At 58.4% G+C, this 56,689-nt stretch carries 56 protein-coding genes and 1 other RNA gene (1 of these 57 only partly in view); 45 read left to right on the top strand and 12 right to left on the bottom strand.

Annotated elements, in window-relative coordinates; all coding sequences use genetic code 11:
• The first annotated feature begins 315 nt into the window (after positions 1-315).
• The 5 genes from smpB to IE111_RS11865 all read left to right on the top strand — a co-directional run bounded on the left by smpB (position 316) and on the right by IE111_RS11865 (position 3,789).
• Positions 316-801 carry an SsrA-binding protein SmpB gene (gene smpB / locus IE111_RS11885; protein ID WP_189608862.1) on the top strand — a complete coding sequence of 162 codons (486 nt, stop codon included), beginning with the start codon at positions 316-318 and terminating at the stop codon, positions 799-801.
• Between the two features lie 132 nt (positions 802-933).
• Positions 934-1,321: a transfer-messenger RNA gene (gene ssrA, locus IE111_RS11880) on the top strand.
• Between the two features lie 164 nt (positions 1,322-1,485).
• Positions 1,486-2,871, top strand: coding sequence for a replication endonuclease (locus IE111_RS11875; protein ID WP_189608856.1), 1,386 nt, complete (start codon positions 1,486-1,488; stop codon positions 2,869-2,871).
• 23 nt (positions 2,872-2,894) lie between these two features.
• Positions 2,895-3,140: a hypothetical protein gene (locus IE111_RS11870; RefSeq protein ID WP_189608854.1), complete on the top strand. Its 246-nt coding sequence runs from the start codon at positions 2,895-2,897 to the stop codon at positions 3,138-3,140.
• 310 nt (positions 3,141-3,450) lie between these two features.
• The gene (locus tag IE111_RS11865) at positions 3,451-3,789 is read left to right on the top strand and encodes a hypothetical protein (RefSeq protein ID WP_189608852.1); all 339 of its coding nucleotides are present in this window, start codon (positions 3,451-3,453) and stop codon (positions 3,787-3,789) included.
• A 25-nt stretch (positions 3,790-3,814) separates the two neighbouring features.
• Here IE111_RS11865 and IE111_RS11860 read toward each other — a convergent pair whose 3' ends face one another.
• Entirely contained in the window at positions 3,815-4,810 is a 996-nt protein-coding gene (locus IE111_RS11860; RefSeq protein WP_189608850.1) for a hypothetical protein, read from the bottom strand.
• 120 nt (positions 4,811-4,930) lie between these two features.
• Here IE111_RS11860 and xisR point away from each other — a divergent pair, with 120 nt between their 5' ends.
• The 6 genes from xisR (at position 4,931) to IE111_RS11835 (ending at position 10,648) form a co-directional block, all read left to right on the top strand.
• The gene (gene xisR / locus IE111_RS24870; protein ID WP_505973609.1) at positions 4,931-5,116 is read left to right on the top strand and encodes an excisionase family protein; all 186 of its coding nucleotides are present in this window, start codon (positions 4,931-4,933) and stop codon (positions 5,114-5,116) included.
• Complete coding sequence (locus tag IE111_RS11855) at positions 5,089-6,174, top strand: tyrosine-type recombinase/integrase (protein WP_189608849.1); 1,086 nt, start codon at positions 5,089-5,091, stop codon at positions 6,172-6,174. The genes xisR and IE111_RS11855 overlap by 28 nt, the downstream gene beginning before the upstream one ends.
• A 119-nt stretch (positions 6,175-6,293) precedes the next feature.
• The gene (locus IE111_RS11850) at positions 6,294-6,728 is read left to right on the top strand and encodes a Panacea domain-containing protein (RefSeq protein ID WP_189608847.1); all 435 of its coding nucleotides are present in this window, start codon (positions 6,294-6,296) and stop codon (positions 6,726-6,728) included.
• A 1-nt stretch (position 6,729) separates the two neighbouring features.
• Positions 6,730-7,152 (top strand): hypothetical protein, encoded by a 423-nt coding sequence (locus tag IE111_RS11845; RefSeq protein ID WP_229805335.1) that lies wholly within the window; start codon positions 6,730-6,732, stop codon positions 7,150-7,152.
• A gap of 502 nt (positions 7,153-7,654) precedes the next feature.
• Positions 7,655-8,779, top strand: coding sequence for a M14 family metallopeptidase (locus tag IE111_RS11840; RefSeq protein WP_189608846.1), 1,125 nt, complete (start codon positions 7,655-7,657; stop codon positions 8,777-8,779).
• A 189-nt stretch (positions 8,780-8,968) separates the two neighbouring features.
• A complete protein-coding gene (locus IE111_RS11835) occupies positions 8,969-10,648 on the top strand; it encodes an NAD-dependent malic enzyme (protein WP_189608844.1) in 1,680 nt (559 codons plus the stop codon).
• Positions 10,649-10,755: 107 nt separating this feature from the next.
• Here the strand turns inward: IE111_RS11835 and IE111_RS11830 are convergent, their stop codons facing one another.
• Positions 10,756-11,637, bottom strand: coding sequence for a HEPN domain-containing protein (locus IE111_RS11830; protein WP_189608841.1), 882 nt, complete (start codon positions 11,635-11,637; stop codon positions 10,756-10,758).
• 328 nt (positions 11,638-11,965) lie between these two features.
• On the opposite strand from IE111_RS11830, the gene IE111_RS11825 reads away from it, so the two are divergent.
• Complete coding sequence (locus IE111_RS11825) at positions 11,966-12,931, top strand: Fic family protein (protein ID WP_229805334.1); 966 nt, start codon at positions 11,966-11,968, stop codon at positions 12,929-12,931.
• Positions 12,932-13,026: 95 nt separating this feature from the next.
• Positions 13,027-13,398 carry a hypothetical protein gene (locus IE111_RS11820; protein ID WP_189608837.1) on the top strand — a complete coding sequence of 124 codons (372 nt, stop codon included), beginning with the start codon at positions 13,027-13,029 and terminating at the stop codon, positions 13,396-13,398.
• A gap of 45 nt (positions 13,399-13,443) precedes the next feature.
• On the opposite strand, the gene IE111_RS11815 is transcribed toward IE111_RS11820, so the two are convergent.
• Positions 13,444-14,322 (bottom strand): HEPN domain-containing protein, encoded by an 879-nt coding sequence (locus IE111_RS11815; RefSeq protein ID WP_189608835.1) that lies wholly within the window; start codon positions 14,320-14,322, stop codon positions 13,444-13,446.
• A gap of 136 nt (positions 14,323-14,458) precedes the next feature.
• Between IE111_RS11815 and IE111_RS11810 the strand changes: the two genes are divergently transcribed.
• The 4 genes from IE111_RS11810 (at position 14,459) to IE111_RS11795 (ending at position 17,250) form a co-directional block, all read left to right on the top strand.
• Entirely contained in the window at positions 14,459-15,427 is a 969-nt protein-coding gene (locus IE111_RS11810) for an NAD(P)-dependent alcohol dehydrogenase (RefSeq protein ID WP_189608832.1), read from the top strand.
• Positions 15,428-15,539: 112 nt separating this feature from the next.
• Complete coding sequence (locus IE111_RS11805; protein WP_189608830.1) at positions 15,540-15,950, top strand: nucleotidyltransferase substrate binding protein; 411 nt, start codon at positions 15,540-15,542, stop codon at positions 15,948-15,950.
• The gene (locus IE111_RS11800; protein ID WP_189608828.1) at positions 15,947-16,264 is read left to right on the top strand and encodes a nucleotidyltransferase family protein; all 318 of its coding nucleotides are present in this window, start codon (positions 15,947-15,949) and stop codon (positions 16,262-16,264) included. The genes IE111_RS11805 and IE111_RS11800 overlap by 4 nt, the downstream gene beginning before the upstream one ends.
• A gap of 14 nt (positions 16,265-16,278) precedes the next feature.
• A complete protein-coding gene (locus IE111_RS11795) occupies positions 16,279-17,250 on the top strand; it encodes a calcium/sodium antiporter (RefSeq protein WP_189608826.1) in 972 nt (323 codons plus the stop codon).
• 193 nt (positions 17,251-17,443) lie between these two features.
• On the opposite strand, the gene IE111_RS11790 is transcribed toward IE111_RS11795, so the two are convergent.
• A complete protein-coding gene (locus tag IE111_RS11790; protein ID WP_189608824.1) occupies positions 17,444-18,118 on the bottom strand; it encodes a pirin family protein in 675 nt (224 codons plus the stop codon).
• A gap of 101 nt (positions 18,119-18,219) precedes the next feature.
• On the bottom strand, positions 18,220-18,891 hold the full coding sequence (locus IE111_RS11785; protein WP_189608822.1) for a haloacid dehalogenase type II: 672 nt from the start codon (positions 18,889-18,891) through the stop codon (positions 18,220-18,222).
• A gap of 179 nt (positions 18,892-19,070) precedes the next feature.
• Here IE111_RS11785 and IE111_RS11780 point away from each other — a divergent pair, with 179 nt between their 5' ends.
• The 5 genes from IE111_RS11780 (at position 19,071) to IE111_RS11760 (ending at position 25,633) form a co-directional block, all read left to right on the top strand.
• Positions 19,071-19,961, top strand: a complete 891-nt coding sequence (locus IE111_RS11780) for an NAD-dependent protein deacetylase (protein WP_189608820.1) — start codon at positions 19,071-19,073, stop codon at positions 19,959-19,961.
• A gap of 51 nt (positions 19,962-20,012) precedes the next feature.
• Positions 20,013-21,164 carry an exonuclease SbcCD subunit D gene (locus IE111_RS11775; protein WP_189608818.1) on the top strand — a complete coding sequence of 384 codons (1,152 nt, stop codon included), beginning with the start codon at positions 20,013-20,015 and terminating at the stop codon, positions 21,162-21,164.
• Entirely contained in the window at positions 21,161-24,247 is a 3,087-nt protein-coding gene (locus tag IE111_RS11770; protein WP_189608816.1) for an AAA family ATPase, read from the top strand. The genes IE111_RS11775 and IE111_RS11770 overlap by 4 nt, the downstream gene beginning before the upstream one ends.
• A 452-nt stretch (positions 24,248-24,699) precedes the next feature.
• On the top strand, positions 24,700-25,152 hold the full coding sequence (locus IE111_RS11765; RefSeq protein WP_189608813.1) for a bacteriohemerythrin: 453 nt from the start codon (positions 24,700-24,702) through the stop codon (positions 25,150-25,152).
• Between the two features lie 22 nt (positions 25,153-25,174).
• A complete protein-coding gene (locus IE111_RS11760) occupies positions 25,175-25,633 on the top strand; it encodes a bacteriohemerythrin (protein ID WP_189608812.1) in 459 nt (152 codons plus the stop codon).
• Here IE111_RS11760 and IE111_RS11755 read toward each other — a convergent pair.
• Positions 25,624-26,547 carry a DMT family transporter gene (locus tag IE111_RS11755; RefSeq protein WP_229805333.1) on the bottom strand — a complete coding sequence of 308 codons (924 nt, stop codon included), beginning with the start codon at positions 26,545-26,547 and terminating at the stop codon, positions 25,624-25,626. The two genes, IE111_RS11760 and IE111_RS11755, sit on opposite strands and share 10 nt — an antisense overlap.
• Positions 26,548-26,982: 435 nt before the next feature.
• Between IE111_RS11755 and IE111_RS11750 the strand changes: the two genes are divergently transcribed.
• The 3 genes from IE111_RS11750 (at position 26,983) to IE111_RS11740 (ending at position 30,330) form a co-directional block, all read left to right on the top strand.
• A complete protein-coding gene (locus tag IE111_RS11750) occupies positions 26,983-28,326 on the top strand; it encodes a KamA family radical SAM protein (protein ID WP_189608809.1) in 1,344 nt (447 codons plus the stop codon).
• A gap of 178 nt (positions 28,327-28,504) precedes the next feature.
• Positions 28,505-29,299 (top strand): transporter substrate-binding domain-containing protein, encoded by a 795-nt coding sequence (locus IE111_RS11745; protein ID WP_189608807.1) that lies wholly within the window; start codon positions 28,505-28,507, stop codon positions 29,297-29,299.
• A 152-nt stretch (positions 29,300-29,451) separates the two neighbouring features.
• Positions 29,452-30,330: an SMP-30/gluconolactonase/LRE family protein gene (locus tag IE111_RS11740; RefSeq protein ID WP_189608805.1), complete on the top strand. Its 879-nt coding sequence runs from the start codon at positions 29,452-29,454 to the stop codon at positions 30,328-30,330.
• Positions 30,331-30,334: 4 nt separating this feature from the next.
• On the opposite strand, the gene IE111_RS11735 is transcribed toward IE111_RS11740, so the two are convergent.
• On the bottom strand, positions 30,335-31,456 hold the full coding sequence (locus tag IE111_RS11735) for a PQQ-dependent sugar dehydrogenase (protein WP_189608803.1): 1,122 nt from the start codon (positions 31,454-31,456) through the stop codon (positions 30,335-30,337).
• Positions 31,457-31,567: 111 nt separating this feature from the next.
• Between IE111_RS11735 and IE111_RS11730 the strand changes: the two genes are divergently transcribed.
• From IE111_RS11730 to IE111_RS11720, 3 genes are read left to right on the top strand one after another with little or no spacing between them, the layout of a single operon-like run.
• Positions 31,568-32,935 carry a hypothetical protein gene (locus IE111_RS11730; RefSeq protein WP_189608801.1) on the top strand — a complete coding sequence of 456 codons (1,368 nt, stop codon included), beginning with the start codon at positions 31,568-31,570 and terminating at the stop codon, positions 32,933-32,935.
• Between the two features lie 41 nt (positions 32,936-32,976).
• Positions 32,977-33,414: a type II toxin-antitoxin system RatA family toxin gene (locus tag IE111_RS11725; protein ID WP_189608799.1), complete on the top strand. Its 438-nt coding sequence runs from the start codon at positions 32,977-32,979 to the stop codon at positions 33,412-33,414.
• A gap of 9 nt (positions 33,415-33,423) precedes the next feature.
• The gene (locus IE111_RS11720) at positions 33,424-33,726 is read left to right on the top strand and encodes an RnfH family protein (RefSeq protein ID WP_229805332.1); all 303 of its coding nucleotides are present in this window, start codon (positions 33,424-33,426) and stop codon (positions 33,724-33,726) included.
• Between the two features lie 39 nt (positions 33,727-33,765).
• Here IE111_RS11720 and IE111_RS11715 read toward each other — a convergent pair whose 3' ends face one another.
• Entirely contained in the window at positions 33,766-34,029 is a 264-nt protein-coding gene (locus tag IE111_RS11715) for an outer membrane protein assembly factor BamE (RefSeq protein ID WP_229805342.1), read from the bottom strand.
• Between the two features lie 172 nt (positions 34,030-34,201).
• Between IE111_RS11715 and fur the strand changes: the two genes are divergently transcribed.
• Together fur and IE111_RS11705 are read left to right on the top strand one after the other, a co-directional pair.
• Positions 34,202-34,612 (top strand): ferric iron uptake transcriptional regulator, encoded by a 411-nt coding sequence (gene fur, locus IE111_RS11710; protein WP_189608795.1) that lies wholly within the window; start codon positions 34,202-34,204, stop codon positions 34,610-34,612.
• 107 nt (positions 34,613-34,719) lie between these two features.
• Positions 34,720-35,196, top strand: a complete 477-nt coding sequence (locus tag IE111_RS11705; RefSeq protein ID WP_189608794.1) for a TlpA family protein disulfide reductase — start codon at positions 34,720-34,722, stop codon at positions 35,194-35,196.
• Between the two features lie 91 nt (positions 35,197-35,287).
• On the opposite strand, the gene recN is transcribed toward IE111_RS11705, so the two are convergent.
• The gene (gene recN, locus IE111_RS11700; RefSeq protein ID WP_189608792.1) at positions 35,288-36,964 is read right to left on the bottom strand and encodes a DNA repair protein RecN; all 1,677 of its coding nucleotides are present in this window, start codon (positions 36,962-36,964) and stop codon (positions 35,288-35,290) included.
• Between the two features lie 264 nt (positions 36,965-37,228).
• On the opposite strand from recN, the gene grpE reads away from it, so the two are divergent.
• The 5 genes from grpE to IE111_RS11675 all read left to right on the top strand — a co-directional run bounded on the left by grpE (position 37,229) and on the right by IE111_RS11675 (position 44,041).
• Positions 37,229-37,819, top strand: coding sequence for a nucleotide exchange factor GrpE (gene grpE, locus IE111_RS11695; protein WP_189608790.1), 591 nt, complete (start codon positions 37,229-37,231; stop codon positions 37,817-37,819).
• 110 nt (positions 37,820-37,929) lie between these two features.
• Complete coding sequence (dnaK, locus tag IE111_RS11690; RefSeq protein ID WP_189608788.1) at positions 37,930-39,849, top strand: molecular chaperone DnaK; 1,920 nt, start codon at positions 37,930-37,932, stop codon at positions 39,847-39,849.
• A 106-nt stretch (positions 39,850-39,955) separates the two neighbouring features.
• Positions 39,956-41,080 (top strand): molecular chaperone DnaJ, encoded by a 1,125-nt coding sequence (dnaJ, locus tag IE111_RS11685; protein WP_189608786.1) that lies wholly within the window; start codon positions 39,956-39,958, stop codon positions 41,078-41,080.
• 130 nt (positions 41,081-41,210) lie between these two features.
• Positions 41,211-42,017 carry a 4-hydroxy-tetrahydrodipicolinate reductase gene (gene dapB / locus IE111_RS11680; RefSeq protein WP_229805341.1) on the top strand — a complete coding sequence of 269 codons (807 nt, stop codon included), beginning with the start codon at positions 41,211-41,213 and terminating at the stop codon, positions 42,015-42,017.
• A gap of 812 nt (positions 42,018-42,829) precedes the next feature.
• Positions 42,830-44,041 carry a hypothetical protein gene (locus IE111_RS11675; protein ID WP_189608784.1) on the top strand — a complete coding sequence of 404 codons (1,212 nt, stop codon included), beginning with the start codon at positions 42,830-42,832 and terminating at the stop codon, positions 44,039-44,041.
• A gap of 139 nt (positions 44,042-44,180) precedes the next feature.
• Here IE111_RS11675 and IE111_RS11670 read toward each other — a convergent pair whose 3' ends face one another.
• A complete protein-coding gene (locus IE111_RS11670; RefSeq protein ID WP_189608782.1) occupies positions 44,181-45,092 on the bottom strand; it encodes a LysR substrate-binding domain-containing protein in 912 nt (303 codons plus the stop codon).
• 106 nt (positions 45,093-45,198) lie between these two features.
• Here IE111_RS11670 and IE111_RS11665 point away from each other — a divergent pair, with 106 nt between their 5' ends.
• Positions 45,199-46,029: a pirin family protein gene (locus IE111_RS11665; protein WP_189608779.1), complete on the top strand. Its 831-nt coding sequence runs from the start codon at positions 45,199-45,201 to the stop codon at positions 46,027-46,029.
• 32 nt (positions 46,030-46,061) lie between these two features.
• On the opposite strand, the gene IE111_RS11660 is transcribed toward IE111_RS11665, so the two are convergent.
• Both IE111_RS11660 and rpsT read right to left on the bottom strand, forming a co-directional pair.
• Positions 46,062-46,865, bottom strand: a complete 804-nt coding sequence (locus IE111_RS11660; protein ID WP_189608777.1) for a DUF4198 domain-containing protein — start codon at positions 46,863-46,865, stop codon at positions 46,062-46,064.
• Between the two features lie 143 nt (positions 46,866-47,008).
• Positions 47,009-47,275 carry a 30S ribosomal protein S20 gene (rpsT, locus tag IE111_RS11655; RefSeq protein ID WP_189608775.1) on the bottom strand — a complete coding sequence of 89 codons (267 nt, stop codon included), beginning with the start codon at positions 47,273-47,275 and terminating at the stop codon, positions 47,009-47,011.
• Positions 47,276-47,468: 193 nt separating this feature from the next.
• Here rpsT and murJ point away from each other — a divergent pair, with 193 nt between their 5' ends.
• The 9 genes from murJ to IE111_RS11610 all read left to right on the top strand — a co-directional run.
• A complete protein-coding gene (gene murJ / locus IE111_RS11650; protein WP_189608773.1) occupies positions 47,469-49,037 on the top strand; it encodes a murein biosynthesis integral membrane protein MurJ in 1,569 nt (522 codons plus the stop codon).
• Positions 49,038-49,187: 150 nt separating this feature from the next.
• Positions 49,188-50,087 carry a bifunctional riboflavin kinase/FAD synthetase gene (gene ribF, locus IE111_RS11645; protein ID WP_189608771.1) on the top strand — a complete coding sequence of 300 codons (900 nt, stop codon included), beginning with the start codon at positions 49,188-49,190 and terminating at the stop codon, positions 50,085-50,087.
• A 22-nt stretch (positions 50,088-50,109) separates the two neighbouring features.
• Positions 50,110-52,932, top strand: coding sequence for an isoleucine--tRNA ligase (ileS, locus tag IE111_RS11640; protein ID WP_189608769.1), 2,823 nt, complete (start codon positions 50,110-50,112; stop codon positions 52,930-52,932).
• A 23-nt stretch (positions 52,933-52,955) separates the two neighbouring features.
• On the top strand, positions 52,956-53,462 hold the full coding sequence (gene lspA / locus IE111_RS11635) for a signal peptidase II (RefSeq protein WP_189608767.1): 507 nt from the start codon (positions 52,956-52,958) through the stop codon (positions 53,460-53,462).
• A gap of 12 nt (positions 53,463-53,474) precedes the next feature.
• Entirely contained in the window at positions 53,475-53,936 is a 462-nt protein-coding gene (gene fkpB / locus IE111_RS11630) for an FKBP-type peptidyl-prolyl cis-trans isomerase (RefSeq protein WP_444544500.1), read from the top strand.
• Complete coding sequence (gene ispH / locus IE111_RS11625) at positions 53,926-54,873, top strand: 4-hydroxy-3-methylbut-2-enyl diphosphate reductase (protein ID WP_189608764.1); 948 nt, start codon at positions 53,926-53,928, stop codon at positions 54,871-54,873. The genes fkpB and ispH overlap by 11 nt, the downstream gene beginning before the upstream one ends.
• Positions 54,874-54,927: 54 nt before the next feature.
• Positions 54,928-55,605 carry a GspH/FimT family pseudopilin gene (locus IE111_RS11620; protein WP_189608762.1) on the top strand — a complete coding sequence of 226 codons (678 nt, stop codon included), beginning with the start codon at positions 54,928-54,930 and terminating at the stop codon, positions 55,603-55,605.
• Positions 55,599-56,144, top strand: coding sequence for a type IV pilus modification protein PilV (gene pilV, locus IE111_RS11615; protein WP_189608760.1), 546 nt, complete (start codon positions 55,599-55,601; stop codon positions 56,142-56,144). The genes IE111_RS11620 and pilV overlap by 7 nt, the downstream gene beginning before the upstream one ends.
• A protein-coding gene (locus IE111_RS11610) for a PilW family protein (RefSeq protein ID WP_189609088.1) crosses the window boundary here: on the top strand, positions 56,141-56,689 show its 5' portion. Its footprint extends 534 nt past the window's final position; only the first 549 of its 1,083 coding nucleotides appear in the window; it begins with the start codon at positions 56,141-56,143; the stop codon falls past the right edge of the window. The genes pilV and IE111_RS11610 overlap by 4 nt, the downstream gene beginning before the upstream one ends.

Here is a 56,689-nt window from a genome sequence, read left to right as displayed (position 1 = left end):
TAGTGGCCACCAGAATCTTCGAAGTTTCGGCCTTGACGAGAAAGACCAGTACTGGGGACCGGGGGTGCTCTGTAGGGGACATCTGAGGCATGGATGCCGAAGTTAAGCCTACATGGACGTATTCACGGCGGTCCCCGGAAGAGCGCGCCCGGGTCCCAGTACGGATTCCAGCCTCCAAATCCAGATTGTGCCGATATTTGACCAACCGGCCAGCTCGAATCGTGCAACTTAGCCTTGCACCACCCCAACCACCGGTCAATTCCCCTATAAACAGCACTGGCCCTGCCCTCAATCCCCCCTGTATAATCGCGCGCCATGAGTAAACCCAAGAAAAAACCCCAACCCGGGGACAGTACCATCGCCAAAAACAAAAAGGCGCGCCACGAATATCAGATCATCGATAAGTATGAGGCGGGCCTGGAGTTGATGGGCTGGGAAGTCAAAAGCCTGAGAGCCGGCAAGGCCCAGCTCGTCGACAGCTACGTCATCTTCAAGAACAATGAAGCCTGGCTGGTGGGCGCCCACTTCACCCCGTTGAACACCGCTTCAACCCACGTCGTGGCCGACCCGACCCGCTCGCGGAAACTGTTGATGCACCGCCGCGAGATCGACAAGCTGGCCCGACAGGCCGAAATGGAAGGCTATACAGCCGTGTGCTTTGCCTTGTACTGGAAAAAGAACAAGGTCAAGGCGGACATCTGCCTGGTAAAAGGCAAGAAGCTGCACGACAAACGCGCCACCATGAAGGAACGGGACTGGAACCGCCAGAAGCAGCGCGTGCTCAAGGCCTATAACCAATAGGCAGAACCTGTTATACTGCGCCATCAGATAGAGGGGGTTGATATTTAAACCAGCGCCCTTATTTGATGAATTGTATTGGGTAGACTGTACAAGGTACCGGCTTTAGAAACACCGAGAACCACCCCGTTTTACGGGGGCGACATGGCTTCGACGTGGGTTACAAAGCTCAAGGTGCATGCCGAGATGGCAGCCAATCTCGTAAAACCAAAGCTGCAAACCAATAGTTGCAAACGATGACAACTACGAGGGCTACGCTCTAGCGGCGTAAACCCCTCAAAACTGGACCCCTTAACCGGTCCGGCGGTCACTGGGCTGTGCCTGAACGGCTCTACTGACTGTCAAAAATTCAGGATCGCAGTGAAGGTTGTCTGGGCCGGAGCTGTTAAATCTTAAATTCCAGGCTCCCCGAGTCGCACCTGTCCTTCGGTAACGGCAAGGGTAAAACAAAGAAGTGACTAAGCATGTAGGACCGAGAGTGGAGAGCTCGCGGACGCGGGTTCGATTCCCGCCGCCTCCACCAATTCCGGGGCTGGTGAAAACCAGCCCCGACCCCTCCCCACCGCTCTACCATGCGGCTTTCAGACCCGAGGGCAATTTTGCCAAGTGGTCTCGAAACGTCTCCATGGGTCTCCAGAATGGCACAATTTAGGCACAAGCCTTGAGGACGTCTCGACCATCAAGCTGATGGCAGCGATCCTGGCCCGGTTTGTTCAGCGCCTTCTGATACAGAGCTCAAATCCAGATCAAGCCCTTCAAGTCGGGTCCCAGGTGGCCACCTTTTTAGAGCTTACCCCGCCAACAGCCACCCAGGGGCGCACAGTGAAAGGATGTGCCCAGCGGTTGGCTGAGCCCAATTGGTGGCGAACCCGATTGGACCGCTACTTCCGCCAAGCAGTCGATAATGCTTACCGGCACCGGGGCCAGGTCCGAGACGGACGTAGTGCCTACCTCTCCCAGCACATCCACAACGAATACCTCCGATCCCAGCAACTCAGCCAAGAACATCTGGAACGGACTTTCCTCGAAAGTGAGGATGGTGAACGGGTGTCACTGGCGGAAGTCTGGAGAAGTACGGTTGCCAATCCAGCCGTGCGGCGCGCTGAGATGATGACTCGAGTTCGGGGTATGGAGGAATACGCCCAGGCGCATGGGTACAGCGGCCTCTTCGTGACCCTCACCCTACCGTCTGAATACCATGCCTCCTATAAGAAAGGGCACAGGAATCCTCGATTCAATGGCAGTACGCCCAAGGATGGAAATGACCATCTCATGAAGCTCTGGGCTCAGATTCGCGCCAAGCTTCATCGAGATAACCTTCGCCCATTCGGCCTCCGAGTCGTCGAACCTCACCACGACGGATGCCCGCATTGGCACTTGATGCTGTTTACTCCCACGGGGACAGAGACCGCGATAAAGCATGTTTTCGAGCACTACACCCTGAAAGATTCAGCCAGGGCCGACCTACTCAAACATCGCCTGAAAATTGTGGATATAGACCCTGCCCGGGGCAGTGCGGCGGGCTATGTCGCCAAATACGTCTCAAAAAACATCGACGGCGCCCACCTCAATACAGACCAAACCGGTCAGCCTCTCAAGGACACACCAACACGGATTCGGGCATGGGCTAGCACCTGGCGTATTCGCCAATTCCAGTTTATGGGCACTCCACCAGTGGGCGTATGGCGTGAATTGCGACGGTTAATGGGAGCGAGTGGCGGTGGCGGTGCCCTGGGCACAGCTGTTGAGGCGGCCGACCGGGGCGACTGGTTCGGATTTATGGAGGCCATGCAAAAACCTCAAGTCGGCGGTGACGGACTGGGTGTGGAGTTGATGAAGGCCCATACAGAGACCGTCAATCGTTATACCGGCGAAATAGTGACCTCACAATTCAATCGGTACGGCGAGCCTCTGGACGGCAAAGTCATAGGCGTCTGCAGCGGCCTATTTCGAATGCCGACTCGGGTACGGCATTGGTTGGGTACCCAATTTGAGCCCCTGAAAGTGATAGGGCTTGTCGGCCGGCAGGCCGACAACCCTGTCAGTTTCAGGGGCAATCTTGGACTTGTGTAAATAACTGTACGGGGACAGCCAGAATGGCACAGATCACTGAAATACCCATGAACGGATTCACCATACAAGACGCGGTGACCTACCTGAATTACCCGGTTGCGGACAAGTCCAAACCCGCAAGCGAACGCTACCAGTTGATGGAGTTGGGGCTCATCGTGGGTGTACTGACCCTCAATGATGAAGTGGAACTTGTCATCAAAATCGGTGGAGGAGTAGAGCAGTATACGCGGCATGAGTTCTCAGCCAAGTTTGAGGTAGTCGATGATTGAGGCCGTTCAGGACTGGGAAGACTCATTTTCTCCCATGGAGCTCTACATCGCCTCGGGGTGTCGGTTTCCATTTTGGATTGCTTCCTGGGCTTATGCTGAGTACGAAGGTCCATCGAGGGCGTGTGTCACGGGTTGGCTACACCTGGAAGAAGACGCCGAAGGTAATAAAGTCCGCACCTCTAGTCCTCGATTCGAGGGCAGCACAGGCCGATTTTCATGCTATAGAGAAGGCGAACCTTCCAAGATTTTGTCTATCGACAGTGTTTCAACAAAAGGGTGGATATCACCCGTAGATCAAGGAGTAAATGATATGGCCAACAAGTTGAGAGGCGGCCAAACCGTGGAGCAGCTTATGAACAGGTACCACGAAAGACTGGTTTCCATGCAGTGCCTGACCAGCAACTGGATGTTGGAAGCACCTGTATTCGAAATCACGGGGGTTTCGTACAGGGCTCCGGAAAACTCTTCAGGTGTCCGTATGGCAGATCTCATCGAGCAAGAGAGCGCCGGAACGCTCGACATGGAGTCTCAGTTTAAAGTGTATGTGAAGGGGCGGGTCTATGATCGATCGGGCAACCTGGTTTTCGAGGAACAGTTATTGGACCCGCTTTCTGAACCTATTTGGCAGGCCTACGAAGTACGCGATTGAACCTACCCGCTCTTTAACAATCTGTTTAGCTCAGAGCATATCGTCCTGATAACGTCATGTGATCGAAGGTGAATACATGCTCTGGGCTGTACCGGCATTTACCGACAATCCGTCCTTTCATCCCCTGGGAGCGACGACCCGGTTCCACGTAGATTTTTCCGCCGCATATCGGACAAGTGCCTGTGTACGATTTGACTCTAATCGCTCTATTAGCCTTCTTAGATCCCTGGTCTGGGCTATAGGGCTCTATTACCAAATAGGATTGATTTGTGAGCTGTGGGGATAGCCAGAGTGGTGATTCATGGATTCCTATATCGCTCGCCTGAAGGAACGGCCAAATCAGTTTTATTGTGAGCAACAATACGGATATCCCGATGATGATGGTCCAAGTGGCTTGTTTAGGGTATCCCAACGTCACCGCTGCCAAAAACATAGCAATAAAAGATATCAGGATAATTACTGGAGCCAGTGCCATAGACCATGTAAATCGTCCGGTCATCGCAAATTCACTGAGATGCTTTGATAGTCCCCTCAGTTTAGGAGCTGAGAACAGTTCGTATTGTATTGTTAGTGGTGAATCTGCATGTAGGTTTGATACTGGGGCTGAAACCGGGCCGTTTTCCGGTGTCAATGGCTCAGTATCCAGGCAGAGGAATTTACGTTTTCCTTGAGTTTCAGATTTTATTCGCAGTCGCTGTCGTTTTTCCGATTTATTCAGTGTGCTATCTAGATGAGGCCGATATACCTCCAAGTGGTTTTCCAGCTTCTTCAAGTGGCGATTGAGAAAACGCCGGGCTTCTTCCGAATCATTGGTGCGTTTGATTCTGCTGACAATGTCAGTAGTGGTGAAGCTAATTTTATCCTCCGGTACACCTTGCTCTGCATGTTCTCTTGTCATGTCGATCAGAGCTCGGAGCACTTCCATTGGACGAGACTCGGGGTCCACTTCTTCAATTTGAGACAGTGTTAGGAAAGTGGTTTCCGCTACTGATAGCGCTTCACTTTTCGTTGATTGATCCATAGCCAAATTCCTTGAAACCCGCATGAATGCTGATGCTTTACCGGTACGGTACCGGTTCTGACCGGTCAAAACCGATCCAGACCGAGGGAGACTATAACCGAACCCACACCGGAGAAACACATGGGACGGTACGTCACTATCAAACGCTATTCAGAGCTCTCAGGATACTCAGAAGAAGCGATTCGCCAGAAGATTAAGAAAGGGATCTGGCGTCTATCCAAGCATGTCCATCGCGCACCCGATGGTCGTCTGTTAATCAATGTTGAGGAGGTCGAGAAGTGGATCGTAAGCTGCCCAGAGGTATAACGGTTAGAGGGAATAGTCTCCAGTTGAGTTTCACTTATCAAGGTGAACGGTTTCGGGAGTCCCTGCGTATGTCGCCTACCAAGCCAAACATTAACGCAGCCAAGCTGAAGTTGGGGGCCATACAGCATGATATTGCCATGGGTACTTTCGACTTCGGTCGTTACTTTCCCAACAGCAAGCATGCTCTCAGGTTGGGTAATAGTCAAAAGCAATTAATTACAATTGATCGATTGCTTAATGATTGGCTCAAGCGTGTAAAAGATCGTACAGCATATAGCACTCTTAGAGACTACAGTTCATCAGTAAGGTTTCACCTGATTCCAAAGTTTGGTTCTAGAAAAATTGGTGATTTGAAATCAACTGAAGTTGAGGAATGGCTAAACTCTTTGCCGATTACAGGAAAACGGAAAAGGAATATATTAATACCACTTCGCCAGGCATTTGAAGATGCAATATATGATGGACTAGTCGATTACAATCCTATGCAGCGAGTGAGAAACCCAAAGAATACCAGGTCAGAGCCTAATCCATTTTCCCAGCAAGAGGTTGAAAGAATCATAGCTGCATTAGAAGGTCCAGAAAAAAACCTCTTTCTATTTGCATTCGAGTCAGGACTTCGGACATCGGAACTGATCGCGCTTAAATGGGAGGATGTGGATTTTAAATCTGAGCTTATTCATGTGCGAAGAGCCTGTGTTAGGGGGCGGCTTAAAGATACAAAAACGACTTCCGGGTGGAGGTCAGTTACCTTATCAGACAAAGCTGTAAACTGTCTTAGGGATCAATGGAGTCGCCAAGAAAATCAGGACGGATATGTTTTTTATGATCCGAAATACTTACGACGCTGGTCAGATGATCAAGTTATAAGGAAGAGAGTTTGGATGAAAGCCATCAAACGGTCAGGTGTTGAATATAGAAACCCATACCAAACGAGGCATACCTATGCTTCAAGGTTGCTTTCAATGGGTGAAAATCCGCTTAAAGTAGCTTACCAAATGGGCCACAAAGACTGGGGTGTCATTAGGCTAGTATATGGTAGGTGGATAGGTAATAGGTAAAAGCAATGAGTTGGTGGCTGTTTATTTATACAGTATTGTATTATTTGAGGAGTTGAACTGGTAGAATTCGCCACCATTTTCTACAGTATTGAAAAGACCTCAAAAAAAAGGAGGTATATATGGCAGAAGTTACAAGAGTAGCAGAATACTTTTTATTCTTGGATTCAGAGGCAGAAGGTGATGGTATTTCCAATCTGAAACTTCAGAAACTCGCTTATTATGCTCAAGGCTTCTATTTAGCTCTATATAATAGACCTCTGTTTGAAAGTAAGGTCGAAGCATGGACGCATGGTCCAGTCGTTGTAGACCTATATCATCGGTATAAAGGGTATGGGTCCGAAGCCATACCTCCCGCTGACTCCGCAGATTTTTCAGATTTGACAGATGATGAGATTAGTCTGTTAGATGAAGTATTTGATGTTTTTGGTCAATACTCAGCTTGGAAGCTCAGAAACATGAGTCATGAGGACAGGCCATGGCTTGATCATGAGGTTCAGGCGGACGAAATCTCCCAACCAGAGATGGCCGAGTACTTTAAAACTAAGTTAAATTAGTATGTCAGCAAAAAAGAGAACAAGGATCCAAAACAAAGGAGCGAACAAAGGAGGGCGCTTCCATGCGGAAGAACCACCAGACTATAATTCTCGGCCTCCTGTTTTTTCATTAGAAAGGCTCCAGACTGGGGATTATTGTCTTTCCAAATTAGACAAAAACCATAAGGCTGCTTTTGCTGAAGCAATTTTTAAGAGGAAAAACCTCGCCTGGAGAGAAATTGCACGCTCCGGAAGGCATTCTTTAGGGACAGAAAAGATTCCGAAGCACCAAATTAAAGCAGCAATACCCCCATTCATAACAGAAGACCAAGATCATTTTCTTGTTTTTCGTTACCATGGGACATGCCCTATGGTTGGATTCCGGAAGCATGATGTGTTCTATGTGTTGTGGTTTGATCATGACTTCTCACTGTACGATCATTGATCACTTTGACACGATTTAGCCACTCTCCCTTGTAAGTGTTTGAAAGGTAAGAAAATATGCAAGGTTCGATTCCCGCCGCCTCCACCATATCCCAAAAAGGCCACCCAACCGGGTGGCTTTTTTTTTGGGATATGGTGGAGGCGGCGGGAATGGTTCGCTAAAGCGCCGGGTTCGACAAATCGGCAGGACAGCCGATTTGGACGCCCGGAGGGCGCCCCGCAGGGGTGAGGCCCATGGATGGGCCGAATCCTTCCCGCCGCCGTGCAACGCCTCCCCCAACCGGGCAGCTTTTTCTTGAAATATGGTGGAGGCGGCGGGAATGGTTCGCTAAAGCGCCCGGGTTCGACAAATCGGCAGGACAGCCGATTTGGACGCCCAAAGGGCGCCCCACAATTCACTCCGGTTACGGGGTCCAGTTCAGTCATTGCCTTTTTACCGGCGGCTGTGGTGAGGTAGCATCAAGAGCTGCTTTACAACCACGTTTCAATCAGGAGCCATTCGCATGCACATTAATCAGCGTTTCGATGGTGGTAACATTGTTTGTCTGGATGCCTCTGACCCGAGCGCTGTGCAATTGCAGATCCGCTCCGATGTCGGGGATGAGCACAAGCAGTGGTTCTATTTTCAGGTACTGGACGCACGGGATCAGGCATGCCGGTTCGACATCACCAATGCTGGCGAAGTGTCCTACCCCAATGCCTTCCATGACTATCAGGCGGTGGCCTCCTACGATCGTGAGTTCTGGTTTCGGGTGCCTACCCGTTACGATGGCCAGACGCTGACCATCGAGCACAGCCCCGAGACCGACAGTATCTACTATGCTTATTTTGCTCCCTACAGTTTTGAGCGGCATCAGCAACTGATCGCCGCGACGCTGGTCTCGCCACGGGTTCAGGCGGATACATTGTGTATCACCCCGGATGGTCATCCGCTGACCCGCCTGACCATTGGTGAACCCGCCTCAGGCAAGAAAGTGTGCTGGGTCATCGGTCGCCAGCACCCGGGTGAGACCATGGCGGAATGGTGGATGGAGGGTTTTCTGGAGCGACTGCTGGATGAACAGGACAGTCTGAGTCGCCAGCTACTGGAGCATTGCGTGTTTCATGTCGTGCCCAATATGAACCCGGACGGCAGTGTGCGCGGACATCTACGTTGCAACGCCCATGGTCGTAACCTGAACCGGGAGTGGCTGGAACCGAGTAAGGCGTTTTCACCGGAAGTCTATTTTGTGCGCGAAGCCATGGCTAAAACCGGTGTCGACCTCTGCCTGGATGTCCATGGCGATGAAGAACTGCCCTACAACTTCATTGCCGGGGCGGAGGGCATTCCCGCCTGGAACACACACATGGCCGAACAGCTCAACACCTTCAAGTCGGTGCTGCAAACCGTCTGCCCGGATTTCCAGACCGAAGCCGGCTATCCGGTAGCCGAGCCCGGCAAAGCCAACCTGACCCTGTGCACGGCCTATGTGGCCGAACATCACCAATGTCTGGCGATGACACTGGAAATGCCGTTCAAGGACACCACCACGACGCCCATGCCGACGACCGGCTGGTCACCGGACCGCTGCCAGCGCCTGGGGGCAGCGAATCTTGATGCCATGTGGCAGGTCCTGCCGTTGTTGTAATGGAGGGGAAACGATGCGTGGTCGACCCATGACGACACCGGACCCCATCGTACTGATACCCGGAGCTGGGTTGCGGCAGCCTCAGGGCTGAGTGACGAGACAACGGAAACAGTCTGCTGTATTGATGCTAACATTCGGCAATCAGCGCATTGTTAACCCACCTAATCACTTGGATTCTATAAACCCGCTATGAGCCATTCTGAAAAACGCCCGCTCTACATTCCTTACGCAGGGCCAACCCTGCTTGAGTTGCCGTTATTGAACAAAGGCAGCGCCTTTACGCAGGAAGAGCGGGTTTCGTTCAACCTGATCGGGTTGTTGCCACAGAACGTGGAGACCATAGAAGAGCAGGCCGAGCGTGCTTATCGTCAATACCAGCTGTGCCAGAGTGATCTGGACCGGCACATTACCCTGCGCGCGATCCAGGATGACAATGAAACGCTGTTTTTCCGCCTGCTGGAAGATCACCTCGAGGAAATGCTACCCATCATCTATACCCCAACGGTCGGTGAGGCCTGCCAGGAGTTTTCCAATATTTACCGCAACCACCGGGGGTTGTTCATCAGCTACCCGGACCGCGACTATATGGACGATATTCTGCGCAGTGCCACCAAAGACAATGTGAAAGTCATCGTCGTGACCGATGGCGAGCGCATTCTGGGTCTGGGCGATCAGGGCATTGGTGGGATGGGTATTCCCATTGGCAAGTTGTCGCTGTACACCGCCTGTGGTGGCATCAGCCCTGCCAACACCTTGCCGATTATGCTGGATGTGGGCACCAATAATCAGACCCTGTTGAACGACCCCATGTACATGGGCTGGCGCCATAATCGCATCAGCCAGAATGAATACGATGCCTTTATTGAGCAATTCATTCAGGCGGTGAAACGCCGCTGGCCGGATGCCTTGTTGCAGTTTGAAGATTTTGCCCAGACCAACGCCATGCCGCTGCTGGAGCGCTACCGCGATGAGTTGTGCTGCTTCAATGATGACATTCAGGGAACGGCGTCGGTCTGTGTGGCAACGCTGTTGGCGGCCTGTAAGGCCAAGGGCGAACCGGTCAGCGAGCAGCGTGTCGCTTTTGTGGGCGCCGGCTCGGCGGGCTGCGGTATTGCCGAGCAGATTATTGTGGCGATGCAGGATGAAGGCCTGTCGGAAGCCGAGGCCCGCAAGCGCGTTTTTATGGTAGACCGGTTTGGTTTGCTCACCAGCGATATGGTGGACCTTTATGATTTCCAGGCACGGCTGGCACAACCAGCACAGAGTACGGCGGGCTGGCCGGGCACGGACTTGCAGGACGTGGTTGAACAGGTGAAACCCACCATCTTGATCGGTGTGTCCGGTCAGCGGGGCTTGTTCACTGAAGACGTTATTAAGGCGCTGCACGCGGGGTGTGATCGGCCCCTTGTCATGCCATTGTCCAACCCGACCTCCAAAGTCGAGGCCACGCCCGCCGACGTGCTGACCTGGACCCATGGTCAGGCGCTGGTCGCGACAGGTTCGCCCTTTACCCCGGTCACCCTGAACGGCCAGACATACCCTATCGCCCAGTGTAACAACGCCTATATCTTCCCCGGTATCGGTCTCGGTGTGCTGGCTGTTGGCGCCGATCGGATTACCGACACCATGTTGATGGCCGCATCAAAGGCGCTGGCCAATCAAGCACCCATGGTACAAACCGGGGAGGGCGCGCTGCTGCCACCGCTGGCCGAGATACGCGAGACCAGCAAACTGATCGCCTTCGCCGTCGCGCGACAGGCACAAGCCGATGGCGTGGCCCTGATGAGCAGCGAGGAGCATGTTCGCGAGACCATCGAAGCGAACTTCTGGATACCCCGCTATCGGCGGTATCGCCGCCGGGCGGTCTGACTCGGGCGTCGACCCGTTAGATCCTGAATCAGTAATATGCCCTGCGGGACAGGCAGGGCCATCGTCTGGCCGAACCCCACAACGAATACCTTTGAGCCAGCGGCTGTTTATGATGTTTCGGGGTCGGTTGCTGCCGCATCAAATCCTTCGATTCGTTCCAAACAAAGCCGCTCGGCCAGGGACTGCAATAACTGCACTCTCTCGCTCAACCAATCCAGGTCTTCCCGGGTGATCCGATAGGCTGGGCTGTAGCGCGCGCTCACGTAGGCCTGCCGAAGCAATTCGAACCGGTCTTTCTCCTCCCGGGAACCCTGCGGAAACACTTTCAAAAACTCCGGCTCGAGGCTGGCGACCAGGTCGCTCAGTCTTTCCAGGTCGTGGGTCTTGGGTTTGTAGCGGGTGAACACCAGAAGGATGGCGTTGTATAAGCGTTCGGTCTTTTGGTGGAGGTCAAATGCGGCTTCCGTATATTCTTCTTCCGCCAAGCAAAATCTGAATTTCTTGTCGACGCTGTTGACCTTCTCCATCCAATACTCGAAATCCTGTTCCGCCAGCCGCTTCCGTTCCTTGGGGCTCAGTGCTCCTGGCTCGGCCAGCTCCAGTTTCCCCGAGTCGTGCAACATGACGCCTTCCTTGAGGATATCGGCAAAGAAAAACTGACCTTTGGTCAGATTCCGGTTCACGAAGTGGATGTCATGGGCGATCAGGGTCACCGGTGTGCGCAGGCTTCGGGACAGCTCTTTACGCAGCGAATCCTTTCGTTCGATTCTGAGGGCCTTGGCCTCGCTCTTCGCCACCGCCAACAGGTCGAAGTCGCTCTGGTATTGGTAATGAACGCCATCGTCGGCCATTTCTTCCTGCCAGTCGCCACGGGCGTAGCTTCCGAACAGGATCAGCATCTCGGGTTTGACGGATTCCAGGATGATATCCACAGCCCGGCGCAACTCGTGTCTCTTGGGCTCGGGCAGGTGGTCGAGGCTCGTTTTCATGGCGCGATGGTATCAGCTTTCGTGATCGGTGCCAGCTTCGTTAAGAGGCTATCGCCAAGTACGTCCCAATGCAGTTTAATCGATTCGATCAACATCCCATAAATAGAGGCATGAGCGAGTTACAAATATTGACAATCTCTGCGGCCAGTGCCACTTTTACGCTCGACTGTCCCAACTCTGGAGCCGGTGGGCACTCGTCTCTCCTACTCCGAATTGGACCCCCGCAAAGAGCCAAGCTCGAAAACGACCTCTACAACATAGTGCTACTCCACCTCACCCGTGAGGCAATATGAAAGCTCAGCCGCCCTATACCATGACTCCGAAGATTGTGAATCTGATCGCCACGATCAGCGAGACCGTCGGGCGTCTGACCGCATTTGAAGAACAGAACAAGGCATTGCGGCTACGGCGAATCAACCGCGTCCGTACCATTCATGGCTCACTGGCCATTGAAGGCAACACCTTGAGCGAAGCGCAGATCACCGCGATTCTGGACGGCAAGCCAGTCATTGCCCCGCCCCGTGAGGTCCAGGAAGTGAAGAACGCCCTGGCTGCCTATGATCGGTTCGACACTTGGAAGCCAGAGGCCGAAGAAGACTTGTTGGGGGCGCATCGGATTCTAATGTCCGGCCTGATTGACGAGGTGGGCATGTATCGGAACGGCGGCGTGGGAGTGATGTCGGGCCAGCAGGTGATCCATATGGCACCGCCGGCGGACCGGGTACCGCACCTGATGGCCGACCTGTTTGGCTGGCTGGCCGATACGGATGCGCACCCGCTTGTTGCCAGTTCCGTCTTTCACTACGAGTTCGAATTCATCCATCCCTTTGCCGACGGCAACGGCCGTATGGGGCGGTTGTGGCAGAGCCTGATTTTGGCCCGCTGGCATCCTCTGTTTGCAGGCATCCCCGTGGAAAGTCTGGTCTTCGAGCACCAGGCCGAGTACTACCAGTCCATCCAGGAAAGTACCCGCGAGACTGACTCCGCGCCCTTCATCGCCTTCATGCTGCGGATGATCCTCGATACTCTGACCAGCTCGACCCCGGAAGTGGCGCCGGAAGTTACCCCGGAAGTACGACTGATCTCAATTCTTTCCGGAGAGATGACCCGTCAACAGCTCAAAGAGGCGCTCGGGCTGAAAGATGATGAGCATTTCCGCAAAGCCTATCTGCTCCCGGCTCTGGATGCCGGACTGATTGAAATGACCATCCCTGACAAGCCGCGCAGCAGCAAACAGAAATACCGTCTGACAGACAAGGGCCGCCAGGTGATGGCCCGGCACGGTGGTGGGTAACTTACGACAAATTTGCCTGGAGCAAATTTGCACAGCCGAAAGGCTGGTCCCGGAGGAACGGCCTCCAGGGATGGAGGCCGCACAAACGTGAAGCAGTGAGTTTCCGCGCCTGGGCACCGGATTTCGATAGGTGGCCTGAGAGCTGGATGGGTGTTGAGGAAGATCTCGCCTACGGCAAGAAGCTGTTGCCCTGGTTTGCCGGTTTTCTGCAGGCGCTTTATGCCGAGGGTTTGTCCCGAAAGACCTTCGTCCAGTATCGCGACCACCTTTTGTCGCTTGGTGGCACTATCATCCGAGAGGTTTCACTGTACGGGGAGTATCAGGTCGACCCGCTGGAGAGTTTGCGCGAATCGGTGGCTGATGACGGTATTTTGCCCGATCATTACGACCAGATGACCCGGGCCGAATTGAAAGCGTTCGAGCGCATGTGCCGCAGGTTTGAAAAATATCTTGTGGAGTCGTATTGATGTGAGAGGCTCTTTTGCCCTGTCATGGCGTTCGGATAGCTGGTGTTAGAATTGATGACCGGTCGCCGCCGCTTCGAAACCCGCGATCCGTTCAAGGCAAAGACGCGTGGCCAGGGTCTCCAGCAACCGAACCCTCTCGCTCAACCAATCCAGGTCTTCCCGGGTGATCCGATAGGCGGGGCTGTAGCGCGCGCTCACGTAGGCCTGCCGAAGCAATTCGAACCGGTCTTTCTCCTCCTGGGAACCCTGCGGAAACACTTTTAAAAATTCAGGTTCAAGGCTGGCGACCAGGTCGCTCAGTCTTTCCAGGTCGTGGGTCTTGGGTTTGTAGCGGGTGAACACCAGAAGGATGGCGTTGTATAAGCGTTCGGTCTTTTGATGGAGGTTAAAGGCGGCTTCTGAATATTCCTCTTCTTCCAAACAGAATCCGAATACTTTATCGACGCTAGCGACCTTATCCATCCAATACTCGAAATCCTGCTCCGCCAGCCGCTTCCGTTCCTTGGGACTCAGCGCTCCTGGCTCGGCCAGCTCCAGTTTGCCCGAATTGTGCAGCATGACGCCTTCCTTGAGGATATCGGCAAAGAAGAACTGACCTTTGGTCAGATTCCGGTTCACGAAGTGGATGTCATGGGCGATCAGGGTCACCGGTGTGCGCAGGCTTCGGGACAGCTCTTTACGCAGTGAATCCTTTCGTTCGATTCTGAGGGCCTTGGCCTCGCTCTTCGCCACCGCCAACAGGTCGAAGTCGCTCTGGTATTGGTAGTGCACCCCATCGTCGGCCATTTCTTCCTGCCAGTCGCCACGGGCGTAGCTTCCGAACAGGATAAGCATCTCGGGTTTGACGGATTCCAGGATGATGTCCACAGCCCGGCGCAACTCGTGTCGTTTGGGCTCGGGCAGGTGGTCGAGGCTCGTTTTCATGGCCAAATGGTATCAGCTTTCCGTGGGGCTGACAGCGTTCAACCCGAAGTGACTTGTGGCTGATTGCTGTGTGGTCAATTCATGGTCATGCTACAAACCGAATACCTCCAAAATCCGATCGCACAAGGAAGCTCTCATGAAAGCCCTCGTCCTCCGCCAGTACGGCCTCTCCGGTGCCCAAGTCGAGGACGTGGAAACGCCCATCCCCGGTGAAAACCATATCCTTATCAAGGTTCGTGCGGCCTCGCTTAATGACTGGGATCTGGGCATCATCGAGGGCAAACCTCTTGCTCTTCGGCCGATGTATGGCCTGTTCAAGCCTAAAATCCGAACGCCCGGTTGTGACGTCGCCGGCACGGTCTTGTCCGTCGGTGCCAAGGTCAGCCGGTTCAAGGAGGGGGATGCGGTGTATGGCGATCTGCACGACTGCGGTTTTGGCAGCCTCGCCGAATACGCCTTGGCCCGGGAGCAGGATCTGATGCCCATGCCGGCTTCGCTCTCCTTCGAGCAGGCCGCCGCGCTGCCGCATGCCGCCACCCTGGCCTGGCAGGCTATCCACGACGACCTGGAGCGATATGCCGGCGGTTCACTGTTGATCAATGGGGCCGGTGGTGGTGTGGGTCCCATCGCACTGCAACTGGCCAAGCTGAAGAGGATGACGGTGACCGGGGTGGATCGGGCGTCCAAGTTGGCGGCGTTGCAAGAGCAAGGGTTCGACGCTGTCCTGGACGGGGAGGCAGAGGATTTTACCCGACAGGGGAAAGCGTATGACCTGATTCTGGATGTCCAGACCCGCAAGTCGCCAGGCGACTATCTCCGCGCTTTGAAACCGGGTGGTACCTATGTGACGGTGGGTGGGGCCTTGCCGAAGTTGCTGACTATCGGGCTACTGGGGCGTTTTTTTGGCCGGGCTCAATCCAAACAAATTCGGTTGTTGGCCTTGAAAGCCAATGTGGGGCTGGAAGCGCTTCACGCGGTGTTCGAGCTAGGGCAGGTCCGGCCGATTATTGACGGGCCATATCCGCTGGAGGCGGTTCAGGAAGCGCTCCAACGGTATCGTCAGTCACGCCAGGTCGGCCGGGTGGTGATTGTCATGGGACAGTAGGTCGCGTTTGTCTCGTCACCTTCAAGTCCGCCGTGGTTTCGCCCATAATGCTCGAAGCGTCGGGCCGTTCGCTATGGCGCCGATTCAATACGATCCGGAGTCCCCCCTCCTCATGAACGACCATTTGGATATCAGTCCGTTGGAGAAGGCGATTGAACGGCTCGATGAAGGCCTCAAGCGCTATCGACAGGATATAACCGACCTGCAAATCCGCGATGGGTTGGTCCAGCGTTTCGAATTCACCTATGAGCTGAGCCACAAATTGCTGAAACGGTATTTGAAATACGCCTCGGTAACTCCTGAACAGTACGACACCATGCCGTTTCAGGACCTGATCCGCTCGGCCAATGAACAGGGGGTGCTGCGGGGGGATTGGCCAGCCTGGCGCACGTATCGCGAAATGCAAGGGCGTACCAGCCACACCTATGATGAAGAGGTTGCCTTGCAGGTGGTCGCCGGCATTCCCGAGTTTTTGGAGGAGGCGTGCCACCTTCGCGATCAATTGAGGGCGCGCCTCGCATGAACCCGGTTCAGCCACCCATTGACGTCACCCCGGAACAATGGCTCATCATTCAGCGCATTCTCCAGCGGCACCTCGCCGGATACGACGTATGGGCGTTCGGCTCGCGGGCCAGGGGCACGGCAAGACCCTTCTCCGATCTGGATTTGGCCGTCATCACCGAAAAGCCGTTGACGATGAACCGCCTGTCCGCGTTGACGAGTGACTTTTCCGAGTCCGACCTGCCCTGGAAAGTGGATGTTGTGGATTGGTCGACCCTTTCCGATTCCTTCAAACAGATCATCTCCCGGGATAAAGTCGTCTTACAGCACGGCTAAACTAAGGAATTCTAATGTGGATTGCTTTGCTCGCCGTTGTCGCGGGTCTGGCCCTGCTGGTCTGGAGCGCGGATCGATTCGTGGACGGGGCCTCGGCCACCGCGCGTCACTTCGGTATGCCGGCCCTGCTCATCGGCATGGTCATTGTCGGCTTCGGCACCTCGGCGCCGGAAATGGTCGTCTCCGCTTTGGCGGCCACCCAGGGCAATCCGGGGATCGCGCTCGGTAACGCCTACGGTTCCAACATCACCAATATCGCCTTGATTCTCGGGATAACGGCTTTGATCAGCCCCATTGCCGTTCATTCCACCGTACTGCGCAAGGAGTTGCCGATTCTGACCGGCGTGACGCTGCTGGCCATCTGGCAGTTGTGGGACGGTGAACTCACCCGGCTCGACACCTGGATCCTGCTGGGCGTGTTCGCGGTTTTGATGGGATGGACCGTTTTTCAGGGAATGCGCCGGCCGGACGATGCGCTGGGTCGGGAAGTGGAGCAGTCGCTGGAAGTCCACACTATGCCGCTGCGGCGCTCTGTGTTCTGGCTGGTCGTGGGATTGGTGCTGCTGATCGTCAGTTCGCGGGTGCTGGTCTGGGGTGCTGTGGACATCGCCACCCGGCTTGGCGTCAGTGATTTGATCATCGGGCTCACCATTGTGGCGGTGGGCACCTCCTTGCCGGAACTGGCGTCGTCCCTGATCGCCGCCCGCAAAGGGGAACACGATATTGCGCTCGGCAATGTACTGGGTTCGAACCTGTTCAATACACTGGCTGTCGTCGGCATCGCCGGCATGATTTCGCCGATGGCGGTCGGACCGGAATTGCTGGCTCGCGATCTGCCTGTGATGGCGGCGCTGACCGTGTCGCTGTTTGTGATCGGGTATGGGTTTCGGGGCGCCGGGCGGATCAATCGGCTCGAAGGCGGATTGTTGCTGGCGGCGTTTGCCGTTTATACCGGTGTATTGATCGTGTCTGTGTTTGGTGGTTAACGGGTAGGGCAGAAGAGCCCGAGGCGATATCTGCCGTTTGTCGACTGACATAGCCTGGGGATGTAGGGCAGAAGAGCGTAAGCGTTATCTGCCGTTAGCAGGACACTAAGCCACTGGATATGCCAAGGGCAACGTAGCCTACCCACGGCAGATAACGGCTTCGCCTCTTCTGCCCTACAAAACAGGACCACAACTAGGGCAAGTCGAACACCAGCACTTCGGCATGATGGTCCCCCTTGAACTCGACCGTGGCGTCGTCGAAGGCCGCGCCATCACCCGGGCCGATGATTTCGCCGTTGGCGGTGATCAGGCCGTCGACACCATGCACGTACACCTTCTTCCCCTCGGGTTTGAATATCCAGTCCTCACCACCACGATAGCGCCACAGCCGACCATCGGTGTGGGCCCTTAAGGCACCGTCCTCAGTCGGGTGCAGAATAGGCGTGCCCCCCGGTCGTTTTTCAAAGGCTTTCTGGTCGTAACGCGGCTCGACGCCTTTTTCATTCGGCAACAGCCAGATCTGCAGGAAATGCAGCGGCTCGGTGGCGGAGGCGTTGTATTCGCTGTGCAACACGCCGGTGCCGGCGCTCATGATCTGGAATTCACCCGCCTCGATGCGTTGTGTATGGCCCAGGCTGTCCCTGTGCTCAATGGTGCCGTCGAGCACATAGGACAGGATTTCCATGTCCCGGTGGCCGTGCGTCTCGAAGCCGGCGCCGGGGTTGACCCGGTCGTCGTTGATGACCCTCAGCACCGACAGGCCCATATGTTCGGGGTCGTAGTAGTGACCGAACGAGAAACTGTGGCGGCTGAGCAGCCAGCCGAAACTGGCGCGGCCACGGTCGGCGGCGGGGCGTTTGTAGATCATGTCGAATCTCCTCATCCGTTGAAGTGATCATTGGCGGGGCGCTTCCGTGCGCATAGCGAGGCTTTTTGTCAAAGCCGCTCAAATTTTCTGACGGGTTTCGACTAGAGGTCGAGCACTCCGGGCAACTCGGTCAGGGTCCGCAGAATGGCATCCGGCTCCTGGTCCCAGGGGTCGAACAAGACGTCGCCCCGGCGCACCCAGGCGGTACGCCAGCCGGCGGCCTTGGCGCCGAGAATGTCGAACGGGTTGCCCGAGATCAGCCAGGTCCGGTTGGGTTCGGCGTCGGTGGTCTCCAGGAAGTGCTGATACACCCGGGGCGAGGGTTTGAAGGTGCGAATCACCTCGACGCTGACGATGCCTTCCAGATGGCTCAGCAGGTCCGCGTTCGAGAGCAGGTCCGTCGCCACCGCAGCCTCGCCGTTGGTGAAGGCGAACGGCCTCACCGGCAGGTCCTCCAACTGCGCCAGCAGGGTTTTGGCGTCGTCGAAGGGCGGCAGGTGTCGGTAGGTGTCCATCAGAGTGTCTTCCATGTCCGGTTCGATCGAGCGGCCGGCTTCCGCCAGTGCGAAGCGCAGTGCCTGACGGGTGCAGGTGGCGAACGGTTGATAGTGTTCCATCAACGCCTTGCGGAAACTGTACTCCAGTTGCTTGTCGCGCCAGCGTCGGCTGAGACGTTCGCCCAGTTCCGCATCGTCGAGGGCGTCACCGAGCGCCGTCTGGATGCCGCCGGTGTCGATCAGGGTGCCATAAACATCGAAAGCCAGTGTCAGCATGGTCCGCCTCCCGTTGAATCAACGGTTCCCAGACTAGCGCATACCGACAAAGTTGCCATGCCACTTTGGGAGCCGTTGATGCATTGCCCTGGAGCGACTCTGAATTTATTCACAGACGCCCTTGGCCTTGGGCGACGGGTTCACTACAGTTATCGGACCGCCATCGACCCCCGAGACCCATGACGCTGAACGCCAAAGGCCCGCGCTCCATCCAGTTACCGCCCAGCGACGCGGTGCTGGCACCGTTGGCCGCCGAAGAGGCGGCCGAACAGCTGGCCGATTTTATTCGTCGCCACCCGCGCCTGATGATCCTGACCGGCGCCGGTGTCAGCACCGATTCCGGCATTCCCGACTACCGCGACGACCAGGGCGCCTGGAAACGCAAGCAGCCGGTGCAGCATCAGGAATTCATGGGAAGCCTGGCGACGCGCCAGCGCTACTGGGGACGCAGCCTGATCGGCTGGCCGGTGATGAGCCGCTCCCGCCCCAATCCGGCGCATCGTCATCTGGCGGAGCTGGAGCGGCGCGAACGCACCGAGTTGCTGGTCACCCAGAACGTCGACCGGTTGCACCAACGTGCCGGCAGCGAGCGGGTGGTGGACCTGCATGGCCGGGCCGACCGCATCATCTGCATGCGTTGCGACTACGAATGCGACCGTCAGGAAGTGCACGACCGCAGTTTCGACCTGAACCCGCATTTCCACCAGTATCGCGCTACCACGGCACCGGATGGCGATGCCGATCTGGAGGTCGATTTCAGCACCTTCCGGATTTACGATTGCCCGCAATGCGGCGGTGTCCTCAAACCGGATGTGGTCTTTTTCGGCGACAGTGTGCCCAAACCCCGGGTACAGCGGGCGCTGGACGCCCTCGAGGCCAGCGACGCCCTGCTAGTCATCGGCTCCTCGCTGATGGTGTTTTCCGGCTATCGGTTCTGCCGCTACGCCCAGCAGTGGAACACACCGATGGCGACGCTGAATCTGGGTCGCACCCGAGCGGACGATATCGTCTCGCTCAAGCTGAACGCCCGCATCGGCGAGACCCTGTCCGCAACGCTCGACCTATTGTAACCCACAACCTGATACACTGCGCGTTTTCCGTTCGAGAGGGAGTAAGATCGCGTGCGCATCCTGCATACGTCCGATTGGCACATTGGCCGCCAGTTTCACAACCAGTCCTTGCTGGCCGACCAGGCCGAGGTGCTGGAGCAACTGATCGAGCGGGTCGAGACCGACGGCGTGGATGTGGTGCTGATTTCCGGCGATGTCTACGACCGCTCGGTGCCACCCGCCGATGCGGTGGCGTTGCTCAACCGCACCCTGCGCCGACTTTGCCAGGACCTCGAAGTGCCCGTCATCCTGATCAGCGGCAACCACGACAGCGCCGAGCGTCTGGGCTTCGCCGCCGACCTGATGCAGGCGTCCGGCCTGCACATTCTCAGCCGGCTGGACACCGTGACCGAACCGGTGGTGATCGACAAGAACGGGCTGGAGGTGGCGTTTTACGGCATTCCCTACTGCACGCCGGAAGGCGTTCGGGCGGCGTTCGACGAGACCGTCAAGACGTTCGATGAGGCCCATACAGCCTTGGTGGAACGCATCACGGAGGCCTGGCAGCCGGGCCAGCGTCGGGTGTTGCTGTCGCACTGTTTCGTCAGCGGCGGCGATGTGTCCGAGTCCGAGCGACCGTTGTCGGTCGGCGGTGCCGATACCGTCGGCTGGCGGCCGATGAAGGATTTCGACTATGTCGCCCTCGGCCATCTGCACGCGCCCCAGCGCGCCGGCGCCGACCACATTCGCTACGCCGGGTCGCTTCTGAAATACAGTTTCTCCGAGGTTAACCATCACAAGGGCGTTACTCTGGTGGACCTGAACGGCGATGAACCACCGGCGATCCAGCACCGCGCGCTCGCGCCGAAGCGTGATATGCGCATCCTCGAAGGCGCCTTCGCCGACATCCTGGCCCAGGGCGAACAGGACGAACGACCGGACGATTATCTGCTGGTCCGCTTGACCGACAAGAAAGCCATTCTGGACACCCTGAGCCAGTTGCGGGCCGTCTACCCCAACGTCCTGCACCTGGAAAAACCGGGGCTCGATGTCGACCGGGACGCCCGGCTGCACAGCCGCGAACAACTCAAGCGCACCGAAAGCGAGCTCTTCGCCGACTTCTTCGAACAGGCCCAGGGCGAGGCCATGACCGACGAGCAACGCGAAGCGCTGCAATCCATTATCCAGGCTGTTCATCAAGACGAGGAGTCGAACCAGGCATGAAGCCGCTGCACTTGCATATTCAGGCATTCGGCCCCTTCGCCGAGGCCGTCGACATCGACTTCACCGCCTTCGGCGAAAACGCCCTCTTTCTGATCAACGGCCCGACCGGCGCCGGCAAGAGCACCCTGCTGGATGCGCTCTGTTTCGCCCTCTACGGTGAAACCACCGGTGGCAACCGCGAGCGCGAAGCGACCAGTATGCGCTGCGACCAGGCCAGCGACGACCTGGAAACCCGCATTCATCTGGACTTCCTGCTCGGCGACACCGTCTATCACCTCGAACGGACGCCGACTCAGACCGTGGCGAAAAAGCGCGGCGAAGGCACCACCACCCGCCAGACCGACGCCCACGTCTGGAAGGTGCCGGCCAAGGACTGGACCGGCGAGTTCAACGAGGAAGAGGCCGACTACCTGAGCCTCAAAGGCGTGCGCGAGGTCAACGACTGGGTGCTGGACCTGACCGGCCTCAGCGCCGAACAGTTCCGCCAGGTCATGGTGTTGCCCCAGGGCAAGTTCCGCGAACTGTTGCTGGCCTCGTCCAGTGAGCGCGAAGCCATTTTCAGCCAGCTGTTCCAGACTCACATCTACAGCGCCATCGAAACCCGGCTGAAAGACAAGGCCAACACCATCAAGCGTGACCGTGAGCGCATGGCCGACAAGCTCTCGGCCTATCTGCAGTCGGCCGAGGCCGAGTCACCGGCCGAACTGGAAGCCCAGATTCAGGCGCTGGCTCCACGGGTGTCCGAAGCCAAGGCCCTGCTGGACGCGGCGACCCGGGCCGCGACCGACGCCCAGCGTCGCCTCGATGCCGGCCAGGCGCTGAAGCAGCAGTTCGAACAATTGGCCCAGGCTCGCAACGACCTGGCGACACTGGAAGGGCAGGGCGACGCCATCCGGGCACTGGACACCGACATCCAGCGTGCCCGCCAGGCCCAGACACTGGTCCCGGCCTTCGAGGTGCAGGAACAACGTCGGGAACAAGTCCGACGCGAGCACAGCGCTCTGGAACGGGTCACGGCCGACTGCGAGCGCCTGACGCAGGAGGTTCGCGAAGCCGAAGCCCGACGCAAGGCCGCCGAGGCCGACTGGCGCCAACTGGACACCCTGAAAACCGAACGCACCACGCTCGAAGGCCACCGCGACCGCCTGGCGGAGCTGACCCAGGCCCGGCAACGGGAAACCGAGGCAAGCCAGGCCGCCGAACACGCCAGCCAGGCCTATGACGCCTTCAACCAACGCCGGGAGGCGCTCAAGCGGGAACGTCAGACTTTGGAGTCCCGCCAAGCCGAGCTGCAAGCCGACCTCAAACCCCAGGCCGAACGCCAACAACAACGCGCCAACCTGGAACGCTACGGCAAGCTCAAACGGGTCTGGCAGGATGCGGACACCGAAGCCAAACGCCTCGAACAGGCGCTCAAGATGTTGGACCAGCGGTTGGTCGACGCGAACACCCGGTTCGAACAACTAAAGAACCATGCCACCCGTCTGGAAATCCGCTGGCACCAGGGTCAGGCCGCCGAACTCGCCGCCACCCTGGTCGACGGCGAACCCTGCCCGGTCTGCGGCAGCGAAGCCCATCCCCGACCGGCCGCCGCCGATGGCGACGACCGGGTCACCCGCGAAGCCGTTGCCGAAGCCCGCCAGCAACAGGACGCCCAGTGGCGCGAGGTCACACAGCTGCAGACCGAGCGGGCCGAACAGACCCAGGCCATGCGCCACGCCCGCCAGCGGGCCGACGATCAACTGCCCGAACTCGGTGACTACATCGACTGGACCCTGGACGACTTGCGCGACGAATACCGCCGGCTCGACCAGGCGTGTAAGACCCTCGACCAAACCGCCCGCCAACTGGAGGACACCGGCAAGCGCCTGACCGACGTACGCGGTCAGCTCGACGACCTCGACCGCCAGGAAGCCGACCACCGCAAACGCCGCGACACCGCCCTGGCCGACCAGGCCAGCGCCAGCCAGGCCGTTCGCTCGCTGGAACAGGCCGTGCCCGAACAATGGCGCGTGCCCGACACACTGGAAACCCGGCTTCGGGAACTGAACCGGCGCATCGACACCATCCAGCAAACCTACGAACAAGCCCAGAGCCGCCACACAGAACTGAGCGAAGCCCTGGCCGGCAAACAGGCCAGTCGCACCGACCTCAGCAACCGCCTCGACCGGGCGAAACAGGAAAGCGAAGACGCCCAGTCCCACTGGGCCGACGCCCTGAACCGCAGCGACTTCGACAGCAAAGCCGCCTTCCGCCAGGCCAGACTCGACGAAGACGCCATCGGTGAGCGCCAGGCCCGCATCGACACCTACCACCAACAGCGTTCCGAACGGATCGGCGTCATCGACTCCCTGACCGGCAGCCTCAAAGACCAGACCGAACCCGACCTCGACCAACTGCAACAACACCTGAACGCCGCAACGCAGGAACAAAAAGTCGCAACGGACGCCTTCGAGCAACTGCGCTTCGAACACACCACCAAGGAAAAAGCCCTGAAAAACCTCGGCGACGCCCGCAAAGCCCTGGACGAGCTCGACCACCAATACGGCCTCTACGGCACCCTAGCCGACGTCGCCAGCGGTGCCAACGGCCAACGCATCAACCTGCAACGCTTCGTCCTCAGCGTCCTGCTCGACGACGTCCTCATCGAAGCCACCCAACGCCTCAGCCGCATGAGCAAAGGCCGCTACACCCTGCTGCGCAAACGCGACCGCACCAAAGGCAACCGCGCCTCCGGCCTCGACCTCGACGTCGAAGACGCCTACACCGGCAAAACCCGCCCGGTCAACACCCTCTCCGGCGGAGAAAGCTTCATGGCCGCCCTGTCACTCGCGCTGGGCCTGTCCGACGTCGTCCAGGCCTACGCCGGCGGCATCCGACTCGACACCCTCTTCATCGACGAAGGCTTCGGCTCCCTCGACCCCGACGCCCTCGACCTCGCCATCGAAACCCTAATGGACCTGCGCGCCAACGGCCGCACCGTCGGCATCATCTCCCACGTCACCGAACTGAAAGAACAAATGCCCCAACGCATCGATGTCGTGTCGGACCAGCAGGGCAGTAAGGTGAAAGTTGTGGCTTAATAACCGGGTGCCAAAACCCGCACCGGCTGCCGGGTAGACCCAATCAGGGTCGCCATAAACCCATCCCTGGGGGCTTGACGGCAGCATCCATGCTGCCGACACCGAAGCGTCGGACCGCCCTGATTGGGTCTACCCGGCATCCGGCGCTAGCCAATTGGGGCTCAAAGAAACCTATTGAGTAATCAGAGTCAGTTAGTGAATTTTGGCACGGAAGCAAGCTCGCGAGGTGGGGGTAGCCTCACCCGGGGATGTCTGAGGCATGGATGCCGAAGCCAAGCCCCCATGGACGGGTTCACGGCGGCCCCGGGGGAGGCTACCCCTGCCTCGGGAGCGAACCCAGGCACAATAGACAGGACCAACCAACCCACTCAACCATTGACCCAGATCTAAACTTCCAAAAACCACCCAAGGTAACCTCCGCCCAAGCACTTACCCCTTAGGAGTTACCCCCAATGACACTTCACTGGACCTCCGACCTGGAAATCGGCATCCCCGTCATCGACGCCCAGCACCAACGCATCGTCGAATACATCAACCGCGTCGACCACGCCCACCGCACCCACGAATCGGCCGAAGTCCTCAATGTCCTCGACGAACTCGTCGACTACACTCTGAGCCACTTCGCCTTCGAAGAAACCCTCATGGAAGAAGCCGGCTACCCCTTCGCCAAAGCCCACAAAAAAGTGCACCAACTGTTCGCCCGCCGCATCGACAACTTCCAGCAACAGGCCAAAGCCGGCGAAGATATCACCGAAGAGTTGATCCACGTCCTCAAAGCCTGGTTGGTCAATCACATCAAACGCGACGACAACGACTACTCTGATCTCGTGCGTGCCAACCTCGAAGGCGCCACCAAACGCGTCAAGGCTCGCAAGGAAGGCTGGCTCAGCCGTCTGTTCGGCTAAGCCCATATCAGAGGAGGCCACCATGAAAATCGTCTGGTCCAGTGAGTACGAGATCGGTATTCCGGTCATCGACAACCAGCACAAGCGCATCGTCGAATACATCAACACCGTGCACGAACTGCAGGGGCAGCGCGACGCCGAAGCTGAACTGAGGGCCGTGTTGCACAACCTCGTCGACTACACCCTGTCCCACTTCGCCTTCGAGGAATCCCTGATGGAAGAAGCCGGCTACAGCGACCTGGCCGACCATCAACTGGCGCACCAGGCCTTCGCCCGACAGATCGAGCAGCTGCGCAAACGCTTCATTCAGGGCAACGAAGTGGCGTCGGAACTGGCCGGAGTGCTGCAGAGCTGGTTGCTCAAGCACATCCTGACCGATGACCAGAGCTACTCCGATACTGTTAAAAGCCGACTGCTGGGTCGTCGCGGCAAGGCCGCCTCCGGCCAGGTACTGCAGGCCGTTCGCCGGTATCAGCGCTGACCGTCGATCGGTCGCCGGAACAACAGCCGCCAGCGGCTGATCAGCAAAGCCCCGAAAATGATGCAGCAGCCCAACAGCTGCAGCGGGCTCATGCGCTCGGCAAACCAGAGACTGCCGAGCAGGGCCGTCCACACTGGCTCCAGCGTCATGATCACCGCCGCGTGACTGACCTGGGCCATGCCCTGAGCCTTGACCTGGAAGAAAAACCGCAGACAGGTTCCGAGCAGGATACTGGCGGTCAGCCAACCCAGAATCGACCAGCCCGGCCAGACGGGAGCCGGTTCGAGGAAGGAGAACAGGGTCAGCGAGGCGAGACCGGTCACGCCCAACTGGATCGCCGTCAGCGGCAGGGCGGGAATCCGCGCCGCGAACCGGCTGTTCAAGTTGAAATGCACTGAAAAGGCCACCGCCGCCGCCAGAAAGAACCCGTCCGAGGCCGACAGCGAAAACCCGCCTTCCAGACGCAGTAAGGCCAGCCCGACCAGGGCGGTGCCCACCGCTACCCAGGTTGTCGGCGCGGTGCGCACGCCGAACAGGAGCCTTGCCATCAAGGGCGTCAGCACCACGCCCAGACTGGCGATGAAGGCCCCGATCCCCAGATTGGTGGCCAGGCTCAACCCCATGATCCAGAACGACATGGCCGTCGCCATCGCCAGTCCGGTCAGCAGGGCACGGTGCCAGTCGCCTATCGACAAGGCCTTTAACGAACGCCCGCCAACCAGCCCGAGGATCAGCCCGGCGCTGAAAAACCGCACCCCGATAAACAGCAACGGCGTCAGACCCACCAGCGCCTCCTTGGAAAACATCCAGCCGGCGGCGGCGAGCAGGGTAACCAGAACGAGCAGCAGGTCGGATTGCACGGTTCGGGAGACGGACATCGGGGGCGGCGGTTCCAGTGAGAGCGAAGCGCGCATGTTACCAGTATCAGCCACGCTCTGCCGATGCGGTTGCCGCAGGTGGTTTCTTTCGCGCACTACGGGTTTGGCAGGGACGTTCGGGAGACGCCGGAACCATCAGCCTGGCAAAAGGTAGCGAATGTGTGACCCGGGTCTCGACTTGAGGCCGAATTGTTCGTAAACGGCCCCTGACGACCGGCCATTTTCGGGTCGGCTGAACTTTAGACATCTAACCAATATTCCGGTAGTATGCCGCGTCCAGCTCACGAGCTGATCAAAAATTGCACATCGGCCGGGCAGACACCGCCCGCACCGGTGCATCCATCGTGATCGGTGAACCATCCTACCGATACCTGTTTTTTTCGGTCCGCAGCCCGCCCGGGTTCGCACTCTCTGAGACCACTCGGGGTTATCGCCTGCGCGGCCGACGTTGAATGGAGAAGGCTTGATCCGATGTCTGAACAAAAGATCGTACCGATTCATGCCGTCGACGACTGGTCCGACTACAGCTACCAGCGCTTCAAGGTATACACCGCCAAACAACTGGATCAGATCACCCAGTTAGAGGCGTTGTCCGAGGAAACCCGCTTCGAGATGAAGGTCGTCGCCAGTGTATTGCCGTTTCGGGTGAACGAATACGTGATCAACGAACTGATCCAGTGGGACAAGGTACCGAACGACCCCATCTATCAGCTCACCTTTCCACAACGCGGCATGCTGGCCCCGCAACACTACGACCGTGTCGCCGAAGCCATGCGGACGGGCATGGAAAAGAAAGAGCTGGACGCCCTGATCAAAGAGATCCGGAACGAGCTGAATCCGCACCCGGCCGGCCAGATGGAAAAGAACATCCCGACCGTGAACGGCGAGCCGATCAATGGCATTCAGCACAAGTACCGTGAAACCGCTCTGTTTTTCCCGAGCGCCGGTCAGGTGTGCCACAGCTATTGCACCTTCTGTTTCCGCTGGGCCCAGTTCGTCGGCGATAAAGACCTGAAAATCGCCACCAAGGAATCCGGCGACCTGGTCGGTTACCTGCGCGAGCATCCGGAAATCACCGACATCCTGATCACCGGGGGCGATCCGCTGGTGATGAAAACACGCAACCTGCGCGCTTACATCGAGCCTCTGCTGACCGAGGAATTCAGCCATGTGCGCACCATCCGCATCGGCTCGAAGGCGATGACCTTCTGGCCACAGCGGTTCGTGACCGACGCCGACGCCCAGGACCTGCTCGATTTGTTCGAGGAAGTCCAGGCCGCGGGCAAGCACCTGGCCCTGATGGCGCACTACAATCACTGGCAGGAGCTGGAACCGGAAATCGCGCGTGAAGCCATTCGTCGCGTGCGCGCCACCGGCGCCCAGATCCGCGCCCAGGGGCCTTTGCTGAAGCACATCAACGACAACGCCGACGACTGGGCACGCATGTGGCAGATCCAGGTCGAACTGGGCATCATTCCCTACTACATGTTCGTTGAACGCGACACCGGCGCCCGTCACTACTTCGAAATCCCGCTGGTCGAAGCCTGGGAGATCTACCGCGACGCCATGAAACAGGTGTCCGGCATCGCCCGTACGGCACGCGGTCCGTCCATGAGTTCGGACCCGGGCAAGGTCGAGATCCAGGGCGTCACCGAAGTGGCCGGCGAACAAGTCATGGCCCTGCGCATGATTCAGGGGCGCGACCCGGACTGGGTCCAGCGGCCTTTCTTCGCCAAGTACAACCCCGATGCCACCTGGCTGAACCACCTGGAACCGGCCTTCGGCGAAGAGCGTTTCTTTTTCGAAGAAAGCTGATCCCACTGCTGAAAGCGCCGGCGTTTTGCCGGCGCTGCCCCGATTTATTCCCCACCAACCGTCAATTTTGTGAAACGGTCCTCAGTTTGTCCAAAAGTGACACCTTGTCTTAACTTTGCATCCATGACCCGTTAGGGTAAAGATTCCGCTCCTAGTTCGTGCAAGGTTCACAATAATAATGAAACGACAAGCGCTGATTCTGATCGTACTGCTGCTGATCGCCGCCGGTGCCGCCGGAGGCTGGTACTATTATCAAACGTCCATGAAAACGCCGGACATGGCCCTGGATGTCGTTCGCCTGGGTGTCGACGTTCCTTATCCTCCGTATTCCTACCGGAATGAAAACGGGGAATTGACGGGGTTCGAAATCGATCTGGGTAACGCCGTCTGCCGCGAGCTGGGTATTGAATGCGAATGGGTGGTCACACCCTGGGACGACATCATTCCCGGTCTGCAGGACGGTCGCTACGACGCCATCATGTCCTCGATGTCGATCAACGCCGAGCGCGCCGAAAAAGTCGATTTCGGCGAAGCCTACTATTCCACGCCCTCGGTGTTGTTCACCCATGAAGATTCCGGCATCACGTCCGCCAGAGACAGTGATCTGGAAGGCCGAACCGTCGGTGTCGTCGGCGGTTACATCCAGGAAGACTACCTGCGGGAAGAATACGGCGACTCGATTCAGTTGCGTCCCTTCGAGTCCAATGCCGCTCTGAACGAAGCCATCCGCGGCGGCGAAGTCGATGTCGCCTTTATGGACTACCCCATCTGGGAACAGGAGTTCATGATCGAAGGCGAATACCCGATCATCGGCGATCCGCAACAGCTCGGCAAGGGCGTCGGCATGGCGTTCCGCAAGGACGATGACGATTTGCGCCGGCTGTTCAATCGCGGGCTCGACGCCGTCAAGAGCGACGGAACCTATACCCGCATCCGCAAGGACTATCTGTTCTTCAAGATCATCGTCGACTGACCCGCGCTCCGCAGGCCCCGGCGACTGTTCGCCGGGGCTTTCCCGCCTGCATCCGCTCCAATCATCTGGTTCTCAGAATCTCCGTGCGGTATAGTGTGTCGCAAGCTGTAACCGGTTACAGCAAGATATGAATCCGCTGGCAGGAGACAGACATGACAGGATGGGAGCTGGTGGTTCGAACCGCTTCGTACTTGGGCGAAACACCGCTGTGGGATCCGGCCCGGCAGGCGTTGTACTGGGTCAACATCATGGACGGGGAAGTCCACCGGTTCGGTTGTCTGGACGAATGGCACCAGCACTGGACCCTGGATGCCTACACGGCCGGCCTGGCGCTGACCGATCAGGCCGATGCAGTGCTGGTCGCGACGCATCTCGGCCTGGTCGTTCTGAATACCCGAACCGGACAGGTCACCCCCTGGAGCGGACCCTGCTGGCCACCGCACCCTGAGATACGCCCCAATGAAGCCCGGGTGGATGCTCGGGGCCGGCTCTGGCTGGGTACCACGCATCTGGATGAATCCCTGTCGGAAGGGGTGCTCTGTCGACTGGACGGGCGCAACGTCGAGACCCTGATGACCGGTCTCGGCATTCCCAACACCCTGGTCTGGAGCCCGGACGGGCGCTGGTTCTACAACGCCGACTCGGCGCGCCAGACACTGTGGCGCTACCCGTTCGATGAAACGTCCGGACGTATCGGTGCCGGCGAGCCCTTCTTCTCGGTGGAAGGACAGGACGGCACCATCGACGGTTCGGCCATGGATGAAACCGGATGCCTCTGGACCTGCCTGTGGGGGCAGGGCAGGATGGTGCGTCTGCGGCCCGATGGGCGGGTGGACCGGGAGATACCAACGCCGGTCACGAATCCGACGTCCTGTTGCTTCGGCGGTCCGGACATGAAAACCCTCTACCTGACCAGTGCGCGCAAGCATCTTAGCCCGGCGCAGCTGGAACGCGAGCCCCTGGCCGGTTCCATACTCCGGATGCGAACCGAGGTGGCCGGGCTGCCGATCCCGGCTTTCCGGGGCGCTTGAGCCTTCAGTCGGCCGGTTGCAGCCGCAGCAGACGACCGCTGTCCGTGGTCAGATAGAGTCGGCCCTCCGGGTCCACCGCCACATCGCGGATGCGTTCACCCAGCGACTCCAGCAACCGCTCCTCGCCGACCGCTTCGCCGGCTTCGTTGAGTACAACCCGGTTCAGGTGGGTCAACACCAGTGCGCCGGCGAGGAGGTTGCCGCGCCATTCGGGAAAAGCCTCGCCCCGGTAATGGACCAGACTGCCCGGTGCGATGGAGGGGATGTACACCTTGACCGGGTCGGCCATGCCCGGCTTGCTGGTGGCTTCGCCCACGTCCACGGGTCCGTAGTATTCCTTGCCGTGTGAAACCACCGGCCAGCCATAGTTGGCCCCTTTTTCAATCAGGTTGATTTCATCGCCGCCGCGCGGCCCATGTTCGATTTCCCACAGCCGATTCGTGGCCGGGTCGTAAGCCAGGCCTTGGGGATTGCGGTGACCATAACTCCAGATTTCGGGCAGGGCGTTTTCGCGATCGACAAACGGATTGTCCCCGGGGATGCTGCCGTCGAGATTCAGTCGCATCAGCGCGCCGGCATGGGTGGTCAGATCCTGACCGTTGGGCCGGTTACCCCGGTCGCCGACGCCGAAAAACACGTGTCCGGCCTGGTCGAAAGCGATGCGGCTGCCGAAGTGTCGGCCGGTGCCGGAAGCTGAGCGGGTGACCAGTAGGTCGGTCCAGTCCGTCAGCCGGGTGTCGGAGAGTTTTGCCCGCGCCAGTGTGGTCACGGCGCCATCCGGCGTAGCTTTACTGTAGGTGAAATAGAGCCAGCCGGTGTCGGGGTAATCGGGTCCGGTCGCGACATCGAGCAGGCCGCCCTGTCCACGCGCCGCGACGTCGGGCAAGCCCTGCACCGGTCGGCGTTCGCCGGTATCGAGGTTCAGGCGCACGGCGCCTCCGCTGCGCTGGGTGATCAACAACGCCCGTTCATTGACGAAGGCCATGCCCCAGGGGACATTGAGCCCGGTGGCGACCTCTTCGACCTCGAACGCCTGGCCGGCGCTGGTGTCCGACAGAATAACCCGGGCCTGCGCTGACGCAGCCAACGAGCCGATGCAGATCAGAACGAACAGTATTCGGACCATGGTGGGCCTCCTTGGGCTGGAACCTGAACTCTAACCTTGTTGTACGTTCGCCGCTTGTCAATGGCTCAGGTGCGTAAAGACAGCTGTGTGTATCCGGGTATACTGGGCGCCATGAATCGATTGTTGATCCTGCTTATTTTGTTCGGCAGCCAACTGGGGCTGTCCGATTTTCTGCTGTTGCCGGTCTACGCCGCCCGCCACGGCGAATTGAGCTTTCTGGCTTTGTATGCCTTGTTCAAGCTGGTGATCGTATTGCCCTTGTTGCATGCCGAACTGGTGGCCGGTCGTTACTACCGGGTGTCACCGTTCGAGCTGGTGCTTGATTCGAGTGTGCGCCGTTGGGGGTTCGGTCTGCTCGGGGCATTGTTGCTGGCCGTCCTTTTCGTGGTCGCCAACAACCTGCATAACGCCGCCTGGACTCTGGCGGTCGGCCAGGACGCCCTGACCGGTACCCTGGCCGGTTTCGACAGTCTGGACCGGGTGCTGTACTGGTATGATCTCGGTTCGGATCGGGTCCGACTGGGGCAGTTGATGCTGTTGCTGGTCGGGCTGCTGGCTCTGATCGCCTGGTTCGCCTGGTATGGCATGGCTCTGGTGTATGCGCTGATCCTGCCGCTGTGTCTGGCCCTGGTCGTGATCCAGCTTCCTCAATTAAGCGAGTTGTCCGCCCGCTGGGGATGGCAGCCGATCCGGGTCGACGCGGTCTTCCTCGCGTTACGGTACGCCCTGACCTCGTCCATCGCCGGTTTCATGGTCTGGTACCTGGTCGGCTGCCGGTTGCCGCAGAGCCTGCCGACCGGACGCTGGGTATTGTCCGTGCAACTGTTCGACCTGCTGCTGGGAATGGTGATCGTGGCGACGGTTGTGCCGGGCCTCGAAGCCGTCACACGCAGCGCGGACTCGGGCGTGGTCCTGCAGGCCTTGGTCGAGCGGGTCGCCGGCCGGGATCTGACCGCCGACCTGTCCCTGTTTCTCTGGCTGGCGGTGGCGATTGGCGCTCTGGGCAGTCTGCCGCTGCTGTTGCTGGTGACGCTGGCGGTCAGTGGACGTACGCATCGGGGCGGGCTGTTGCTGATTCTCGCACTGGGGCTGTTGTTGGGGCTGTTGGCTCTGGTCTCGGCCCAGGCCCAGGCATCGCTGACCTGGTACGGCATGCCGCTGACCGAAGTGCTGAACTGGTTCAGTTTCAGTGTCGTAGCCCCGGTCATGGCTACGTTGACCGCTCTGTGGGTGGGCTGGGGGCTGTCGCCCAATCAGGTTCTTAAGCAGGTCAACCCCAAGACCGGAAGTCGATATCTGGCCTGGCGGCTCTCGGTCAAATTTGTGATCCCGTTGGCGCTTGCGTTAACATTCGCTCGCGCAACCTTGGGACTCGGCGGCGTAACCGTGCCCTGGATTCTGGGAGCGATCCTCTCGGGCGTGCTGCTGTGGCGCGTTTGGCTCTGGCTCAAACGTCAGGCCTTGTATCCCCATTTCTAGCCCGATCCGGATCTGCCGGGCGGCAACACAGACAGGCATTCATGACAGAGATACATCGTTCGGCCCTGGTGCCGCATTCCGCCGAAACGCTCTTCGACCTGATCAACCACGTGCCGGCCTACCCGGATTTTCTCGAAGAAGTGGTGGCCGCCGACGTGCTGGAAGTCTCCGAGACGCACATGGTCGGCCGGATGGTAGTGCGCAAGGCCGGGATCGAGAAAACCCTGGTTACCCACAATCGCCTGGAGCGGCCGCACCGGATCGAACTCACCCTGAAGCACGGGCCGCTGAAGAGCCTGAACGGTATCTGGACGCTCAAACCCCTGGGCGACAACGGCTGCCGGGTGTCGCTCGATTTGAGTTTTGAAACCCAGGGCCAACTCACCGCCATGGCCTTCGGGCCCATATTCAAACAATTGGCCGACCGCATGGTCGATGCTTTCGTACGTCGCGCGGACGAACGCGCCCGATCAGCCTGAGGACATGTCATGGAAATGATGAAAGTGGAAGTGGCCTACGCCACACCGGAAAAACAGGTCATCGTCGAGGTGGACGTACCGGAAGGGACGACCCTGGTCGAGGCCGTACGCCAGAGCGGTATCGAACGGGAGTTCCCGGGGCTTGAGCCGGATAGCTTGCCGATGGGGATATTCGGAAGAAAAGTACCGAAACCGGACCAGGAGCAATTGCACCCCGGCGACCGGGTGGAGCTTTACCGGCCGTTGCTGATCGACCCCAAACAGGCCCGGCAGAACCGGGCCGCCAAAGCCAAGCAGGCGAAATCGACCTGACCCGGAAGCGTCGGCGTCGCGCGTCGTCCCGTGAAACGACTACGATTCGCGGGTGATGCGGCTGACCTTGCCGTTGTCGAATTCGACAATGATGTGGCGGTATTTCCCTTCGTTTTCATGAATCGGGTAAATCCACCGGTCACTGGGCGATTCGCCGGTCAGCATGGGCGTCCCCAGCAGGAATTGAACCTGTTCGGTGGACATGCCGGTCTGCAATTGACGCAATTGCTCTTCCTTGACGAAGTTGCCCTGTTTGAGTTCCGGTTCGTAGGGGGTGAACAGTGCACAGCCGGACAACAGCACGGCGGTCAAACCGGTGGCAATTACCTTTGTTCTTTTCTGGCGCAAATCGTTATCATCCTGTGTAAACGTAAACAACGAACCCACTGACGTCTGTAATTGACGGGATACCTGATGCCGACCCGCCTGCCGGGTCGCCGCGCAGTGTACCACAGAGACTGGAGGAGACGAGAAGGTGACCACCCAAAATCAGGAACTGAAAAAAGTCGGTTTGAAGGTAACCTTGCCGCGGCTGAAAATTCTGCAGATGTTCGAGAGCAACCCCGACGGTCACATGAGTGCGGAAGAAGTCTACAAGGCGCTTCAGGACAGTGGCGAGGACGTGGGGCTGGCCACGGTGTACCGGGTACTGACCCAATTCGAATCCGCCGGTTTGGTCTCGAAGCACAATTTCGACGGAACCCACGCGGTGTATGAGCTGGCGAGCGAAGAGCATCACGATCACATGGTCAATGTCGACAACGGCGAAGTGGTCGAATTCGTCGACGATGTGATCGAGAAACGGCAGCACGAAATCGCCGAACAGCACGGTTTCGAGTTGGTCGACCACAGCCTGGTGCTCTACGTACGGGCAAAAAAGGGCTGATTTGGTCGTTTTTGGGGTGGCCCGAGCGTGAACCCGTTCCGGTCTTGAGCGTCCGCCATGCAGTACACTGGCCGTCCAAGTGCCACTGAACATAAACGAGGAGCCGTATGAAACGTCTGTGTGCCTGGGTGTTGGCCGCTGTGGTCAGCGTGGGTGTATTCGCCGATGTCAACGAGGGCGATGCCCTGCCGTCCTTCCGCCTGCCGACGCTCGATGGTCGGGTACTCGACAGCCAGGCCCTGGAAGGCCGGGTGGTCTACATCGATTTCTGGGCGAGCTGGTGCACCACCTGCCGCAAGTCCTTTCCCGAACTGAACGAATTGCACGCCGAGCTGAAAAGTCGCGGCATCGTCTTTATCGGCATCAATACCGACGAAGACCCGGCCCTGGCCGAACGGTTCCTGAGCGGCACACCGGTGGATTTTCTCATTTTGTCCGACAAGTCCCAGGAAGTGGTCAGTCAGTTCAACCCGACCGGCTTCCCGACGGCATACGTGATCGACAAGCAGGGGCAGGTGCATACCGTGAAAGAAGGTTATGCCGGGAAAGAGGCCACCCGGGAATTGCTGCTGAGCCTGCTGTAACAGTTCAAATTATCGCGCACGGAGTGCGCTCCTACGCTTAAACCTAGTGTAGGAGCGCACTCCGTGCGCGATTCATAGCCCTACCAGGGGCTTAATGCTGCCGCTGATGCCGCATCAGCATCTCTTCCGCATGCGCCCGGGTCTGGGCCGTAATGTCGATCCCTCCCAACATCCGCGCGATCTCATCGACGCGGCGTTCCTCGGTAATCGGTCTAATATCGGTGCGGGTCTGGTTGTCCGCCTGCTGCTTGGCGACCACGCAGTGGTGATGGCCGAGAGCGGCCACCTGCGGCAGGTGGGTCACGCAAATCACCTGTCCGCGTTCACCGACTGCCCGCAGCATCAAGCCCACGATCTCCGCCGTCGCGCCGCTGATGCCGACATCGACTTCGTCGAACACCAGGGTCGGAATAGTGCTGTGCTCGGCGCAGATCACCTGAATGGCCAGGGATATGCGGGACAACTCCCCGCCGGAGGCGACTTTGGCCAGGGTGCGCAGCGGTTGGCCCTGGTTCATGCTGACCCGGAATTCGACCCGGTTCAGGCCCGTTGGTGACGGCGTCTCCAGGCGTTCGCACACCGCTTCGAACCGTGCACCCGGCATCGAAAGCTGGTTCAGCTTGTCCATAACTTCGACGCCGAACCGCTCGGCGGCGGCCAGTCGTTGGTCCGAGAGAGCTTCGGCTGCGGTCTGGTAGGCCTGTTCCAGTTCGGCGACCTCGGTTTCCAATTGATCCAGCCCGGAAACGTCGGCGGTCAGTTGCTCCAGTTCGACCGCCAGAGCCGCAGTGTGCTCGGGCAGGGCTTCGGAGCGTACCTGATGCTTGCGTGCCAGGCTGTGAATACGGTCCAGCCGGTCTTCGACATACCGCACCCGCTCTTCATCCACCTCGAAGCTGGTCAGGTACTGGTCGAGGTCATTGACCGCCTCCTGGGCTTGAATCAGGGCACTGTCGAGTAATTCCAGTGCATTGGACAGGGATTCGTTGTCGTCCTTCAGCCCTTGCAGCCGGTGCAGTGATTGCTTCAGCGGACCTAGGGCATCGCTCCCGCCTTCCTCGGATTCCAGCAATTGCCGGGCCGCGTAGGCTTCGGTCACCAGGGTTTCGGTCTGGTTGTAGCGGCGGAATTCCTGTTCCAGGGCCTCCACCTCGCCCTCCTGCAGGGCGAGGGCGCTCAATTCGTCGAACTGGTATTCCAGCAGTTGCTGACGAGCGCTGTTGTCATCGGCCTGCTCCTTGAGCTGCTTGTATTTGCGGGCCTTGCCCTGCCAGCGAATCCAGGCATCCTTGACCGTCTGTAACGCCTCGTCGTGACCGGCGTATTCATCCAGCAGCCGCAGGTGGGTGTCGGTACGCAGCAGGGATTGGTGGGCGTGCTGACTGTGCACGTCGATCAGGTCCTCGCCCAGTGCCTTTAACTCACCGAGCGGGACCGGCTGGCCGTTGATGTAGGCGCGCGAACGCCCCTCGGCGGAGACGGTGCGGCGCAGGATGCAGTCGTCTCCCTGGTCCAAGTCGCGCTCCTCCAGCCAGGCGCGGGCGTCGGGAATACGGGCGACATTGAAACTGGCGGTCACTTCGGCCCGCTTTTCGCCGTGGCGGACAATGCTGCTGTCGGCGCGTTCGCCCAGCGCCAGCGCCAGCCCATTGAGCAGGATGGACTTGCCGGCCCCGGTTTCCCCGGAAATCGACGTCATCCCCTGTTGCCATTCAATCTCGATGTTATCGGCAATGGCAATGTTACGAATCACCAGGTTGTGCAGCATGAGACGGCTCCTTCGACGCCCAAAATACTGTGTTTTTGTACAGTAAGTTTATCCATTTGGCAATAGCCGCAACCTCACGGGCCTGTTATGTCTTGAAAACGAAAACGGCGGCCCAATAAACAAGCGCCAGTTGCAGTCCTCCCGGATACGGTCGGCGATATCGCCCGGCCCCATCGACGAATCGGTCCTGCTCGATATGAGCCGGATCGGGCTTTGCGCGGAGGATGACACTTTCCACATGACAGTATCGATTGGGTTCGCACGATGGCAGACGAAGATAAAACCGTAGAGACACAGGAAGACGTTCAGGTGGACGAGACGGCCGAACAGGGTCGGGAAGACGGTATCGAACCGGAGCAGGATCTGGCCGCCGAGCTGGAAGCGGCACGGGAAGAGATCCAGTCCTACAAGGATCAATACCTGCGGTCCGAAGCCGAGATGTCCAATCTGCGTCGCCGGGTCGAGAAGGACGTAGAGAATGCCCACAAATTCGGGCAGGAGAAGCTGGTCAAGGAGATCCTGACCGTCGCCGACAACCTTGAGCGCACGCTGGCGGCCATTGAAACGGATTCCGACGACATCAAACCGCTGAAAGAAGGCGTGGAGATGACCCTGAAAGGTCTGCTCGACACCTTCGGCAAATTCAGCATCGAACCGATTGACCCGGAAGGGGAGCCGTTCGATCCGCAACTGCACCAGGCCATGACCATGGTCGAGAACCCGGAGGTGGAGCCGAACACGGTCATTTCCGTGATGCAAAAGGGCTACACCCTGCACGGCCGACTGGTTCGGCCGGCGATGGTCGTCGTCAGTAAGGGCGGCGGCAGTGGCAAAACCATCGATGAAACGGCCTGAGTCGGCGAAGGCTCGGCATAACCCGATTAAAAGTAGGGTCTTGAATTCAACGAAGCTGCTCTCATATATCGAAGCAAGCTGGTAAAACGAACTACGGAGCGTCAGTAAAAATGGGCAAAATCATAGGCATCGATTTGGGCACCACCAACTCGTGTGTGGCCATCATGGAAGGCGACAAGCCAAAGGTGATCGAAAACGTCGAGGGCGATCGTACCACCCCGTCCATTGTCGCCTTTACCGATGACGACGAAACACTGGTGGGGCAGCCGGCCAAGCGCCAGGCCGTCACCAACCCCGACAACACCCTCTACGCGGTCAAGCGTCTGATCGGCCGTCGGTTCGAGGACGATGTTGTACAGAAAGACATCAAGATGGTCCCGTACAAGATCGTCAAGGCCGACAACGGCGATGCCTGGGTGGAAGTGAAGGGCGAAAAGAAAGCACCGCCCCAGATTTCCGCCGAAGTGCTGAAGAAGATGAAGAAAACCGCCGAGGAATACCTGGGCGAGGCCGTCACCGAAGCGGTCATTACCGTTCCGGCCTACTTCAACGATTCTCAGCGCCAGGCCACCAAAGACGCCGGCCGCATCGCCGGCATGGAAGTCAAGCGGATCATCAACGAACCGACCGCGGCCGCTCTGGCCTATGGCATGGACAAGAAGCGTGGCGACAACGTCATCGCCGTCTATGACCTGGGTGGCGGTACCTTCGATATCTCCATCATCGAGATCGCCGAAGTCGACGGCGAGCACCAGTTCGAAGTGTTGGCGACCAACGGCGACACCTTCCTGGGTGGCGAAGACTTCGACCTGAAATTGATCAATTACCTGGCGGAAACCTTCAAGAAGGATTCCGGCATCGACCTGAAGGGCGACGCCCTGGCCATGCAGCGTCTGAAAGAGGCCGCCGAGAAAGCCAAGATCGAGCTGTCCTCCGCCCAGCAGACCGACGTCAACCTGCCGTACATCACGGCCGACGCGTCCGGACCGAAGCACCTGAACATCAAGGTGACCCGGGCCAAGCTGGAATCGCTGGTGGAAGAGCTGGTACAGCGGTCACTGGATCCGGTCCGCACCGCACTGAAGGACTCCGACAAGGAGATCTCCGAAGTCGACGACATCATTCTGGTCGGTGGTCAGACCCGCATGCCGCTGGTGCAGAAGCTGGTCTCCGAGTTCTTCGGCAAGGACCCGCGCAAAGACGTCAACCCGGATGAAGCCGTGGCCATCGGTGCCGCCATTCAGGGCGCCGTACTGTCCGGCGACGTCAAGGACGTCCTGCTGCTCGACGTCACACCGTTGACCCTGGGCATCGAAACCATGGGTGGTGTGATGACGCCGCTGATCGAGAAGAACACCACCATCCCGACGCGCAAGAGCCAGGTGTTCTCGACCGCCGACGACAACCAGTCCGCCGTGACCATTCACGTGGTGCAGGGCGAACGCAAGATGGCGAACCAGAACAAATCCCTGGGACGCTTCGACCTGGCCGATATTCCGCCGGCACCGCGCGGTGTACCGCAGATCGAAGTCAGCTTCGACATGGACGCCAACGGCATCCTGAACGTGTCCGCAAAAGACAAGGGCACCGGCAAGGAGCAGTCCATCGTGATCAAGGCGAGTTCCGGCCTGTCCGAGGAAGAGATCGACCAAATGGTCAAGGACGCTGAGGCGCACGCCGAGGAAGACAAGAAATTCGAGGAACTGGCCCAGACGCGCAACACCGCCGACAGTCTGGTCCACGCCACACGCAAGACCTTGAATGAAGCCGGCGACAAGGCGACCGACGACGAGAAGGCCGCCATCGAGAAGGCTATCGAGGAAGTCGAAGAAGCCATTAAGGGCGATGACATCGACGCCATCAACACCAAGGTCGAGGCACTGACGCAGGCGTCGTCCTCCCTGGCTCAGAAGATGTATGCCGAACAGGGTGGCGAAGCCGGCGAAGGACAGGCGGGCGCGGAGAGCGCCGAGTCGTCCTCCGACGATGCCGTCGATGCCGAGTTCGAAGAAGTGAAAGACAACAAGTAACAACGCAAGTTGTCACTGAGGCTTTCTGACGAACGCGGGCTCCGGCCCGCGTTCTTGTTCGTTGGAAAGTGCGAGAGCGACCTGAAAACCTAAGGCAACAGCAGTTATGTCCAAGCGAGACTATTACGAAGTCCTCGGTGTCGAACGCGGTGCGGACGAAAAAGACATCAAGAAGGCTTACCGTCGCATGGCGATGAAGTATCATCCGGATCGTAACCCGGGTGACGAAGAAGCCGAAGCCAAGTTCAAGGAATTGTCGGAAGCCTACGATGTATTGGCCGACCCGCAGAAGCGTTCCGCCTACGACCAGTTTGGTCATGCCGGTGTTGACGGCCAGGGCGGTTTCGGCGGCGGTGGCGCCGGTGCCGGTCATGGCAGTTTCAGCGACATCTTCGGCGATGTGTTCGGCGACATCTTCGGCGGTGGCGGCGGCCGTCGCTCCAGTGTTCAGCGCGGCGCCGACCTCAAATACAACCTGGAGCTGACGCTTGAGGAAGCCGTTCGCGGGACCGAAAAGACCATCAAGGTCCCGACCCTGGTCAACTGTGACACCTGCGAAGGCTCCGGTGCCAAGAAGGGCACCCAGCCTGTGACCTGCTCCACCTGTGGCGGTATCGGCCAGGTGCGGATGCAGCAAGGTTTCTTCGCGGTGCAGCAGACCTGCCCGGCCTGCTCCGGGACCGGCAAGATCATCAAGGACCCCTGTAACAGCTGTTACGGTCGGGGTGTCAAAGAAGAAACCAAGACCCTCAGCGTGAAGATTCCGCCCGGCGTCGACACCGGTGACCGCATTCGCCTGAGTGGCGAAGGGGAAGCCGGACGTAACGGTGGACCGGCGGGCGACCTCTATGTGGAAGCGCACGTCAAGAAGCATTCGATTTTCGAGCGCGAAGGGGCGAACCTCTATTGCGAAGTGCCGATCAGCTTCGCCGATGCGGCACTGGGTGGAGAGATGGAAGTCCCCACGCTGGACGGCCGCGTCAAGCTGAAGATTCCGGCTGAAACCCAAACCGGACGCTTGTTCCGGTTGCGCAGCAAGGGTGTTACCCCGGTCCGCGGTGGCGGTGTGGGCGACTTGTTGTGCCGTGTGGTCGTAGAAACACCGGTGAACCTCAATGCCCGTCAGAAAGAGCTGCTCTCGGAGCTGCAGGAAAGCATGGACGGCAAGAAGCACTCACCACGCAGCAAGGGCTGGTTCGACGGCGTGAAGAAGTTCTTCGAAGAGATGTAACCCTAAACTCCCTCTCCCCATGGGCGGTCCGACGCATCGAGAGGGCTGGGGTGAGGGGAAGGTACTCCTTATGCACACTGTAGGAGCTCACGCCGTGAGCGACAAAGCCAATACAAAAAGGTAACGCATGCTGAATATCGCCATCACCGGCGCCAGCGGTCGCATGGGCCGCGCGCTGATTCAGGCTGTTGAAGCCAATGAGCAGACTGCATTGACCGTGGCCACCGTCTCGCCGTCGTCGTCCCTGGCGGGCAGTGACGCGGGCGAAGTGGCCGGTATCGGCAAAACAGATGTGCCGCTGACGACTCATTTAAAAGAGGGTCTGGATAAAGCCGATGTTGTGATCGACTTCACAACTCCGGAAGCGACGCTGGCGCACCTGTCTCAATTGGCCGGCAGTAATACGGCCATTGTAATCGGCACTACCGGATTCACGGACGCTCAATTGGCTGAATTGAACGCCTATGCGGAACAATTGCCCATCGTTTTCGCCGCGAACTACAGTGTCGGCGTTAACTTGTCCCTGCAATTGCTGCGCACGGCCGCCCGGGTCATGGGCGAGGAAGCCGACATTGAGATCCTTGAAGCGCATCATCGTCACAAGGTCGACGCACCCAGCGGGACAGCCTTGCGCATGGGTGAGGCCGTCGCCGAGACGCTGGGGCGCGATCTGTCACAATGTGCCGTCTACGGCCGACAGGGGCAGGAAGGGCCGCGCGACAAGGACACAATCGGGTTCGCGACCGTCCGTGCCGGCGACATCGTCGGCGAGCACACCGTCCTGTTCGCCAGCGAAGGCGAGCGCCTCGAAATCACGCACAAGGCCAGCAGCCGGCAAACCTTTGCCCGCGGTGCGGTTCGGGCATCCTTGTGGCTGTCCGGGCGTGACAAAGGGCTCTATGACATGGAAGATGTCCTCGGGTTTCGCTCCGGCTGACCGTCGCCTGACCGTCAAAAGTACCGACAAAGTGGGCGGATTCCGCCCCAAAAGAATGAAAAAACCGTTCCGGGTGGCCGCCGTGGTCACCCAGCGGAATCAGAGTGACTGAGAATTGACACCCGGTTCGATTCAACCCCGCTATCGCGGGCCTTTCAGCCCACTCTGAAATCCCACCGCTCCCCGTTCGAAAAAAGCCAAAAACGTCAAAAAAACGCAAAAAAATGGGTTGACCACTCCCCAAGGCTCTGGTTTGATAGGGCACGGACGTTGATTGAGACGCTCTCGATCAATCCTGGGCAAGGGGAACGAAGACCTGGGCGGACTGATACACTGAACTGAATTTAACCTAAACAGACACAGTGTGATCCGTACCGCTGTCGCCAAACAAGAAACTCCCGGAGCCGATGTTGAATCGCCGATCCTGGTCTGAAATCCGAACTTCCTGATCTAGGCAGGGTGTTCAAAAAGGTATTGAGACTTGGGACCGAGAAAGTGCTTGCCGGCAACAGGTCAAATGCTCAACTGGCGAAAAAATGAACAAATGTACGAGCGAATCACGTAAGTACATGAGAAAATCGCCTTAAATTGTTGATGCAGATCGTTTTCCACCCAGTTACGTTTTGACTCTGCCATACAGTTGTAATATATGTATCGCAGGATATAACGATAACAACGATCATCGGTTGACGTTGTCTTCGTGGTTCGTTATTGGTTGCCTAATCGGTAACGTACCGGACACGACGCCGGCCATGATTTATCGAGAAGTCTGGTCACCAAACCAGTTGAAATAAAAAAAAGGGGAATCTTGAATGAAAGCGATCAAAATTGCTTCTGGCGTTGCGGTTACCGCACTGGCTGCTGCGATCTCTGCTCAGGCCAACGCTGCTGCTCACGGTGGTGACACCGAAACTACTTTTAGCTACACCGGTTCCATGGAAGCGATCTATGTGATCGACATGGAAAACAACCTGTTCAATGCCGATGCCGAAGAAGCTGGCACCGTCATGGACATGGACCTGGATGAAGGCGACGATTTCGACAGCGCCACCGCTGGCGAAGCCTGGGGCCTGGAAATGGGCGTTGATGTTGTACACGGTCCGTTCTCTGGTTCCCTGCAACTGCGTACCAACGACGGCACCGTTGAAGTTGACGCCGGCGATATTGTAATCACTGATGGCGCTATCTCCTTCGGTCAGACTGGTAGCTTGGTTGAAACCCACGAGTACGCCTATGACATGGGCGATTCCAACGACGATTTCAACGGCAACTCTGAAGGCAAAGACGTTGGTGCTGCGATTCGCTACACCATGGACGGCCTGGCTGTTCAAGTTGAAGGTGAAAACAGCGACGCGGACGCAGAAGGTTACGAAATCGACCAAACTGCTGACTTCGGCGTAGGTGCCAAGTATTCTGGTGAAGCAGATGCCCTGAGCTACGTTGCTGACTTCCAGTATCGTGCTTCCAGCCTGGGTGGTGAAGACGACGCAGCCTTCATCTATGTAGGTGCTGGCGCGACTTACACCATGGACATGGTTACTGCGTCTGTTGGTGTTAACCGCTACACCTTCGACGGTACCGACGCTAACGACACCGCCGCTGTAGAGTACGGCTTCGAGCTGACTGCTACTCCGATCGACGCTCTGTCTGTTTATCTGAAAGGTCAAGACTTCGACGCAACCAACGAAGTTGAAGATCCGGATGCCAACAACGACGACAGCATGAAGCTTCTGGCTGGTGCTAGCTACACTGCGGGCATGATCACCGTAACCGGTGAGTACACCTACACAGCGGTTGAAGAAGCCGGTGACGAGTTCTTCGGTGAAGTAGTTTACACCGACGGTCCTCTGAGCGCCTATGGCGACATCACTCTGGGTGACCTGGACGCTGATGAATCTGCTGATCCGCAAATCGGTGCCGGCGTTTCCTACACCAAAGACAACGGTGTTAAGTACGCTGCCGACTACGACACTCAAGCTGACGTAGAAAACGTACTGAAGCTGTCTGCCGCTTACGCATTCTAATTCAGGATTCCTCTGAACTTAGAAGCCAAGCCGCCCTCCGGGGCGGCTTTTTTGTGGGCGGAAGAAAAGTGTGAAAGGAGTTGAAGAGACGTCTGCCGGACTCAGTTTGGTGGGCTGACGATTTGGATTATATGAAACGTTAGACTTGGAGATCGAGCCCGAGCACCTCGGCCGTGATGTGCTCCCGGAACCAATTCAACGCCTTTCCTGTGTTGCCTTTTTGATAGGCAAGAATAGCCTTGAACGGCTCATCCGGTTGCGACACCTTGACCGGAACCAGATCGCCGCTGTCCAGGTAGTGTTTGATGCGATGCAGGGGCAGAAAGCCCACGCCCAGCCCGGCGATTTGGGCCTCAATTTTATCCTGCATGGTCGGTACCGTGACCATGCGATGGTGACGTGTCCAGCCCACCGTCTTCGGTGCCAGCAATTGAGTGGTGTCTTTCACCACGATGGTGGGGTATTCCGCGATCTCTTCCTCGCTGACGGTGCAGGACTTCGACGCAAGCGGGTGGTCTTTCGACACGACGAAGACCCGTTTCATTTCGGCCAGTCTCTTGATTTCATAGCCCTCCGCTTTCGGGTCCAGTCCGTCTCCGGACAAAATCAGATCCGCACTGCCATTGATCAGCAATTCCCAGGTGCCCGAGAGAGCGCCGTGGATCAGGTGCACCTTGATATACGGATGTTCCTGATTGAACGCCTGGATCAGGCTGAAGAGTCGCGACGGCTCGAAAATGGTGTCGACACCGATGCGCAATTCCGGCTCCCAGCCGCTGGCAATCTTCTTGGCCGAGCTGGCCAGGGTGTCGATATCCCGGAGAATGCCACGTCCCTCGTCCAGGATCAGTCGGCCGGCGGGCGTCATCTTGGCCCGGTGGCCGCTGCGGTCGAACAGGTCGATGCCGAGGTCCTGTTCGACTTTCTGAACCGTGTACGTCAGTGCCGAGGGCACCTTGTGCAGGGCGGTGGCGGCCGCGGCGAAGCTGCCGCGTTGGTCGATGGCATCCAGTGCGCGTAGCAGGTCCAGCGTGATGGGGTTGTGAGCCATGGCTATTCAGTTTTTTTGAAAGGTTCCCGCAATATATTCCGCTTACCCCGGCGTCTGCAAGGGCCTAGACTTCTGGGCATTCGCTCCCGTAACAGAGGTAGGCATCATGACCGAATTCAGATCCGTACGACAAATCGCCAAAGGCATCCCGGCCTCCGACGGCGCCGGCGTTAAATTGACCCGGGTGATCGGCAACCAGTTCGTCAAGAACCTCGATCCGTTCCTGATGCTGGACGAGTTCAAATCGGACGATAAAGCCGATTACATGGCCGGTTTTCCCATGCACCCCCATCGGGGCTTCGAAACCGTGACCTACATGCTCAAGGGCGCTTTTCGCCATGGCGACAACCAGGGCAATACCGGGTATCTGGCTCCCGGTTCCATCCAGTGGATGACCGCGGGTCGAGGCATTGTTCACGAAGAAATGCCGAACCAGGAGGACGGGCCGGTCTGGGGGTTTCAGCTGTGGGTCAATTTGCCCGCCAGCCACAAGATGACTGCACCGCGCTATCAGGATATCCCGCCGGAAGCGGTTCCGGTCGTTCAACTGGAAAACGGCTCGGTTAAGGTCTTGGTGGGGGAGTTTCAGGGTGTAACCGGCTCTGTGGAAGATGTCGTGACCGACCCGCTGTATCTGGATCTGCATCTGAATGACGGTGCGACCCAGCGTGTGGATATCGCCGGTAACAAGACGGCATTTGTTTACGTCTATCAGGGTTCGGCTGAAATCAAGGGGACCGAGTTGCCGGAGCGGCATCTGGGCATTCTGGGGGAAGGTGAAGCTCTGGAAGTGACGTCCTTGTCCCCGGATACGCGGCTCCTGGTTGTAGCGGGTGATCCGATCAACGAGCCCGTGGTTCAGTACGGGCCTTTTGTCATGAACACTGTCGATGAGATCCAGCAGGCCATCGTGGACTTCAACGAAGGCCGGTTCTGATGTCCGGTCGTTAGCCTGGCTCTCACAGGAGATTAGGGGCGGTGGAATACGGCGGAAGCCCAGAGGCTTTCCCAAACCGCTCCCTGTTCAGGATCGGTAGCGTCCGTCGCTTCGATCATATGCACGCTGCTCACCAGATAGTCGGCGTTGGGCCGATAGGGAATCGAGACCTGTCCCGACGCCGACGTTTCCAGGCGCCATTCCTCCACTTCGCCGTTCTGGCGAACGAAAACCCGGACCAGTGAATCGGCAAAGGGCTGACCCTGCCACAGCAGTCGGGCGGTGAGAGGTTGTCCGGCATCCAGGGCGTAAGGGTTGTGTTGCAGGACCCATTCAAACGGGAAGCCCACGGCTTTGTCCTCGCCTTCGGCATTCCCGACACCGATATAGGCTTTGGCAAAACGGCGATAAGCTTCGGTGAAGCCGCTGGCGGGCAGGTCGCGTTCCCGGTGGCGCTGGGCCACCCAGGCCAATCCGTCCAGCTTCAGAAAATTCCGAAACGTCTCTGGATCATCGTAGGTCAGGTATTCGTAGGTTGATTCGTAGGTCAGTAATGCAAGGCCGGGGTGTTCGGCCGTCTGGCCGACGGCTGGAATCGTGCCCAGGCGTGCATCCACCGGCTCGGTCTGTCCGTCCAGCGTCAATTCGAAGCGTTCGAACCGGCCGGGGATGTAGGCGTAGGTGTTGCCTTTGAAATACTGTCCGATCTTGATGTGAGCTTTCAGGGGGTCGTCCGGCTCGATCTGAAAGGTCAACGGTTCCAGCCAGAATTCGTGGGCCAATGCCGGGAAGGCCGATAGGCCGATAACGAACAGTAGAGAGCGGAGCGGGTGCATGTGGATTCATCCGTCGGTTTGTGGTGTCAGGATAGGGGCATTACGACGGTGTGGGCAAGATGGATGCGGAGAAACAAAAAAACCGGCCTAAGCCGGTTCTTTTAGAGCGTCGGGTCACGCAGTGACCCGCGATGTGCCGTCAATCAGGCCTTGAGGGCCTTAACGCGCGCGCTCAGGCGGCTCATGGTGCGAGCGGCCTTGTTCTTGCTGATGATGCCTTTGCGGGCCATGCTGTCAACGACCGGCTGGGCGCTGGACAGTGCCTTGGTTGCTTCATCGTAATTCTTAGCTTCGATCTGCTTCACAACCTTTTTGACGTAGGTGCGAACCATGGATCGCAGGCTGGCGTTGTGTGCGCGGCGCTTCACTGCCTGACGAGCACGTTTTTTGGAACCAGCAGAGTTTGCCACGGGCAGCTCCTTAATTAAGTAGTACTGGGAATGGGGTCAAATTCGAGGGGCGCGATTTTAGGGTTTTGATGGGGGGCTGTCAATGATTGAGTGCGGAAGAAATCAGGCGGTCCTGAACTCAGGCTTCTAAGGGCGGTTGAATCCTGTAAACTGGCGCCCTCGGTTCACTGGGTTACCGCAATACGGAAAGCACATGTCGTCCAACCCGAACACATCCGCACCTCCGGGCCGGCGAGGCCTGCTGGCCAATTCAGCCATCGTGGGCGGGGCGACCATGGCGTCCCGTGTCCTCGGTATGGTCCGGGATGCGGTCTTCGCCATTCTGTTCGGTGCCGGCGGGGCCATGGATGCGTTTTTCGTCGCCTTCAAGATTCCCAATTTCCTGCGTCGGCTGTTCGCCGAAGGCGCCTTTAACCAGGCGTTCGTGCCGGTATTGTCGCAGGTTCGTCAGGAGGAAGGGGAGGCCGGTGTCAGACGGCTGATCGCGGCGACCCAGGTCGCGCTTGGTGCCGTGGTGGGTGTGCTGACGGTGGTGGCCATGCTGGCTTCGCCCCTGGTCGCCTGGGTATTCGCGCCGGGCTTTCACGATGATGGTGTGAAGCTGTCGCAGACCGCCGATTTCCTGCGGCTGACCTTTCCTTATTTGTGGTTTATTTCACTCACGGCCCTGGGGCAGTCGGTGTTGAACACCTTTGGACGCTTCGCAGCCCCGGCTCTGACACCGGTTATTCTGAATCTGTGCCTGATCGGTTCGGCCTTTTGGCTGACGCCGCGTTTCGATGTGCCGATGACCGGGCTGGCCTTGGGTGTCCTATTGGCCGGCCTGTTGCAATGGCTTTGGTTGTGGCCATCGCTGCTGAAACTGGGGGTCTGGCAACCCTGGCGTCTGGGTGAGCGCCACGAGGGCGTGAAACGCATCGGCGTTTTGATGGTACCCGCCCTGTTCGGCGTCTCCGTCAGCCAGATAAACCTGTTGCTGGATACCGTACTGGCGTCTCTGTTGCAGGACGGCTCCGTAGGCTGGCTGTACTACTCCGATCGGCTGTCCGAACTGCCGCTGGGGGTGATCGGCATCGCTATCGGCACCGTTCTGTTGCCGCGATTGTCCGAGCAGGCCCGTCATGCCGACCCAAAGGATTTTCAGCGCACTCTGGGGTGGGCGCTGCGACTGGTGTTGCTGGTCGGTATTCCGGCCATGGCGGCCCTGATCGTGCTGGCCCAGCCGTTGTTGAGCACCCTGTTTCAGTATCGTGCCTTTACCGAAACGGATGTCTTGTTCAGTTCCCGTAGCCTGATGGCCTACGCCCTGGGGCTGCCGGCTTTCATGCTGATCAAGATCCTGGCACCGGGATTTTTCTCGCGCCAGGACACCAAAACCCCGGTCAAAATCGGCATCTGGGCTATGGTGCTGAACATGGCCTTCAACCTGATCCTGATCTGGCCGCTCGCTCACGTCGGGTTGGCGCTGGCCACCTCGCTGTCCGCCTGGTTCAACGCGGGCCTGCTGGCCTGGACGCTGCGGCGCAGGGGGGATTTTCCGGCCAGATCGCTCTGGCTGGCGTCGGCTTTGAAGTCCCTGCTGGCTGCATCGCTGATGGCGCTGGCGCTGTTGTGGTTGATGGCCTGGCCTGCCCTGGCGTTCCCGGATGACGTGCTGGGGCGTGTGTGGCGTCTGGCCGTACTGGTGTTAGCCGGCCTGGCTGTATTCACGGTAATCGCATTGGCTGCCGGTATACGTCCGGGTCAACTGAAAAGCCCCTAGCCCGAATAATTCACCGGCACGCTCAACACTCAAGTTTCGGCGTTTGCCGAGTAGCCTGGCAGCCGTCGCGGACCATTGCCATTCGGGCTAAAGACGTCGCCGGGGCTTTTTTGTATACTGCGCGACCTTGTCCGAATTACTCTGAGCCCTATGCGAATCAGTCGTCGCCCCCGACATCTCGGTAAACCCTCGGCCGTTACCATCGGCAGTTTCGATGGCGTACACCGGGGTCACCAACAATTGGTCCAGGCCTTGAAAGAACAGGCGGCCAGCCGGGGCCTGACCGCCACCGTCGTCACCTTCGAGCCGCAGCCCCGTGAATTCTTCGACCCCGAGGGCGCACCGGCCCGATTGTCCGCGCTGAACGACAAGGTGCGACGCCTGGCGGAACTGGGTGTGGAGCACCTGGTGGTGCTGCCGTTCAATGCGTCATTGCGGTCCATGTCGGCGGCCCGGTTTGTGGACGACGTCCTGATCGACGGGCTCGATGCCCGTTGGGTGGAGGTCGGTGACGATTTTCGCTTCGGCAACGACCGCCGGGGGGATGCCGATTTCCTGCGCCAATATGATTTCGATGTCGCGGAAATGCCTTCCCAGCGTCTGGGCGATGCCCGCATCAGCAGTACCGCTATTCGTACGCTGATCGCCGACGGACGACTGAACGAGGCCGAAACTCTATTGGGAGAGCCGTACACCCTGACCGGCCGCGTGATCTACGGCCGCCAGTTGGGGCGCACCATCGGCGTGCCCACGGCCAACCTCCTGCTGAAGCACCCCAAGCTGGCAACGACCGGGGTTTTCGTCGTGAATGCGTTGCATAAAGGTCGGACCTATCAGGGCGTCGCCAACCTGGGGCCGAAACCCACGGTCGGTGATCTGCGCCCCTGGCTGGAAGTCCATCTGTTCGACGCCGATCCCGACCTGTACGGCGAACGGCTTCACGTCCAGCTATTGCACAGGCTGCGGGGTATTGAAAGATTTGATACGCTTGACGCCCTGAAAGACCAGATCCAAGCAGATATCCAGGCCGCCCGCGCCTGGTTTTCCTAACTGACGGAAGTGACCGAGCTCCATGACTGACTATAAAGCGACACTGAACCTGCCGCATACGGATTTCCCCATGCGCGGCAACCTGGCCAAGCGCGAGCCGGAAATGCTGGCTCGCTGGGAGAAGAACGGCGTTTATCAACGCATTCGCGCCGCCAGTGCAGGTCGTCCCAAATTCATTCTTCACGATGGTCCGCCGTACGCCAACGGCGATCTTCACCTGGGTCATGCGGTCAACAAAATTCTGAAAGACATCATTGTCAAATCGAAGGGCTTTATCGGCTACGACGCCCCCTATGTGCCGGGCTGGGACTGTCACGGTCTACCGATCGAGCACAAGGTTGAAACCATGATCGGCCGCGCCGGCGACAAGGTCGACTACAAGACCTTCCGCGCCAAGTGCCGCGAATTCGCCCTGGGCCAGATCGACAACCAGCGCAAGGGTTTTATCCGCATGGGCGTGTTCGGCGACTGGGAGAACCCTTACCTGACGCTGAACCATCAGACCGAGGCCGACATCATCCGCGCCCTGGGCAAGATCGCCGAGAGCGGCCACCTGGTGCGCGGCTTTAAACCGGTCTACTGGAGTGTTGTCGGCGGCTCCGCCCTGGCCGAAGCCGAGGTGGAATACCACGACAAAACCTCCTTCAGCATCGACGTCCGCTATAAAGCGCAGGACCCGTCGGCTGTCCTCAAAGCCTTCGGTACCGATGCCGGTGAAGGCGAGGTGGGCGCCGTGATCTGGACCACCACTCCCTGGACGCTGCCGGCTTCACAGGCTATGTCCATTCATCCGGATCTGGACTATGTCCTGATTCAGGCCACGGTCAACGATGCGCCGGCCCGGTTGATCCTGGCTGAAGGACTGCTGGAAGCGGCCACCGAACGCATGGGGCTGGAGACCTACGAGACCCTGGCCAAGGTGAAAGGCGATGCGTTGGAAGGCCTGGTCTTCGACCATCCGTTCTACGACCGGAATATCCCCTTCCTGCTCGGCGACCACGTCACCCTCGACGCCGGTACCGGCATCGTGCACACCGCGCCGGACCACGGCATGGAGGACTTCCTGGTCTGCCAGCACTATGGCATTGAGACCCTGAATCCGCTGGACGACAAGGGCGTCTACCGCTCAAACGTTGAATTGTTCGCCGGCGAGCACGTCTATAAGGTCGATCCGCACATCATCGACGTCTGCAAGGAACACGGGCGCCTGCTCAGCGAAGACAAGCTGACGCACAGCTATGCCCACTGCTGGCGGACCAAGACACCGCTGATCTACCGCGCCACGCCGCAGTGGTTCATCAGCATGGATAAAGAAGGCCTGCGCGGCAAAGCGCTGGAGGCGATCCAGGGTGTGCGTTGGGTACCGGGCTGGGGCCAAAACCGCATCGAAGCGATGATGGAGCAGAGCCCGGACTGGTGTATCTCGCGTCAGCGTACCTGGGGTGTGCCCATTGCATTCGTTACCCATAAGGAAACCGGCGAACTGCATCCCGAGTTGCCGCGCATCATCGAGGAAGTCGCCAAACGGGTCGAAACCGGCGGTATGGACGCCTGGTGGGACCTGGAACTGAGTGAAATCCTCGGTGACGAGGCCGATCAGTACGAAAAAGTCACCGACACCCTGGATGTCTGGTTCGATTCCGGTGTGACTCACGAATCCGTGCTGCGCAAGCGCCCGGAACTGGGTCAGTACCCGGCCGATATGTACCTGGAAGGGTCGGACCAGCACCGTGGCTGGTTCCAGTCCTCGTTGAAGACCGCCGTGGCCATGAACGGCTCGGCCCCGTACAAGCAAGTGCTGACGCACGGCTTCACGGTCGACGAGAAGGGCTACAAGATGTCCAAGTCGCTCGGCAACGGTATCGCGCCGGACGAAATCTGGAACAGCCTGGGATCGGACATCATGCGGCTGTGGGTGGCCTCGACCGACTACAGCGGCGAAATGCCGATGTCCAAGGACATCCTGAACCGCACGGCTGACGCCTATCGCCGGATCCGCAACACCGCCCGCTTCTTGACCGCCAACCTGAACGGCTTTGAGCCGGCGCGTGATTCGGTGGCCAACGACGACATGCTGGCGCTGGACCGCTGGGCTGTGGACCGGGCCTATCGCCTGCAACAGGAGATTAACGATCTCTACGATAACTACCAGTTCCTGCAGGCGTACCAGAAGATCCATCACTTCTGCGTGCTGGACATGGGCGGTTTCTACCTGGACATCATCAAGGACCGTCAGTACACCACCCAGGAAAACTCCCTGGCCCGGCGCAGCTGTCAGACCGCTCTGTACCATGTACTGGAAGCTCTGGTTCGCTGGATTGCCCCGATCCTCAGCTTCACCGCCGACGAGTTGTGGCAGTACATCCCGGGTGAACGCAGCGACACGGTATTCGAGCAAACCTGGTACGACGGCCTGACGCCACTGGCCGCCGACGAAGCGTTGGACGGCGCCTTCTGGTCGACGGTCCAGGAAGTGAAGGACGGCGTCAACAAGGTCCTGGAAGTGGCCCGGAACGAGGGCCGCGTCGGCGGCAGTCTCAAGACCGAAGTCACGCTCTATTGCGATGCCGACCTGAAAGCCGGGCTGGCCAAACTGGGCGAGGAGTTGCGCTTCGTCACCCTGACCAGCGATGCCCGGCTGGCGGATCTGTCCGAGGCCGGTGATGATGCACTGGACACGGAACTGGAAGGCCTGAAGGTCAGCGTCGCCGCCTCCGAACAACCGAAGTGCGCGCGTTGCTGGCATCAGCGTCCGGACGTCGGCCGGAACCAAGAGCATCCGGAGCTCTGTGGTCGCTGTGTCGAAAACGTCGCCGGTGACGGTGAAGTCCGTCACTACGCCTGAGCATTCGGCCTGAGGAATCAAACATGAAGGGAACCGATATGCTGCGGCAGTCGCGTTGGCTGTTGATCGCCGTTGCCGTGGTCGCACTGGACTTGTGGACCAAGGCGCTGGCGTCGGACCTGTTGAACTTCGGCCAGCCGGTCCGCATTTTACCGGTACTGGATTTCACGTTGTTGCACAATCGAGGCGCCGCCTTCAGCTTCCTGAGCTCGGAAGGCGGCTGGCAACGATGGCTGTTCGCCGGTATCGCCACTGCGGTCAGTGTGGTGATCATCGTTTGGGTGCTGCAACTGAAACGCCATGAGCGCTGGTTGGCCGTAGCCCTGTCGCTGATCCTCGGCGGTGCGCTCGGCAATCTGTATGACCGGCTGACGCTGGGCTATGTGGTCGATTTCATCCATTTTCACTGGAACTACCACTACTTCCCGGCTTTTAACCTGGCCGACACCGCCATTACCATAGGTGCGGCCATGATGATCATCGATGCCCTCTGGCTGCAGAAACGCCGCGCCGAGGCTCACAGTTCCTGAGCGAGACCGAGTTTGAACCAGACCGACATGAACCAGATCCAGGAAAACAGCCAGGTCACCCTGCATTTCGCATTGCGACTGGCCAATGGCGAGACCGTCGACAGCACCTTTGACGGGCGTCCGGCCACCCTGACCATTGGTGACGGCAACCTGCCGGAAGGGTTCGAAAAGCACTTGCTGGGCTTGTCCCAGGGCGATCACCGCACCGTTCGTGTCGCCCCCGAGGATGCCTTCGGCCAGCCGAACCCCCAGAACCGGCAACAGTTCAAGCGGGATCAGTTCAGTCAGGGGGAGACACTGGAACTCGGCATGGTGATGTCGTTCGCCGACGCCGGCAAGAACGAACTGCCCGGCGTGATCGCCGAAATCGACGGCGACTGGGTGACCGTGGACTTCAACCACCCACTCGCCGGCAAGGAGCTGGACTTCGAAGTCGAAATTCTCAACATCGAGGCCGCAACCGATGGACATTAAACTGGCCAACCCCCGGGGCTTCTGCGCCGGGGTCGACCGCGCCATCGACATCGTCAACCGGGCGCTGGAGCTGTACGGCTCGCCCCTCTACGTCCGCCACGAAGTTGTGCACAATAAATTCGTCGTTGACGACCTGCGCCGTCGTGGCGCCGTCTTCGTCGATGAACTGGACGAGGTGCCCGACAACCAGTTGGTCATCTTCTCCGCCCACGGCGTCTCCCAGGCCGTGCGCACCGAAGCCGATCGACGCGGCCTCAAGGTGTTCGACGCCACCTGCCCGCTGGTGACCAAAGTCCACCTCGAAGTGTCCAAATACAGCACTGACGGTATGGAATGCATCCTGATCGGCCATAAGGGGCACCCTGAGGTCGAGGGCACCATGGGCCAGTACGACACCGCCAACGGTGGCGCCATCTATCTGGTCGAAGACGAAGCGGACGTGCAAAACCTCCGGGTGAAAAACGAACGTAAACTTGCCTACGTCACCCAGACCACCCTCTCCATGGACGACACCGCCCGCATCATCGACGCCCTGCGCGACCGCTTCCCCCACATACAGGGCCCGCGCAAGGACGACATCTGCTACGCCACCCAGAACCGCCAGGACGCCGTCAAGACCCTGGCCGGCGAATGCGACGTCGTCCTGGTCGTCGGCTCCCCCAACTCCTCGAACAGCAATCGACTGCGAGAACTCGCCGAACGCATGGGGTGTGAAGCCCATCTGCTCGACGACGCCCCCCAGCTGGAGCCCGCCTGGTTCGAGGGCAAAACCCGCATCGGCGTCACCGCCGGCGCCTCGGCGCCCGAGATCCTGGTAACCCAGGTACTCGACGGCCTTTCCAAGATGGGCGCCACCCAGCCGGTCGAGCTGGAAGGGATCCCCGAGAACATCACTTTTTCCATTCCGCGGGAGCTGAGGATCAAGGATCTCAGTTGACTCGCAAATGCGTTGAATCAGCCTGAAACTCAAGGTGGCTGAAACGCCAGCATTTTGACTCGCCAGAAATTTGAACCGGTTGGCAAACTTGCTGACCGCCCTGCCTTTTATCCCTCCATAGTGGCCGCTTATCGGGTACTATCTGTAGGTTATCAATCCTCCATTATCCTTTATGCGACAAGTATTAGAGTGGTAGACATGAGTAGAATCCGGGGTTTTACCATTGTAGAACTAATGGTCAGTATCAGTTTGCTGGGAATTTTGGCTGCGTTAGCCATTCCCAGTTTCCAACAATTCATCCAGAGAACCGCGGTAGAAAAATTTCAGGATGATTTGATGGCGGACTTGATGTTGGCTCGTTCAGAGTCGGTTACGCAAGGTCGGTCGATTTCAGTGTGTGCGCTAGACTCACCCAGTGCTGAAACCTGCACCACAGATTCGGGCGACACTTCTGATTGGACAAATGGCTGGCTCGTTTTCGTAGATGTTGACGAGCAGAATGATCTGGATTCCGGAACCGATGAGATTTTGTCGATCTACACGCCTGCTGCTGATTTTGTATCATTAAGGAATGATAGTAAGGATTCTATCCAATTTAACAGACAGGGCGGCGCACCACTGTTCAACAGCACATTCACGTTTTGTCATGAAAAGGCATCAATCTACAATGCTTTGGTCTTGTCTTCTACTGGACGGGTAGCATACAAGGCAGGAGATTCCTCGAAATGTTAAGCGATGTTCCAGTCTCGTTAAAGTACCAAGCCGGACTCGGGCTGATCGAGGTTCTTATCTCAGTGCTTGTTTTGGCAGTCGGTCTGCTCGGTTTCGCGGGCTTGCAAACACAAGCGATAAGAATGAACTACGACGCCTTTCAGCGAACTCGAGCCAGTTTGCTTGCCGAGGAATTATTCGACCGCATGAGAGCCAATCGTGAAGTGGCCATGACCAGTGAAAACTATTTTCATGATTTCGGCGACGCCCTTCCTCAAATCAATAAGTCTTGCGTGATCGATGATTCTGAAACCGACCCTCTGGGCAATACCTGTACGACAGCTGAGCTCGCGAAGTGGGATTTAAGGAACTGGCTGCAAAGGCTACAAAACAATTCGCCGGGCGCGTCGGCGGAAGTTGTGCGAACGGATGGCGTATATTTGGTGACCATCAGAATGAATGAATTAGCTGAAGGCGAATTGGCGGCCAATAATTCCACGACAGAAAGCGAACTCACCGTGAAGCAACGTGTAACCTTCCAGTTTGAGACCGTTTTATGAAGCAAAACACTTATAAGTATGAAACCTCTGTCCGTCATGTTCGGTCCGCGGGCTTTACCGTTGTTGAGCTCCTTATCGCGCTGACACTTGCGCTGGTCCTGATGGGTGGTGTTGTTCAGGTGGTCACGACAAGTTCATCCAGTTATGGGCAGCTTGTACAACAGGGGCGTCTGCAGGAGAGCGCTAAGCTGGCGATGGACTATATCACAAGGGAAGTTCGTAATGTCGGCTTCTGGGGTTGCAACGGCCAAAGAATACAAATCGCCAATGCACTCGACAAATCAAAGGAAAATTATTTTGATCCCAATGATGCGCTATGGGGGTTTAAAGTAGGAGGAACCGGACAGCCCACCTACGCCAGTGGTGGGGACCCCTACGAAGATGCAGTCTCTGGGTCCAGTGTGTTGGTACTGAGGTTGTTGGATATTGATAGTTCTTTGCAAGTAACCGGGCACCAGGTCAGTCCCCAAGGTACTGGAGGCAGCGCTAAATTGGAGCTAAGCGAAGAACACGGTTATGACAAAGGACAAGTGTTTACCGTGGTT

The sequence above is a fragment of the Saccharospirillum salsuginis genome, from assembly GCF_014651855.1.
GTDB classification, from domain to species: domain Bacteria; phylum Pseudomonadota; class Gammaproteobacteria; order Pseudomonadales; family Natronospirillaceae; genus Saccharospirillum; species Saccharospirillum salsuginis.
The sequence above is the reverse complement of the archived record's forward strand: the minus strand, read 5'-3'. Positions and strand labels throughout refer to the sequence as shown.

Excerpts from the sequence above, each read along its gene's own strand:
- smpB (WP_189608862.1), top strand. The coding sequence starts at position 316 with ATGAGTAAACCCAAGAAAAAACCCCAACCCGGGGACAGTACCATCGCC.
- IE111_RS11875 (WP_189608856.1), top strand. The coding sequence starts at position 1,486 with ATGGCAGCGATCCTGGCCCGGTTTGTTCAGCGCCTTCTGATACAGAGC.
- IE111_RS11870 (WP_189608854.1), top strand. The coding sequence starts at position 2,895 with ATGGCACAGATCACTGAAATACCCATGAACGGATTCACCATACAAGAC.
- IE111_RS11865 (WP_189608852.1), top strand. The coding sequence starts at position 3,451 with ATGGCCAACAAGTTGAGAGGCGGCCAAACCGTGGAGCAGCTTATGAAC.
- IE111_RS11860 (WP_189608850.1), bottom strand. The coding sequence starts at position 4,810 with ATGGATCAATCAACGAAAAGTGAAGCGCTATCAGTAGCGGAAACCACT.
- xisR (WP_505973609.1), top strand. The coding sequence starts at position 4,931 with ATGGGACGGTACGTCACTATCAAACGCTATTCAGAGCTCTCAGGATAC.
- IE111_RS11850 (WP_189608847.1), top strand. The coding sequence starts at position 6,294 with ATGGCAGAAGTTACAAGAGTAGCAGAATACTTTTTATTCTTGGATTCA.
- IE111_RS11845 (WP_229805335.1), top strand. The coding sequence starts at position 6,730 with ATGTCAGCAAAAAAGAGAACAAGGATCCAAAACAAAGGAGCGAACAAA.
- IE111_RS11840 (WP_189608846.1), top strand. The coding sequence starts at position 7,655 with ATGCACATTAATCAGCGTTTCGATGGTGGTAACATTGTTTGTCTGGAT.
- IE111_RS11835 (WP_189608844.1), top strand. The coding sequence starts at position 8,969 with ATGAGCCATTCTGAAAAACGCCCGCTCTACATTCCTTACGCAGGGCCA.
- IE111_RS11830 (WP_189608841.1), bottom strand. The coding sequence starts at position 11,637 with ATGAAAACGAGCCTCGACCACCTGCCCGAGCCCAAGAGACACGAGTTG.
- IE111_RS11815 (WP_189608835.1), bottom strand. The coding sequence starts at position 14,322 with ATGAAAACGAGCCTCGACCACCTGCCCGAGCCCAAACGACACGAGTTG.
- IE111_RS11810 (WP_189608832.1), top strand. The coding sequence starts at position 14,459 with ATGAAAGCCCTCGTCCTCCGCCAGTACGGCCTCTCCGGTGCCCAAGTC.
- IE111_RS11805 (WP_189608830.1), top strand. The coding sequence starts at position 15,540 with ATGAACGACCATTTGGATATCAGTCCGTTGGAGAAGGCGATTGAACGG.
- IE111_RS11800 (WP_189608828.1), top strand. The coding sequence starts at position 15,947 with ATGAACCCGGTTCAGCCACCCATTGACGTCACCCCGGAACAATGGCTC.
- IE111_RS11795 (WP_189608826.1), top strand. The coding sequence starts at position 16,279 with ATGTGGATTGCTTTGCTCGCCGTTGTCGCGGGTCTGGCCCTGCTGGTC.
- IE111_RS11790 (WP_189608824.1), bottom strand. The coding sequence starts at position 18,118 with ATGATCTACAAACGCCCCGCCGCCGACCGTGGCCGCGCCAGTTTCGGC.
- IE111_RS11785 (WP_189608822.1), bottom strand. The coding sequence starts at position 18,891 with ATGCTGACACTGGCTTTCGATGTTTATGGCACCCTGATCGACACCGGC.
- IE111_RS11780 (WP_189608820.1), top strand. The coding sequence starts at position 19,071 with ATGACGCTGAACGCCAAAGGCCCGCGCTCCATCCAGTTACCGCCCAGC.
- IE111_RS11770 (WP_189608816.1), top strand. The coding sequence starts at position 21,161 with ATGAAGCCGCTGCACTTGCATATTCAGGCATTCGGCCCCTTCGCCGAG.
- IE111_RS11765 (WP_189608813.1), top strand. The coding sequence starts at position 24,700 with ATGACACTTCACTGGACCTCCGACCTGGAAATCGGCATCCCCGTCATC.
- IE111_RS11760 (WP_189608812.1), top strand. The coding sequence starts at position 25,175 with ATGAAAATCGTCTGGTCCAGTGAGTACGAGATCGGTATTCCGGTCATC.
- IE111_RS11755 (WP_229805333.1), bottom strand. The coding sequence starts at position 26,547 with ATGCGCGCTTCGCTCTCACTGGAACCGCCGCCCCCGATGTCCGTCTCC.
- IE111_RS11750 (WP_189608809.1), top strand. The coding sequence starts at position 26,983 with ATGTCTGAACAAAAGATCGTACCGATTCATGCCGTCGACGACTGGTCC.
- IE111_RS11745 (WP_189608807.1), top strand. The coding sequence starts at position 28,505 with ATGAAACGACAAGCGCTGATTCTGATCGTACTGCTGCTGATCGCCGCC.
- IE111_RS11740 (WP_189608805.1), top strand. The coding sequence starts at position 29,452 with ATGACAGGATGGGAGCTGGTGGTTCGAACCGCTTCGTACTTGGGCGAA.
- IE111_RS11735 (WP_189608803.1), bottom strand. The coding sequence starts at position 31,456 with ATGGTCCGAATACTGTTCGTTCTGATCTGCATCGGCTCGTTGGCTGCG.
- IE111_RS11730 (WP_189608801.1), top strand. The coding sequence starts at position 31,568 with ATGAATCGATTGTTGATCCTGCTTATTTTGTTCGGCAGCCAACTGGGG.
- IE111_RS11725 (WP_189608799.1), top strand. The coding sequence starts at position 32,977 with ATGACAGAGATACATCGTTCGGCCCTGGTGCCGCATTCCGCCGAAACG.
- IE111_RS11720 (WP_229805332.1), top strand. The coding sequence starts at position 33,424 with ATGGAAATGATGAAAGTGGAAGTGGCCTACGCCACACCGGAAAAACAG.
- IE111_RS11705 (WP_189608794.1), top strand. The coding sequence starts at position 34,720 with ATGAAACGTCTGTGTGCCTGGGTGTTGGCCGCTGTGGTCAGCGTGGGT.
- recN (WP_189608792.1), bottom strand. The coding sequence starts at position 36,964 with ATGCTGCACAACCTGGTGATTCGTAACATTGCCATTGCCGATAACATC.
- grpE (WP_189608790.1), top strand. The coding sequence starts at position 37,229 with ATGGCAGACGAAGATAAAACCGTAGAGACACAGGAAGACGTTCAGGTG.
- dnaK (WP_189608788.1), top strand. The coding sequence starts at position 37,930 with ATGGGCAAAATCATAGGCATCGATTTGGGCACCACCAACTCGTGTGTG.
- dnaJ (WP_189608786.1), top strand. The coding sequence starts at position 39,956 with ATGTCCAAGCGAGACTATTACGAAGTCCTCGGTGTCGAACGCGGTGCG.
- IE111_RS11675 (WP_189608784.1), top strand. The coding sequence starts at position 42,830 with ATGAAAGCGATCAAAATTGCTTCTGGCGTTGCGGTTACCGCACTGGCT.
- IE111_RS11670 (WP_189608782.1), bottom strand. The coding sequence starts at position 45,092 with ATGGCTCACAACCCCATCACGCTGGACCTGCTACGCGCACTGGATGCC.
- IE111_RS11665 (WP_189608779.1), top strand. The coding sequence starts at position 45,199 with ATGACCGAATTCAGATCCGTACGACAAATCGCCAAAGGCATCCCGGCC.
- IE111_RS11660 (WP_189608777.1), bottom strand. The coding sequence starts at position 46,865 with ATGCACCCGCTCCGCTCTCTACTGTTCGTTATCGGCCTATCGGCCTTC.
- murJ (WP_189608773.1), top strand. The coding sequence starts at position 47,469 with ATGTCGTCCAACCCGAACACATCCGCACCTCCGGGCCGGCGAGGCCTG.
- ribF (WP_189608771.1), top strand. The coding sequence starts at position 49,188 with ATGCGAATCAGTCGTCGCCCCCGACATCTCGGTAAACCCTCGGCCGTT.
- ileS (WP_189608769.1), top strand. The coding sequence starts at position 50,110 with ATGACTGACTATAAAGCGACACTGAACCTGCCGCATACGGATTTCCCC.
- lspA (WP_189608767.1), top strand. The coding sequence starts at position 52,956 with ATGAAGGGAACCGATATGCTGCGGCAGTCGCGTTGGCTGTTGATCGCC.
- ispH (WP_189608764.1), top strand. The coding sequence starts at position 53,926 with ATGGACATTAAACTGGCCAACCCCCGGGGCTTCTGCGCCGGGGTCGAC.
- pilV (WP_189608760.1), top strand. The coding sequence starts at position 55,599 with ATGTTAAGCGATGTTCCAGTCTCGTTAAAGTACCAAGCCGGACTCGGG.